General features: G+C 38.4%; 53 protein-coding genes and 3 pseudogenes (1 of these 56 only partly in view). 52 read left to right on the top strand and 4 right to left on the bottom strand.

What is annotated here, in order from left to right; genetic code table 11:
- A protein-coding gene (locus tag LACDD01_RS03110) for a type 1 glutamine amidotransferase domain-containing protein (RefSeq protein ID WP_061413175.1) crosses the window boundary here: on the top strand, positions 1 to 459 show its 3' portion. Its footprint begins 234 nt before the window's first position; the window shows 459 of its 693 coding nt (coding positions 235-693); its start codon lies beyond the left edge, outside the window; it ends in the stop codon at positions 457 to 459.
- Positions 460 to 504: 45 nt separating this feature from the next.
- Here the strand turns inward: LACDD01_RS03110 and LACDD01_RS03105 are convergent.
- Positions 505 to 946, bottom strand: a pseudogene (locus LACDD01_RS03105) (MarR family winged helix-turn-helix transcriptional regulator).
- Between the two features lie 109 nt (positions 947 to 1,055).
- Between LACDD01_RS03105 and LACDD01_RS03100 the strand changes: the two are divergent.
- The 5 genes from LACDD01_RS03100 (at position 1,056) to LACDD01_RS03080 (ending at position 4,334) form a co-directional block, all read left to right on the top strand.
- Entirely contained in the window at positions 1,056 to 1,469 is a 414-nt protein-coding gene (locus tag LACDD01_RS03100; RefSeq protein WP_061413174.1) for an Ohr family peroxiredoxin, read from the top strand.
- Positions 1,470 to 1,647: 178 nt separating this feature from the next.
- On the top strand, positions 1,648 to 2,322 hold the full coding sequence (locus LACDD01_RS03095; RefSeq protein ID WP_017370240.1) for a DUF969 domain-containing protein: 675 nt from the start codon (positions 1,648 to 1,650) through the stop codon (positions 2,320 to 2,322).
- A gap of 3 nt (positions 2,323 to 2,325) precedes the next feature.
- Positions 2,326 to 3,258, top strand: coding sequence for a DUF979 domain-containing protein (locus LACDD01_RS03090; protein ID WP_046401331.1), 933 nt, complete (start codon positions 2,326 to 2,328; stop codon positions 3,256 to 3,258).
- 18 nt (positions 3,259 to 3,276) lie between these two features.
- Positions 3,277 to 3,918 carry a pyroglutamyl-peptidase I gene (gene pcp, locus LACDD01_RS03085; protein WP_019293510.1) on the top strand — a complete coding sequence of 214 codons (642 nt, stop codon included), beginning with the start codon at positions 3,277 to 3,279 and terminating at the stop codon, positions 3,916 to 3,918.
- Positions 3,912 to 4,334 carry a gamma-glutamylcyclotransferase family protein gene (locus LACDD01_RS03080; RefSeq protein ID WP_061413173.1) on the top strand — a complete coding sequence of 141 codons (423 nt, stop codon included), beginning with the start codon at positions 3,912 to 3,914 and terminating at the stop codon, positions 4,332 to 4,334. Before pcp ends, LACDD01_RS03080 begins: the two co-directional genes overlap by 7 nt.
- Positions 4,335 to 4,400: 66 nt before the next feature.
- On the opposite strand, the pseudogene LACDD01_RS03075 reads toward LACDD01_RS03080, so the two are convergent.
- Positions 4,401 to 5,713 (bottom strand): annotated as a pseudogene (locus tag LACDD01_RS03075) (PTS sugar transporter subunit IIC).
- Positions 5,713 to 7,107, bottom strand: a complete 1,395-nt coding sequence (locus tag LACDD01_RS03070; protein WP_061413172.1) for a glycoside hydrolase family 1 protein — start codon at positions 7,105 to 7,107, stop codon at positions 5,713 to 5,715. The pseudogene LACDD01_RS03075 and the gene LACDD01_RS03070 overlap by 1 nt, the downstream one beginning before the upstream one ends.
- 167 nt (positions 7,108 to 7,274) lie before the next feature.
- Between LACDD01_RS03070 and LACDD01_RS03065 the strand changes: the two genes are divergently transcribed.
- From LACDD01_RS03065 to LACDD01_RS02845, 45 genes and pseudogenes are all read left to right on the top strand, one after another.
- The gene (locus LACDD01_RS03065) at positions 7,275 to 7,982 is read left to right on the top strand and encodes a GntR family transcriptional regulator (protein ID WP_061413171.1); all 708 of its coding nucleotides are present in this window, start codon (positions 7,275 to 7,277) and stop codon (positions 7,980 to 7,982) included.
- A gap of 273 nt (positions 7,983 to 8,255) precedes the next feature.
- Entirely contained in the window at positions 8,256 to 10,085 is a 1,830-nt protein-coding gene (locus LACDD01_RS03060) for a PTS mannitol transporter subunit IIBC (protein WP_061413170.1), read from the top strand.
- Positions 10,086 to 10,109: 24 nt separating this feature from the next.
- A pseudogene (locus LACDD01_RS03055) lies at positions 10,110 to 12,043 on the top strand (transcription antiterminator).
- 1 nt (position 12,044) lies between these two features.
- Complete coding sequence (locus LACDD01_RS03050) at positions 12,045 to 12,476, top strand: PTS mannitol transporter subunit IIA (protein ID WP_061413169.1); 432 nt, start codon at positions 12,045 to 12,047, stop codon at positions 12,474 to 12,476.
- A gap of 109 nt (positions 12,477 to 12,585) precedes the next feature.
- Positions 12,586 to 13,737: a mannitol-1-phosphate 5-dehydrogenase gene (locus LACDD01_RS03045; RefSeq protein WP_061413168.1), complete on the top strand. Its 1,152-nt coding sequence runs from the start codon at positions 12,586 to 12,588 to the stop codon at positions 13,735 to 13,737.
- A 95-nt stretch (positions 13,738 to 13,832) separates the two neighbouring features.
- Positions 13,833 to 14,861, top strand: coding sequence for a DUF3048 domain-containing protein (locus LACDD01_RS03040; protein WP_061413167.1), 1,029 nt, complete (start codon positions 13,833 to 13,835; stop codon positions 14,859 to 14,861).
- An 83-nt stretch (positions 14,862 to 14,944) separates the two neighbouring features.
- Complete coding sequence (locus LACDD01_RS03035; RefSeq protein WP_061413166.1) at positions 14,945 to 15,823, top strand: metallophosphoesterase; 879 nt, start codon at positions 14,945 to 14,947, stop codon at positions 15,821 to 15,823.
- 100 nt (positions 15,824 to 15,923) lie between these two features.
- A complete protein-coding gene (locus LACDD01_RS03030) occupies positions 15,924 to 16,328 on the top strand; it encodes an ArsC/Spx/MgsR family protein (RefSeq protein WP_046401272.1) in 405 nt (134 codons plus the stop codon).
- Positions 16,329 to 16,400: 72 nt separating this feature from the next.
- Positions 16,401 to 17,894: a helix-turn-helix domain-containing protein gene (locus LACDD01_RS03025; protein WP_061413165.1), complete on the top strand. Its 1,494-nt coding sequence runs from the start codon at positions 16,401 to 16,403 to the stop codon at positions 17,892 to 17,894.
- Positions 17,895 to 17,998: 104 nt separating this feature from the next.
- Positions 17,999 to 19,213, top strand: a complete 1,215-nt coding sequence (locus tag LACDD01_RS03020) for an ArgE/DapE family deacylase (RefSeq protein ID WP_061413164.1) — start codon at positions 17,999 to 18,001, stop codon at positions 19,211 to 19,213.
- A 141-nt stretch (positions 19,214 to 19,354) separates the two neighbouring features.
- On the top strand, positions 19,355 to 19,807 hold the full coding sequence (gene lspA / locus LACDD01_RS03015) for a signal peptidase II (protein WP_019335565.1): 453 nt from the start codon (positions 19,355 to 19,357) through the stop codon (positions 19,805 to 19,807).
- Positions 19,808 to 20,713, top strand: a complete 906-nt coding sequence (locus LACDD01_RS03010) for an RluA family pseudouridine synthase (protein ID WP_061413163.1) — start codon at positions 19,808 to 19,810, stop codon at positions 20,711 to 20,713.
- A 153-nt stretch (positions 20,714 to 20,866) separates the two neighbouring features.
- Positions 20,867 to 21,775 (top strand): UDP-N-acetylmuramate dehydrogenase, encoded by a 909-nt coding sequence (gene murB / locus LACDD01_RS03005; protein WP_061413162.1) that lies wholly within the window; start codon positions 20,867 to 20,869, stop codon positions 21,773 to 21,775.
- A gap of 12 nt (positions 21,776 to 21,787) precedes the next feature.
- Positions 21,788 to 22,690, top strand: a complete 903-nt coding sequence (locus LACDD01_RS03000; RefSeq protein WP_019335567.1) for an HAD family hydrolase — start codon at positions 21,788 to 21,790, stop codon at positions 22,688 to 22,690.
- A 981-nt stretch (positions 22,691 to 23,671) separates the two neighbouring features.
- Positions 23,672 to 24,943, top strand: coding sequence for an ABC transporter ATP-binding protein (locus LACDD01_RS02995; protein WP_017370223.1), 1,272 nt, complete (start codon positions 23,672 to 23,674; stop codon positions 24,941 to 24,943).
- Positions 24,940 to 25,734, top strand: coding sequence for an ABC transporter permease (locus LACDD01_RS02990; protein ID WP_061413161.1), 795 nt, complete (start codon positions 24,940 to 24,942; stop codon positions 25,732 to 25,734). The genes LACDD01_RS02995 and LACDD01_RS02990 overlap by 4 nt, the downstream gene beginning before the upstream one ends.
- The gene (locus tag LACDD01_RS02985; protein WP_017370221.1) at positions 25,734 to 26,534 is read left to right on the top strand and encodes an ABC transporter permease; all 801 of its coding nucleotides are present in this window, start codon (positions 25,734 to 25,736) and stop codon (positions 26,532 to 26,534) included. Before LACDD01_RS02990 ends, LACDD01_RS02985 begins: the two co-directional genes overlap by 1 nt.
- 15 nt (positions 26,535 to 26,549) lie before the next feature.
- Complete coding sequence (locus LACDD01_RS02980) at positions 26,550 to 27,617, top strand: ABC transporter substrate-binding protein (protein WP_061413160.1); 1,068 nt, start codon at positions 26,550 to 26,552, stop codon at positions 27,615 to 27,617.
- A gap of 1,385 nt (positions 27,618 to 29,002) precedes the next feature.
- Positions 29,003 to 29,584, top strand: a complete 582-nt coding sequence (locus LACDD01_RS02970; protein WP_061413158.1) for a transglycosylase — start codon at positions 29,003 to 29,005, stop codon at positions 29,582 to 29,584.
- Positions 29,585 to 29,954: 370 nt separating this feature from the next.
- Complete coding sequence (locus LACDD01_RS02965; RefSeq protein WP_061413157.1) at positions 29,955 to 32,711, top strand: cation-translocating P-type ATPase; 2,757 nt, start codon at positions 29,955 to 29,957, stop codon at positions 32,709 to 32,711.
- A gap of 73 nt (positions 32,712 to 32,784) precedes the next feature.
- Positions 32,785 to 32,991: a hypothetical protein gene (locus tag LACDD01_RS02960; protein ID WP_019292723.1), complete on the top strand. Its 207-nt coding sequence runs from the start codon at positions 32,785 to 32,787 to the stop codon at positions 32,989 to 32,991.
- A gap of 232 nt (positions 32,992 to 33,223) precedes the next feature.
- Complete coding sequence (gene mgtE / locus LACDD01_RS02955) at positions 33,224 to 34,471, top strand: magnesium transporter (RefSeq protein ID WP_231863359.1); 1,248 nt, start codon at positions 33,224 to 33,226, stop codon at positions 34,469 to 34,471.
- A gap of 213 nt (positions 34,472 to 34,684) precedes the next feature.
- Complete coding sequence (locus tag LACDD01_RS02950; protein ID WP_061413156.1) at positions 34,685 to 36,274, top strand: DUF6273 domain-containing protein; 1,590 nt, start codon at positions 34,685 to 34,687, stop codon at positions 36,272 to 36,274.
- A gap of 181 nt (positions 36,275 to 36,455) precedes the next feature.
- Positions 36,456 to 37,160 (top strand): 16S rRNA pseudouridine(516) synthase, encoded by a 705-nt coding sequence (locus LACDD01_RS02945; RefSeq protein WP_061413155.1) that lies wholly within the window; start codon positions 36,456 to 36,458, stop codon positions 37,158 to 37,160.
- A 75-nt stretch (positions 37,161 to 37,235) separates the two neighbouring features.
- Complete coding sequence (locus LACDD01_RS02940; protein WP_061413154.1) at positions 37,236 to 37,724, top strand: glutathione peroxidase; 489 nt, start codon at positions 37,236 to 37,238, stop codon at positions 37,722 to 37,724.
- Positions 37,725 to 37,805: 81 nt separating this feature from the next.
- A complete protein-coding gene (locus tag LACDD01_RS02935) occupies positions 37,806 to 38,657 on the top strand; it encodes a MurR/RpiR family transcriptional regulator (protein WP_019293486.1) in 852 nt (283 codons plus the stop codon).
- Positions 38,658 to 38,761: 104 nt separating this feature from the next.
- Complete coding sequence (locus LACDD01_RS02930) at positions 38,762 to 40,666, top strand: ABC-F family ATP-binding cassette domain-containing protein (protein ID WP_061413153.1); 1,905 nt, start codon at positions 38,762 to 38,764, stop codon at positions 40,664 to 40,666.
- A gap of 223 nt (positions 40,667 to 40,889) precedes the next feature.
- Entirely contained in the window at positions 40,890 to 41,519 is a 630-nt protein-coding gene (pyrE, locus tag LACDD01_RS02925; RefSeq protein WP_061413152.1) for an orotate phosphoribosyltransferase, read from the top strand.
- A gap of 38 nt (positions 41,520 to 41,557) precedes the next feature.
- Entirely contained in the window at positions 41,558 to 42,823 is a 1,266-nt protein-coding gene (locus LACDD01_RS02920; RefSeq protein ID WP_061413151.1) for a dihydroorotase, read from the top strand.
- Between the two features lie 83 nt (positions 42,824 to 42,906).
- Entirely contained in the window at positions 42,907 to 43,332 is a 426-nt protein-coding gene (locus LACDD01_RS02915) for a DUF3284 domain-containing protein (RefSeq protein ID WP_061413150.1), read from the top strand.
- Between the two features lie 4 nt (positions 43,333 to 43,336).
- The gene (gene eis / locus LACDD01_RS02910) at positions 43,337 to 44,344 is read left to right on the top strand and encodes a GNAT family N-acetyltransferase (protein WP_061413149.1); all 1,008 of its coding nucleotides are present in this window, start codon (positions 43,337 to 43,339) and stop codon (positions 44,342 to 44,344) included.
- Positions 44,345 to 44,631: 287 nt separating this feature from the next.
- Positions 44,632 to 44,955 carry a PTS sugar transporter subunit IIB gene (locus LACDD01_RS02905; protein WP_019293481.1) on the top strand — a complete coding sequence of 108 codons (324 nt, stop codon included), beginning with the start codon at positions 44,632 to 44,634 and terminating at the stop codon, positions 44,953 to 44,955.
- Positions 44,956 to 44,994: 39 nt separating this feature from the next.
- A complete protein-coding gene (locus tag LACDD01_RS02900; RefSeq protein WP_061413148.1) occupies positions 44,995 to 46,092 on the top strand; it encodes a DUF871 domain-containing protein in 1,098 nt (365 codons plus the stop codon).
- Between the two features lie 46 nt (positions 46,093 to 46,138).
- A complete protein-coding gene (locus LACDD01_RS02895) occupies positions 46,139 to 47,620 on the top strand; it encodes a PTS sugar transporter subunit IIC (RefSeq protein WP_004257558.1) in 1,482 nt (493 codons plus the stop codon).
- 18 nt (positions 47,621 to 47,638) lie between these two features.
- Positions 47,639 to 47,845, top strand: a complete 207-nt coding sequence (locus tag LACDD01_RS02890; protein WP_061413147.1) for a hypothetical protein — start codon at positions 47,639 to 47,641, stop codon at positions 47,843 to 47,845.
- Positions 47,846 to 47,847: 2 nt separating this feature from the next.
- Positions 47,848 to 47,985 carry a hypothetical protein gene (locus tag LACDD01_RS12010; protein WP_014024702.1) on the top strand — a complete coding sequence of 46 codons (138 nt, stop codon included), beginning with the start codon at positions 47,848 to 47,850 and terminating at the stop codon, positions 47,983 to 47,985.
- Positions 47,986 to 48,155: 170 nt separating this feature from the next.
- A complete protein-coding gene (locus tag LACDD01_RS02885; RefSeq protein WP_061413146.1) occupies positions 48,156 to 48,440 on the top strand; it encodes a rhodanese-like domain-containing protein in 285 nt (94 codons plus the stop codon).
- Between the two features lie 10 nt (positions 48,441 to 48,450).
- Positions 48,451 to 50,094, top strand: coding sequence for an FAD-dependent oxidoreductase (locus LACDD01_RS02880; protein WP_061413145.1), 1,644 nt, complete (start codon positions 48,451 to 48,453; stop codon positions 50,092 to 50,094).
- 119 nt (positions 50,095 to 50,213) lie between these two features.
- Positions 50,214 to 50,549 (top strand): arsenic metallochaperone ArsD family protein, encoded by a 336-nt coding sequence (locus LACDD01_RS02875; RefSeq protein ID WP_061413144.1) that lies wholly within the window; start codon positions 50,214 to 50,216, stop codon positions 50,547 to 50,549.
- Position 50,550: 1 nt separating this feature from the next.
- Complete coding sequence (locus LACDD01_RS02870) at positions 50,551 to 50,991, top strand: deoxycytidylate deaminase (RefSeq protein ID WP_004257543.1); 441 nt, start codon at positions 50,551 to 50,553, stop codon at positions 50,989 to 50,991.
- A gap of 115 nt (positions 50,992 to 51,106) precedes the next feature.
- Complete coding sequence (locus tag LACDD01_RS02865) at positions 51,107 to 51,868, top strand: acyl-[acyl-carrier-protein] thioesterase (RefSeq protein WP_061413143.1); 762 nt, start codon at positions 51,107 to 51,109, stop codon at positions 51,866 to 51,868.
- A complete protein-coding gene (locus tag LACDD01_RS02860) occupies positions 51,865 to 52,644 on the top strand; it encodes a TIGR01457 family HAD-type hydrolase (RefSeq protein WP_019292706.1) in 780 nt (259 codons plus the stop codon). The genes LACDD01_RS02865 and LACDD01_RS02860 overlap by 4 nt, the downstream gene beginning before the upstream one ends.
- Position 52,645: 1 nt before the next feature.
- Positions 52,646 to 53,281 (top strand): TIGR01906 family membrane protein, encoded by a 636-nt coding sequence (locus LACDD01_RS02855; protein WP_061413142.1) that lies wholly within the window; start codon positions 52,646 to 52,648, stop codon positions 53,279 to 53,281.
- 172 nt (positions 53,282 to 53,453) lie between these two features.
- The gene (gene guaC / locus LACDD01_RS02850) at positions 53,454 to 54,443 is read left to right on the top strand and encodes a GMP reductase (RefSeq protein ID WP_019292704.1); all 990 of its coding nucleotides are present in this window, start codon (positions 53,454 to 53,456) and stop codon (positions 54,441 to 54,443) included.
- Positions 54,444 to 54,570: 127 nt separating this feature from the next.
- Entirely contained in the window at positions 54,571 to 55,239 is a 669-nt protein-coding gene (locus LACDD01_RS02845) for an SDR family oxidoreductase (protein ID WP_061413141.1), read from the top strand.
- Between the two features lie 23 nt (positions 55,240 to 55,262).
- On the opposite strand, the gene LACDD01_RS02840 is transcribed toward LACDD01_RS02845, so the two are convergent.
- Positions 55,263 to 56,099 carry an Rgg/GadR/MutR family transcriptional regulator gene (locus LACDD01_RS02840; protein ID WP_061413140.1) on the bottom strand — a complete coding sequence of 279 codons (837 nt, stop codon included), beginning with the start codon at positions 56,097 to 56,099 and terminating at the stop codon, positions 55,263 to 55,265.
- A 213-nt stretch (positions 56,100 to 56,312) separates the two neighbouring features.
- On the opposite strand from LACDD01_RS02840, the gene LACDD01_RS02835 reads away from it, so the two are divergent.
- Positions 56,313 to 57,455: a GGDEF domain-containing protein gene (locus LACDD01_RS02835; protein ID WP_061413139.1), complete on the top strand. Its 1,143-nt coding sequence runs from the start codon at positions 56,313 to 56,315 to the stop codon at positions 57,453 to 57,455.
- The last annotated feature ends 216 nt before the right edge of the window (positions 57,456 to 57,671 follow it).

Raw genomic sequence — 57,671 nt, 5'->3', positions numbered from 1 at the left:
GCTGCTCTTTCCAACACGAAAAAAATAACGGATTTAAATCCTCAGGATTATGGTGCTATATATTTTACAGGTGGCCATGGTGTACTGTGGGATTATCCGGAAGATAAAGAGTTGATGAAAGTTGCTGAAGCAATTTATTATGCGGGCGGATTTATAACGTCTGTTTGTCATGGTGCAGCTGGTCTTTTGAACTTGAAAGATGAAGAGGGGCAATACCTTATAAAAGATAAAGTCGTTACCGGATTTACAAACGAAGAAGAAGAGCTTAACGGAACAACAACTGCTGTTCCGTTCTTAACCGAAACCGAGTTAAATCAACGTGGAGCGCGATACAAAAAAGCCGCAGCTTTCAAAGAGTATGCTATTAGAGATGGGCGAATAATTACTGGACAAAATCCTCAATCTCCCCAAAAAGTAGCTGAATTGCTTGTAGCTGAGTTACGTAAATTAAACCACTAAAAAAAGAAGGGTCTACCTTCTTTTTTAGTTTGAAAAATAAGAGTGTTATGGTTCTAGTTTCATATTTTTCATGATGTTATTAAGTTGAGAGAGTTGCATAATCAAACTATTATAATTAATTTCATCAGATTGTCCGGCAAGTTCTTGTCCAACTTGTAGGGAAATAGCAGGAAGCATTTTTTTTGAGTTTTTTTCCATCTTCACTTAAAAATAGTTTGACAATACGCTCATCCGAACGCGAACGTTTTCGAACAAGATATCCTTTTTGTTCCAGTTTCTTTAATAAAGGACTTAAGGTACCAGAATCTAAGTATAATTCTTCCCCCAACTCATTCACGGTCATGTCATCTTCTAATGCCAGCAAAGCAATAAAGCTTGTGTATGTTAAGTCATACTTTTTTAAATACGGCTTGTACTGTTTGATAATTTCTTTAGAAGCAATGTATAGTTGAAAACAAAGTTCCTTGTTTAAAATCGAATTACTCATGGTGTCCTCCCAAATATTTTTATTATAACTGATTTCATATATTTGTCAAATTCAATTATATTTAGTAAAATTAAATTGTGCGCAATAAAAAATAAAAAGAGGTAAGGTAATGCAAAAAATATTTTCAACAAAAATGATAAATACAGGTGGCCGTAATGGTGAAGTCCACTCTCCCGATAATAGCTTTAAATTAGACATCGCAGCGCCAGGAAGTAAAGCTGTGGATGCGACAAATCCAGAACAGTTATTCGCAGCGGGGTATAGCGCTTGTTTTAATAGTGCTTTAGACTATGTCAAAAAATCAAGAAATGTTGATGGAGAATCAACTATAGAAGTAACTGTATCTCTCTATAACTTAAGTCAAGGCGCAGTACCTGACGTTGTTTTAGGTGTTGATATCGTAGGACATATAGACGGTGTGAGCTTTGAGGAAGCAAAAGAATTGTTAGAAACGGCCCATGAAACCTGTCCTTATTCTCGTGCGACAAAAGGTAATATTGAAGTTACGATTGATATTTTTTAAAACTGAGAAATACTGGTAGAATAAGTATCAGGGAATAATATAAATAGAGATAGAGATAGCTACGAGCTATCTCTATTTGTTTATACAATAACATAAAATATTATCCAATTATAAATTGTGCATAATAGACAAATAGTGTATAATTGTCTGATATATATATTCTAGGAGGAATTATTTTATGATTAAACTCATAGGTGTCTTGATTGTCTTGATTGGTTTTGTTTTCAAGATAGAGACCTTATTTGTTGTTGTTGTCGCTGGGATTTCTACAGGCCTGGTTGCAGGTTTGAGTATTCAGGAGATTCTAACTATTTTAGGTCAATCTTTTGTCGATAACCGTATGGTTTCGCTTTTTGTTTTGACTCTTCCAGTTATCGGTGTTTTGGAACGTAATGGACTTCGCCAACGTGCAGTAGATCTTATTGGCCGTATCCAGTCACTTACAACAGGTCGTATTGCCCTTGTTTATGTTTTTATTCGTTTTATTGCAGGCGCAATGTCTATTCGTATTAGTGGTCATCCACAGTTTGTTCGACCACTCATTCAGCCGATGGCCAAAGCTGCCGCAGTGAGTAAATTTGGTGATGTGGAGTCTGAAGACGATGATATTAAGGCAATTTCTGCCGCAGCAGAAAACTATGGTAACTTCTTTGGGCAAAATCTCTTTGCAGGGAGCGCCGGTGTTCTCTTGATTACTTCAACTATGTCAAGTTTTAACTATGATGTTTCAGCCGTAGACGTAGCAGTTGCCAGTATTATCATGGCTGTCCTTGCCTTTCTAGTGACAGCTATCCAGTTTGTACTGTATGACAGAAAACTTCTTCGAAAATTTGGAAAGAAAGAGGTAAAATAAACCATGCAAGCTTTTATTGACGTTTCATTAAATATTTTTTATGTCCTTATGGGTTTACTCATGATTTATATGGCCTATAAAGCTTTAACTACAATACAGGGAAGCAAACGTTTCGGAACGGCTCTTTTTTGGATTTTAATTGCTATACCATTTATTTTTGGTGCACTTATCCCAGCCTGGCTTGTAGGACTCTTTATTGTTTTAAGCAGTTTACTTACACTAACTAAGCAAGTGACCTTTGGGAAATATAAAGCTTTGGACGACAGCTTTGGCGAAAAACAGTCTAAAGTCTTGAAGAATAAAATCTTTATTCCTTCCTTTATTCTGGCATTTGTAGCTGTTGGCATTGCGATGGCTTTAGGTAAATTTACCAATGCTTCACTCTTTGCTATCGGTGTAGCTTCGGTTGTTGCCTTAGTGTTTGCATTGATAATGACAAAAGCAAAAGTGACAGAATCCGTGGAGGATGGCGCACGCCTCTTTGATTCAATGGGGCCGGTTGCGATTTTACCACAATTGCTGGTTGCCTTAGGTGCACTCTTTACAACCGCAGGTGTTGGTGAAGTTATCTCGCAAGGGATCACAGGTATTGTCCCTGCGGATAACCGCTTGCTCGGCGTAGTTGCTTATGTTCTTGGCATGGTGATTTTCACGATGATCATGGGGAATGCTTTTGCGGCTTTCTCTGTCATCACAGCGGGTATTGGGATTCCGTTTGTCCTTGCCCAAGGAGCAAATCCCGTAATTGCTGGGGCATTAGCACTGACTGCAGGATATTGTGGTACTTTACTAACCCCAATGGCAGCCAACTTTAATATCGTGCCCGCTGCCCTGCTTGAGATGAAAGATGAGAATAAAGTGATCAAGGTACAAGCGCCAGTTTCACTTACGCTTATCGTTCTGCACATTCTCGTAATGTACTTTATCGCATTTTAAAAAGGAGATTATTCTATTATGAAAATTTTGTTAACAGGTTTTGATCCATTTGGTGGTGAAGCACTCAATCCAGCTGAAGAAGCTGTGAAACGTGTTGCATCAGAAATCAACGGTGCTGAGATTATTAAGTTGATTATTCCGACTGTACGTTATAAATCACTCGAAAAAATTGAAGAAGCTATTGAAAAACATCATCCAGATGTGGTTGTAAATATTGGCCAAGCCGGTGGACGCTTTGCGATTACGCCAGAACGTGTCGCCATTAATGTGGATGATTTCAGAATTCCAGATAATGAAGGCAATCAGCCTGTCGATGAGCCCGTAAAAGAAGATGGTGCTCCAGCATATTTCTCTACATTGCCAGTTAAAGCAATGGTTAGCGAATTAAATAAAGCTGGCATTCCTGGAACCTTGTCTAACACAGCCGGTACCTTTGTATGCAACCATGTTTTCTATGGTGTGCGTTACCTCTTAGAGAAAAAATATCCCGAAGTTAAAGCTGGTTTCATTCATATTCCTTATGCTACATCACAAGTAATTGATAAAAAAGATACACCTTATATGTCATTGGACGAGATTGTTAAAGGGATTGAAGTTGCCTTAGAAGCATGCACGCGCTATTCTGAAGATTTACGTGTTATTGGTGGGGAAATATGTTAAAGAAAGTTTTTGTATACGGTAGCTTACGTACAGACATGTTTAACTATGAAAAATATTTAAAAGGTGAGGTTCTGGAAAGTACACCAGCAAAAATTAAGGGCAATCTCTTTCATATTGAAAATAAGGGTTATCCCGCAATCTTTGACGGTGATTCAGAAATAATAGGAGAAGTTTTTACCTTTTATGACTTCTCAAAAAGTATTCGAACACTCGATGGTATGGAAAATTTTAACCCAGAAAGTCCAGAAAGCAGTGAGTACCTCCGTCGAAGTACCACAGCCTCTCTCAGTAACGGCCAAACGGAAGAAGTTTACTATTATCACTATAATCCAAATGCAAGTCTTAATTCCAATGATCAGTTAGTACCTGTTGACTCAGGAGACTGGTTGGAATATATGTTGCAGACGGTTGAATAAAAACAAGAAGTCGTTGGGCTTCTTGTTTTTGTTTTAGCTATATAAAGAAAACTTATAAAATATCTTTTATTCGATAAGCTCATTTTCGGCTTGTATGCGTGCTACTCGTTCAGAAATTTTGAGGAAAGGCAAATAAATAGCTACACCAATTATAAGAATAATAATCTGCACAAGAACTACTTTAATATCACCACCTGAACCTATAAATCCTGAAATGAGTGGAGGTGTGGTCCATGGAACCAAGTAAGCTAGTGGAGCTACGAAGCCGATAGCGGTTGCAAAATAACCAATAAGCGCCCCAATAATTGGATTTAAGACAAATGGGATAATCATAGGCAAATTAAAGACAATAGGCATCCCAAAAATAATAGGTTCATTTATATTGAAGAGACCAGGGGCAAGTCCTAATTTTGAAACATCTCGATATGGTTTGAACTTGACGAAGAAGAAGACAGCAATTAATAGAGAAATTGTTGCGCCTGTTCCGCCCATTTGAGCATAGACTGTCTGAAAATTAGTGTTAAGTATGTGAGGAGCTGCTTGTCCAGCTTGGACAGCTGCCATATTTTCATTCATATTAACTAACATGAAAGGTTCTGTTAGAACCGCATTGATAACAGACTGATGTATCCCAATACCAAAGAGGAAATTCCCGAAAGAATAAATCAAAAGATAGCCAGGGAGTGATGTGTTAACCGCACGTAATGGCTCTTGGATTCCCTGTGAAATGACAGAAATCATATCGGTATTAAATACGGATATCATGATAGCACTAAGAATACCAAAAACAGTTACCGTAATTATTGTGGGAATAAGTGTAGAAAAGGCTTTTCCCACAGCATAAGGCACTTGATCACCAAGGTTTATTTGTAAATGTTTATTATTGGCTAATCTCATATAAAGCTCTGTTGATAGTAGACCAACAATAATCCCAGCAAACATTCCTTGAGTTCCTAAAGCTGAATAAGGAAGAATACCTGTGATGGACACAGCTTCCTCAGCTCCATCTGGAATTAAAGAATAGTTCATCGCCATCATCACAGTTAGAACTGTTAAGGCAATAGGTACGGCACCAATAGGATTTTCAAAATTTTGTTTTTAGCCAAGAAAAAGGCAATAGCTGCAGCAGCGAGTATGCTTGCAATATTGAGGGTTCCATTAGTTACAACATTACCAAAGACTTGAAATTTTTCTAGAGTATTACCAGAAAAAATCCGAGGAAAGATAACATTGTTGGCAAGAACTGCAAGTCCAGCCATGATGAACATAGGCATAATGGTTGTAAAAGCATCACGTAAAGAACGTAAATGAACTTGATTTCCTAATCGTGCTGAAAACATGGTGAATTTTTCAACAAAACTTTGCTTTTCTTCTGTCATCAGTCCTCTCCTCCTATATTTTCTTTAGCAGGATAAATATTTTGACCATTGGTACGGATAACTTCTTTAAACCAGTTGTAAGATTTTTTAGGAACCCGCTTCATGTCTCGTAAATCATGGTTGGTACGATTTACATAAACAAGTCCGTAACGCTTGCGCATATCACCTTGGGAGCTTAAAATATCGATGAGTCCCCAGCCTAGATAACCTAAACATTCAACGCCATCCAGATACATGGCATCAAACATAGCCTTGATATGTGCTTCATGGAACTCAATACGGTAATCATCTTGGATTGGGGTTTTACCATCCCATTCCTCTTGTACACCAATTCCGTTTTCGATAGGAAAGAGTGGAACATGGTAGCGTTGGTACATCTTGTTCATCACATCTCTAAAACCAAGCGGATCAATCTGCCATTGCCACTCAGTTGCTGGGATATGTGGGTTAAGGGTTTTACCAAAATCAGCATAGAAGTTGGGAGCAGTTCCTTCTGGAATAGTCTCAGCACTTAAAGTTGAAGAAGCATAATAAGAAAAGGCAATCCAATCGTTCTTATGGTTTTGAATACTTTCCATTTCACCAGCTAAGATATTCATATTGATCTTGCTATTTTTAACAAAAGCATCTTGCATTTTAGAATAACGCCCATGAACATAACAATCCATCAGAGTGTAATTCACAAATTCGTCCCATTCACGGGCAACTTTGATATCGTCCGGTTTAGAAGTAGCAGGGTAAAATTCACTGTAGGCTAGCATACCACCGATTTCTGCATCAGTTGTTGCATGGATATGATTAGCAATTTCTGCATGACAAACCATAACATTATGAAAGATTTGATAAAGAGCTTCAGTAGATTTTTCGCCTAAATATCCAGCGATTTTAAAACTTTCGTTAAAATGGAAGATGTTTTGCTCGTTGAAAGTTAACCAATATTTGACTTTGTGTGCAAAGCGGTCGACCATTTCTTTACCAAAACGGATGAAGGCATCCTTGACGTGTTTACTGACAAAACCATTGTATTCTTTTGCTAACTTTAAGGGCATATCGAAATGATAAAGACAAATCATAGGCTCAATACCGCGTGAAATGAGAGCATCAATAAGACGATCATAATAAGCAATGCCTTCTTCATTGAATGCACCATCTCCATCAATAACAACGCGTGACCAAGAAATTTGGAAACGATACATATTCATCCCTAAATCCTGTATAAAGTCAAAATCCTCTTCAAAGTTGTTATAGTTGTCATTAGCAAAATGCCAGTCAGAACTTGTTTCAGTAGCTTCTACAATATCATAAACTGATAAAGATTTTCCACCTTGATCCCAGCCACCTTCTGTTTGCATACTGGACACGGAATTGCCCCAAAAAAAGTTTGTTTGTACCATAAATATCTCCTATACATGTAATTGATCTATCTTATAAGAAATGACTTTTAAGATAGATTCATTTTCAAAAGTTTTTTGTAAACGCCTACATTTTTATTATAATAAATAAAATAAAGTTGTAAATAGCTTTGTAAAGTAAAATGTTTACATAAGAGAGGAGAAATTGTATGAGGAAGTATATCAAGATTGTAAAACATATCAAAGAAAAGATAGCAATAGGGGAATATCCAGTTGGCAGTAAAATTCCTCGACAAGAGGAATTTGCTGAAGAATTTAACACTAGTCGTGTCACAGTGTCAGAAGCCTTTAAATTATTGCAGTATGAAGGAATTATTGAAAGTATCAAAGGTAAGGGGAGTTATGTTACATCTGCTTACTTTGTTCGACAACATTTAAGTGAAATGTTACCTTTGTCTAAGCTTTTTCCCAAAAGTGCGTATAGCAAAGTAGTATCCTTCGATATCCGTCCTTGCGACAATTTGGAAAAAGAGAAATTAAAACTCAAAAGCAATGAAGAAATTTATGAAATTATACGCTTAAGAATGATTGGAGAACGCCCTAAGGAATTAGAATACACCATAATGCCCGTTTCCCTTATACCCGGAGTTACTTACGAAGTTTTAGAGAATTCTATTTACGAGTATATACAGAAAAAGTTAGGTTTGAAAATTGATAAGGGAGTGAGAATTTTTCGAGCAGATACAGTTGACCACTATGACATGAAGTATCTTAATGCTACTTCTGAGGGAGCTATTTTTGAAATTGAACAGGTTGCTTATTTATTAGATGGTCGCCATTTTGAGTATTCTCATACGCGATTTTTACACAATAGTATTGAGATAACTTCAGAAGTAAATTTGAGTAACGAATCATAGTGAATTCCTAAATGATCCATCAACAAGAGTGAATTAAATGGTAAACATAGGATTATTATGTTATACTTCTTTTGGAAAACGTATACAAAAAATTCCAATGCAAATATAAGTGAGAAATACTAATTGAAAATCTTAATTCTCAGTTCAATACAAAAATAAAACACACAATAAAAACCCTGACACAATAAAAAGTGCCAAGGTTTTTTTATGAAACATAATCGAAAGCGTTTACAATCTAAATATACAATATTAATTATCTTATAAGGAGTTGTAATGAAAGAAAAAACTAGTCTTAAAGTGCGGGTTCAGAAACTTGGAACAGCACTCTCAAATATGGTTATGCCTAACATTCCAATCTTAATTGCTTGGGGTGTTCTCACGATGTTCTTTATCCCAGATGGTTTCACACCAAACAATACTTTTGCTGCTATGGTTGGCCCAATGCTTGTCTTTCTTATTCCAGTCATGATTGGTTATACAGGCGGTAAGAATATCTATGATCACCGCGGAGGTGTTGTTGGTGCAATTGCCACATTTGGTTCGATTGTCGCCACAGCAACAACTACGATGGGCGGTCTTAATGAAAACGGCAATGTTCCGATGATTTTAGGTGCTATGATTTTAGGTCCTCTTGGAGCTTGGCTGATTAAAAAATTCGACCAAGTCGTGCAACCTCATATCAAAGCAGGGCTTGAGATGTTGATTAACAATTTTTCAGCCGGTCTTGTCGGTTTTGGTATTTCATTATTTGCTGTAAAAGTAGTTGGTCCATTAGTTGCAGCTTTAACAGATATTATGGGGCAAGGAGTTGATTTCCTTGTTTCCAACCACCTTATTCCTTTAGCAAATGTCTTTATTGAACCTGCTAAAATTCTATTTTTAAATAATGCCATTAACCAAGGTATTTTGACGCCTTTGGGTATCCAACAAGCCAGTGAACAAGGAAAGTCACTGTTGTTTTTACTCGAAGCAAACCCTGGACCAGGTCTTGGTATTTTGATTGCCTTTTGGCTCTTTGGTAAAGGTTCAGCAAAAGCTACAGCACCAGGTGCGATGATTATTCAATTTATTGGTGGTATTCACGAAATTTATTTCCCATACGTGATGATGAAACCAGCTCTGTTTTTCGCAGTAATTGCTGGTGGTGTATCAGGTACTTTGACAAACAATTTCTTAGGGGCAGGTCTTCAAGCACCAGCGTCTCCAGGTTCAATTATTGCCATCACAGGAATGGCTTCTGGTAAGGCTGCAGGAGGCTTGGGAAATATTCTTAGTGTTTGGGCCGGTATTCTTGTAGCTGCAGGTGTTTCCTTCCTTGTTGCGTCCTTCATTTTGAAACGTGACAAGTCAATGGTTGATGACTCAGCACTTGAAGAAGCACAAGCCAATGTTTCGGAAGCAAAGGCTGTTGCCAAAGGGCAACTTGCTCCATCTCACAAAGCAGTTGATTTTTCAGCGGTTAAACATGTCATTTTTGCTTGTGATGCGGGTATGGGTTCATCTGCGATGGGCGCATCCATCCTAAGAAACAAAGTTAATAAAGCTGGTTTGCCACAAGATGTTACAAATATTGCTATTGCTAATCTGAAAGCAGGGCCAGATACTATCGTTGTCACACAAGAAGAATTAGCTGCTCGTGCGGCGACAATGTCACCAGATGCAATTCGATATTCTGTTTCCAACTTTTTAAATTCACCAAAATACGATGAGATTATTTCCCAATTGTCTCAAACACAGGCTTCAGAGCCATCTAAAAGTGAACCGGTAACCTTAACGAACAGTCCAACAGTAGAAGAAGAAATAGATTTGAATCAAATCGATGAGGTTGTCTTTGCTCATGATGGTGAGCATATCGGTTCCGCAACGATGGGGAAAGAAACATTAGGTGCCATCTTTAAGATGAATGGCATTCAGCTTCCGATTTCAGATGTAGAGTTTTTAGGTTTAGCAGCTTTCAATGCAACAAACATCATGATTGTAACTACAGAAGAGTTTACCCATCGTGCTAAAAGAGTTGCGCCTAATGCTCAATATCTAGAAGTTGAAAGTCTGATTACAACACCAAGATATGATCAACTTGTCGCACGTTTGAACAAGTTATAAACCAAAAGTAAAGGGGGAAACCTCGTGTTAGTAACACAACGTGAACAACAAATCATCCAAGAATTTTTAGTGAAGGAAACCCTGACCGTTGCAGATATGATGGAAGCGACTGGAGCCAGCAGAAGAACAATTTATCGGGATTTAGATAAATTTCAACTGACTTTGCCTAATATGGGTATTTATTTACGTACTTCAACAGAAGGCTATTATTTAGAAGGAAATCTTGCCCGATTAGAGCAACTTCAGGAGCTCAAGGAATTTTCGCCTCAAGAAAGACAAAAAGCTGAGATTGTTCTTTTAGTCACGAAGCATCATTCTCTTGAAGAATTAGCAGAACGTTTTGCAGTAAGTTTGCCCACTGTTATTTCGGATTTGAAACATTTAGATAAAATTTGTGAAGAAAATGAACTCTTTTTACATCAAGATGACGAAATTTGGATTACAGGAAGAGAAGAAAAAATTCGTTCGGTCTTGGTTTCGATATTAAATGACTCGATGAGTATCAGTGAAGCATTGAATGGCGATTTTGCGGAAGGTAAAATTTCTTCATTTTTGGAAACACAGTTTTTAGAGACAGCAAAAGCAATCTTTGAAAAAAATGTCGAGATAAAAGCGGTCGATAAAAGTAAGGTTTTGATGCAATTTTTCCTTGGCATAACACTGCTAAGGATTAACCAAGGAAAGACAATTTCATCTGGACTTTGGCGTAAACCAAGTAAAGAAGCAATTGCCTTTGTAAGGGAAATTATCCAAGAGCTAGGGGGAACATCTTTTAGTCTCGCAGAGATTGTATATCTAGCCAGTATCTATGATGTGCTTTACTTTGGTTTTGGTCGTGAAGTTCTTTTTATGGAAAAATTTGACAGTCAGTTTTCGTATAAAGTACGCCAACTGATCAGTGAAGTTTCACAAAAAATGGATATTGCTTTTATCAAAGACGATAAACTCTATGGCCTTCTTTATGCTCATCTAAAAGAAACAGAAATTTTACCGGATCTTTCCTCCGAAAAAGAAAATAAGTTTATCAAAAAGATTGAAGCGGATAACAAAAAAGTTTTTAAAGTGGTGCAGGATGTTCTGCCGAAAGTATTTTCACGGAAATTCTCCAGCACAGATACAGCTTTTGTAACTTTGCATTTCGTAGCGACTCTTGAACGAAGTGATTTGGTTCTTCCCTTAACAGCGGCTATTGTGACAAGTCGGGGGCGAATCTCTTGTGAATTTTTGATCAGTCACTTAAAGAAAAATTTCCCCTTTTTGAAGCGTATCGATATTATCCAATTGTCTGAAATACCGGATCTGGAGCACTATGATGTAGTATTTACAACAGAAAAAGAGTTGAATTATATTTATGTGAGTCGTATATTGGATCAGAAAAATACCGATGATATTCGTCACCAATTGCGTGTAATTCAACAAGAGGCAAGGAAAGAAAATAGAGAAGAAGAGCCTCGACATACAGTAGATCTAAGCAGGTTATTTAGTATAAGTAATACTTTATTAGAACAATTTTCTCTGGAAACTTTAGAAAACCCGCCCATTTGCAAGCAGTTATTGAACTTATTGTACAGCGCTTGGGTTTTTCAGAAAAAGAAGGATTGGCTCGGCTCTTGTTAGAACGTTTCGAGGCGACACATTTGGCCATTCCGGATACAAATATTGCACTGCTTCATGGTCTCCATGGAACAGTGCCGTATCCGCTTTTCAAAATATATGATCTAGAGGAGCACATAGAAGTAATTGCTATGAACCAAGAGAAAATAAGCGTTAATCGTGTTCTCTTGTTATTAGCACCTCCAGAAGTTGACCATTATACGACATATCTCCTGGGAAGAATATCGAGCTCAATCATCGAAAATAAACTGTATACGAAAATTTATGATTCCGGTAATCAAGAAGTTGTCGAAGAGCTCTTAAAAACGATTATGACTGAATCAATCCAAAAATATGGAGAATAAAATGAGAATTCAAAGAAATCTGATAAAACTAAATAAGCATTTTGAAACAAAAGAAGAAGCGATTGAATATTGTGGTTCCTTGCTTCATGATGCAGGCTGTGTGACCGCAGCGTATATTCCAGCTATGGTTCAACGCAACGAGGAACTTTCTGTATATATGGGGAATTTTATCGCCATCCCTCACGGCACAGATGAAGCAAAAAAAGAAGTTAAAAAAACCGGCATATGTATTGTGCAAGTTCCTCGGGGCATAAACTTTGGTAATGCAGAAGAACGCAAAGTGGCGACTGTTTTATTTGGAATAGCGGGTGTGGGAGACGAGCATTTGGAGCTTATCCAAAAAATCTCGCTTTTCTGCGCTGATGTCGATAATGTCGTTAAAATCGCAGATGCACAAACTGTTGATGAAATCGCAGCATACTTTGAAAACTAGATAATCTCAAAAATCTTGGCACAGTAAAAAGTGCCAAGATTTTTATTTAGTAGCGGAAAGAAAACGATTACAATGAAGGAGTAAAAAGAAGAAATGAAGGTAAATACAAATGAAAAAAGCAGTACATTTTGGCGCAGGGAATATCGGACGTGGTTTTATCGGAGAAATCTTATATAAGAACGGTTTTGAAATTGCCTTTGTAGATGTTAATGAAAAAATCATCAACGCTTTAAATGAGGAAGGAAAATATACGATTGAGCTGGCAGAGCAATCGCATGAAAAAATTCAAGTGCATAGTGTTTCGGGCATTAACAATGCGCAGAACCCTGAAGCAGTTGTTGAGGCTATCGCAGAGGTCGATATCGTTACTACAGCCATTGGGCCCAACATACTTTCTTTTATTGCGGAACTGATTGCTAAAGGCATTCAAAAGCGTAAAGCCCAAGGAAATCAAAAACCATTAGACATCCTTGCTTGTGAAAATATGATTGGGGGCTCTGAATTTCTTTTTGAGAAGGTCAAAGAATATTTAACACCAGCTGATTTAGAATTTGTAAATTCAAAAATCGGCTTTCCCAATGCGGCAGTCGACCGTATCGTTCCCAATCAATCCCATGAAGATTCGCTCTATGTTGTCGTTGAACCCTTCCGTGAGTGGGTTGTGGACGAAAGTCAACTGAAAAACAGCGAACTAAAGCTTGAAGGTGTTCATTATGCCGGAGATTTGGAACCATATATTGAACGTAAACTCTTCTCTGTCAACAGCGGTCATGCCACAGTGGCTTATACAGGTGCATACTATGGTTACCAAACGATTTTAGAAGCCTTGCAAAACAATGAAGTATTAGCCTCACTTAAAGATGTTCAAGCTGAAACACGCCAGTTGCTCTTAGCCAAATGGGACTTTACTGAGGAAGAGTTGAAAGCATATCACGAAACGATTATTGAGCGCTTCTCAAACACAGAGATTGTGGATGAGATAAGCCGTGTAGCACGAACTCCAATGCGTAAGCTAGGCTACGATGAACGCTTTATCCGCCCAATCCGTGAACTTTCTGAACGCGGTTTATCTTATCAAAGCCATTTGGCAGTTGTGGGGAAAATATTTGCCTACAAAGACGAAAACGATAAAGAAGCTGTGGCTTTGCGAGAAGCATTAGAAGAAAAAGGGCTTAACGCAGTCATTCGTGAAGTCACAAGTCTTACAGATGAGACCTTGATTATGGAGATTGAGGCTAGTGCGAAAAAATATATGAAGTGAATTTCCCTTGAAAAAAGTTACGTTTTGATGAGGCTTTTAACTTACTTAGAAGACTAAAATGGTGAAAGAAAGGACTTTTCTGATATAATAAAACTATGAAGAAAAAAGTAATCGCTATCATCATCGCCCTTTTAGTTGGTGCAGTTGGGCTCTTCCTTTGGCAGACGAAGGTCTTTGCTCCAAAAACGGCAAAAGAAGAAGTAAAACAAGAGGAAAAATCAGGTCCTGTACGCTCAGAACTTACAGGCCTTGAAACAACTGCTGATAAGGCAAAACGCCCGATAACTGCCGTGATGGTGGAAAATTCAACAGAAGCGCGTCCACAGTCTGGTCTTAAAGATGCGGGAGTAGTTTTTGAAGCTGTCGCTGAAGGAGGCATTACACGCTTTGTTGCCCTTTATCAGGAAGCACAGCCTGATTTGATTGGCCCTGTGCGTTCTATTCGTCCTTACTTTGTGGAGTGGGCAGCAGGTTTTGATGCTGGCTTAGCTCACGTGGGTGGCTCAGAGTTAGCTTTGAACATGGTTAAGTCGGGTGATTATGTCGCAGACTTAGATCAATTCAAAGCACCTGAGGGTATCTTCTGGCGTTCTGAGGACCGCGTGGCACCACATAATATGTATACGAAAATGAATGGTTTGGACAAATATATGGCCAAGCTGGATAAGGAGAAATCTGATTTCCAAAGCTGGGATAGACAAGCACTCAAGTCAGATAAAACAGAAAGTGACCTGCCAGCTGCTCAAGCTATCAGACTTCCAGTCTCTACCGGTATTTTTGAAGTCAGCTATCATTATGATACAGCCAGCAAGACCTATCAACGTTTCCAAGGTGGTGAAGCACATCAAGACCGAGAAAAGGGTCAAATTTCACCAGATGTAGTTATTGCAATCATGGTCAATCAAAAACTATCCGCAGACGGTAATCACATGGACATCGAAACGACTGGCACAGGAAAGGCGTATATTTTCCAAAACGGCAAAGTCCAGGAAGGAAATTGGGCCAAACCAAATGCACAAACAAATATCAGCTTCACCGACGATCAAGGAAACAAAATCCCGCTCAAGTCAGGTCAAACTTGGATAACGGCAGTTGATAATAGTCGTGAAGTTGTTTGGGAGTAGTATAACAATTATTAATATTTAAATAAAAAGATATAAAAGAGTGTCTACAAACGTAACACTCTTTTATGCTATAATAAAACACTATGCAAAACCCAAAAACAAAAACACCTCCAAGAACAAGTAAAAAAACTAAAAAGAAAACGAAGCGTATCCTCTTATCTATCATAAGCGTATTTATATTGCTTATCGTTGCTCTGCCTTTCTATGCTTGGAAAGTTGAGCCCTTCCTTGTGCATGTCAATCATGTCGAGCTGGGAAAGAAAAATGAGCGGACACCACTAAACGTTGTGCAAATCTCTGATTTGCAGGTTTCCGAGTACTTTGAAACAAATCGTTTAGATAAGGTGATTGAGAAGGTTAATGCCCAAAACCCAGATATTCTTTTGTTTACAGGAGATTTGTTTGATAATTACTCCAAGTATCCAGAACAAATGGCACCAATGATTGAAAAATTAAAAGCTTTTAAGGCAAATATTGGGAAGTATGCCGTTTGGGGCAATCATGATTATGGTGGCGGTGCTGTCCGCGTTTATGAAGATGTTATGTCGGCGGGTGGATTTACCGTGCTAAGAAATCAGGGAGAAACTCTAACATTGAGCGATGGTCGCCAAGTTTTCTTAGGTGGACTCGACGATTCTCTTTTAGGAAATCCTTCGGTATCCGATACGCTTGCTTACCGTCAAAACTATGACTATGCCATCACGATGACACATGAACCGGATGTCGCGGATGCTTTTATCGGTACAGATACACAGCTAGTTTTAGCGGGTCACAGTCACGGTGGTCAGGTCTGGATTCCCTTCTATCCGATAAAAAATGTTCTGGCTGAGAAGTATACACGGGGCTTATACCAGCTTGATGCCATTACACAACTGTATGTCAATACAGGGATAGGAACCACATCGATTCACGCGCGTTTTGGAGTTATACCTGAGGTAACCCAGTTCACCATTTATATATAAAAGAAAAGAGGGTCTACTCTCTTTTTTTGTTACAAAAAGAGCTTTGCCATCTCCTGTAAAATGACTATTTTGCAGCTTTAAATATTATAAAATAGAAGAGTTGTCTATACATGAAACGGAAAGAATTGTAGGTGAAGCCTTGATTAGAGTATACTACCGCAAACCTTGTACCGCCAGTCAAAAAGCAAATTCATGGTTTCAGAACTATGGGATAGAAGCAAAATATGTCCGAATTGAAAAAATATCAGAAACGGATTTACTGGAAATTTTATCTCTATCTGAAGGTGGTTTTGCAGAAATTACTAAAAAATCACGAACATCTTCAAAGAAGACCTTGAAAGCCCTAATGGGACTCAATAAATTAACTTTTAAAGAAGCTCTTGCTTTCGTCACTGAGCATCCAGAATGTTTGATTACACCCATTATTATTGGTAAAAATAAGATGTTGGTAGGATATAATGAAGTCGAAATGAGGAAGTTCATTCCACGTTATCTGCGCGATTAAAAACTGTAATGTTTACAAATTTAGAGTTATAATAAGGAGATAGGGCATTCAAAAAAGTAAGGGACATTTATAATGAAAATAACTGCGATAGAAGATAGTGTGAGTTTGGAACTCAAACTTTTGGAACTTATGAAAGAGAAGGGCGACTGGATTGATGCCGAAGAAATGGCAAAAACTTTGGGGATCAGTACAAAACGTACGACCAGTTTGATTAATAGTTTACTTCATGAGATAAGATCTTTTGACTCTGACAATCTCAATCTCAAAATATTAAAAGGGCGGGGAAACCTTTTAGAAATTAAGGATGCGCGTGATTATCGAAAATTTCGCCAGAAACTCATCGAAAATATCATTATTTATAAGATTCTCTTTTCGATTGCTTTAAATAAAGATGCAAATCTGGAACGTTTGGCTATGGAGAACTTTGTCAGCGAATCTTTGATTAAAAAGCGCATCGCAAGTGCCAATCAAATGATGGCCAATCTAGGTGTGAAGGTTGTAACCAGAAAAAAACAGTATCTTTTTCAAGGGGATGAACAACAAGTCAGAGGAATGTTAAATATTCTCTTTTGGCGCCTTTACCGAGGCGATGAGTGGCCTTTTTCAGGAGTTAATAAAGAAAAAATCATTAACTTGATTTCGCAAATAAGCCTTGAGATAGACTTACAGATGAATCAGTTTACAGCTTATCAAATTGCCTATATGTTTGCCATAAATTTTAGCAGATATCAACGCGGCTTTTCAGTAAACTTGGAAGAAGGCTGGGAGAAATATCGTTCGATTTGTGAATGGATTGATGATAAGACGGATATTTACGCTTTATTTTATAAAAATTATGGTTTTCCTAAACATGAAGTGGACTTTTTACTGATTGAAGCCATGACTAAGAGCAAAATTTACAATAGTCTTGAGCATAAGGCACCCGATTTTTGGAGTGTTCTTGAAGGGACACCCGCCTTTGAAGCTACAGAACGTTTGGTGCAAAAAATGGAAACACACACAGGGAAACTCTCCGAAGAGAAAAGAAGATTGTTCTTGCGGTATATTTATCCCTGTCATTTGCATGCGGACCTATTCTCAAACATCATTTTCTCAGAGTCTGGGCACCATGCAATTAACGTTTCGTCTTACTTTTTCCCAGTCATGCGCCAGTCTTTGAAAAAACTCCTTGCTGAGCTATATCAAGAAAGTGGACTCACACTCTTTTTAAATGAAGAATACTTGATTGGCGAGTATATACTGGCTTTATCCTTCTTTATGCCCGTCCAGTTTCAGGAAAAAGAAATCACGCTCTTCATTGATACTGATTTGTCCGAGATGCTAGAAAAATTGTTAATCCGGCAAATTTTTAATCAATTTGGTCATCTTTATAATTTAAAAATAATCACAAGTCTATCAGAACCAGAACAAAATGTAGATATCGTTATTTCGACAAGCGCTATGGGTGAGCATAGTAATTTGAAAAAACCAGTGCAGTTATTCCTTGTTCATCCTTTCCTCACGCGAAGGGAAATCGAGGACATTGAGGATTATCTACATATTTTAATCACCAAAAATGACGAGTAATATTCGTCTTTTTTTGTTGCTTCCCATCTGCCATTTTTTACCCCAATATCTTTTCCTATAGTGATAAGCTAGAAGTATTAAAAAAGACGATAAGAGGTATTAAAATGGTTTTAGATGCTATAAAAATATTACAAGATGTGGTCCAAATCAACTCAGTCAATGGTAACGAAGAAGAAGTGGCGAACTATTTGCGTGCGTTACTTCAAGAGCATGATATTGCAACCAAGATAATTCCTTACAGCGAGGGACGCGCCAGTCTGGTTGCCGAGATTGGAAACGGTAATGGTCCGGTAATAGGTTTTGATGGGCATGAAGATACAGTATCTTTAGGAGATGAGAGTAAGTGGACATATCCGCCTTTAAGTGCGACTGTAACCGAAGAGGGAAAAATGTACGGACGTGGTACTACAGACATGAAGTCTGGCCTCGTTGCAGCCGTTGTAGCTATGATTAATCTCAAAGAAAGTGGCGTTCCTCTGAATGGGACAGTGCGCTTACTCGCTACTGTGGGTGAAGAAAAAGGTGAACTTGGAGCAGGTCAGCTTGCAGAACTTGGTTATGCCGATGATATGGAAGCTTTAGTTGTCTGTGAGCCAACAGATGGAGACTTCGCCACATTGCAACAAATGAAAGATACTATTCCGCTCGATATTCCGAAGTTCGACGGGGAGATGCGTCTCATCTTTATTGGCCATAAAGGTTCCGTCAACTATAAGGTACATGCCAAAGGCAAGGCTGCACATAGCTCAATGCCAGAGCTAGGTCAAAATGCCATCGAAGGTTTACTTAAGTTTTATGATAAACAAAAAGCATATTTTGATAAGCTTACAGAAGAAGATGATCTTTTAGGTTCAACTATTCCAGTCGTGACTTTGATTAATGGTGGTGAACAGATCAATACTGTTCCGGCCAACGCGAGTATGGGTGTGAAAATCCGTACCATTCCCGCATTGTCTAATGAAAAATTGATTGCGGATATTCAAGCGCTGATTGATGAATGTAATCGTGAGCAAGCAGTAGAGTTATCTTTAGAGGTCACCGAAAATGTTGCCCCTGTCAAAAGTAGCCCAGACTCAAAAATAGTAAAAGTAACTTCCGAAGTTTTGGAAGAACATCTGCAGCAGAAAGCACCACAAGTTGGTGTATCTGGTGGAACAGACGCCTCACAGTTTGTAAGAGCTAATCCTAATCTTGATATTGTGGTTTGTGGACCCGGAAATGCTACAGCGCATGCTGTTGACGAGTATGTCCTTATAGATAGCTTTTTAGACTTTATCAAAATATATGAAAACATGATTCAAAAATATTTTGCAAGTTGAAACGGATAGGAGGAGATAACACTTTTGGCCAAGTAGCCTTTCTTGAGCCAAAGTGTTATTTTTTTGTGGACTTTTCCTCAATTTTCTTCCTATATGAACTTCTATTATCTTTTATTGGCTCTATATAGTATAATAAAGAGTATGAAAAAAATAATCTCCCTTGGCTTAATACTTCTCGGTATTCTTGCAGATCAGCTATTGAAAGCTTGGACTGTTGCTAATATTCCATTGGGAGGAGAAAAGGAATTTATTCCTGGTATCCTCAGCCTAACCTATCTTCGAAACGAAGGCGCAGCTTGGTCGATGCTTGAAGGAAAACAATGGTTTTTCCTCATTTTGACACCAATCGTGATTATAGCCGCCCTTTATTTCCTTAATAAAAAAATAAATCAAAACTGGTACTTTGCCGCACTGACTTTGATTATTTCAGGAGCGCTAGGGAATTTTATTGACCGGGTGCGACAATCTTTTGTGGTGGACATGTTCCAGACGGATTTCATCAATTTTCCAATATTTAATATCGCTGATATACTGCTTTCAATAGGTTTTGTAGTACTCTTTATCGCGATTATTTTAGACAAAGAGGTAGAATAAATGACAGTAGTAATTATTGACGAGCCAAATGCGGGGCTTCGTTTAGACAAGGCTTTAGCAAACTTGAGTGATGCTTCACGTTCAGTATTGACAGAGCTGATTCGTGATGGGAAAGTCACGGTAGACGGGCAAGTAAAAAAAGCAAAATATAAAGTAAAAGCAGGGGAAACTATCGCCTACGAATTACCAGAAATTGAAGTGCTTGATATCCAAGCTGAAGACATTCCTTTAGATATTGTTTATGAAGATTCTGAGGTGGCAGTAATTAACAAGCCCCAAGGAATGGTTGTTCACCCAAGTGCGGGACATGCTTCAGGTACATTGGTCAACGCCATTATGTACCACATCAAAGATCTTTCTTCTATTAATGGTGTGATTCGCCCCGGTATTGTCCACCGTATCGATAAGGATACTTCCGGTTTACTGATGATTGCCAAAAATGATGCCGCACATGAGTCTTTAGCGGCACAGCTCAAAGCAAAAACAAATAAACGCCGTTATCTTGCACTTGTGCATGGCGAGTTACCAAATGAAAAAGGTACGATTGAAGCCCCGATTGGTCGCAATCCTAAAGAGCGTAAGAAACAAGCTGTGATTTCAGGTGGAAAACCAGCCAAAACGCATTTTACCGTTTTGGAACGTTTCCCTGGATATACTCTTGTTGCCCTTGAGCTTGAAACAGGGCGTACACATCAGATACGTGTACACATGGCTTATATTGGTTTCCCAATCGCTGGAGATCCTCTCTATGGCCCAAGTAAAACTTTAACACCAAACAAGGGACAATTTCTCCATGCCGAAACCTTAGGTTTTGAGCATCCTGCAACGGGCGAACTGCTTGAGTTTCAGGTCGACATTCCTGAAATATTTGCTCAACAACTTGATAATTTAAGAGGCTTGTCGTAAGACAGGTTTTTTATGTTCGATACGCCTTAGGTCATTGTATAATTTCAGAGCGCCTAAGTCCGTTGTGAATTCTGAGTTATTGTTAAACAAAAACCATCAAGCTGTTTTATAAATTTTTACCGTCCTAGAATGAATTTGTGGTAAAATAGTTCTATGCTAAAAAAATCTGATTTCGAAAAATTTCCTGATTTGCTTGTCAAATATGACGAGCCATTGTCAAATTACACCTACACCAAAGTTGGCGGACCAGCAGATTTTCTTGCTTTTCCCGCTTCAAGTGAAGAATTAAGCGAGCTTCTCGACTTAGCACGAGCAGCAGAAACACCAATTACAGTATTGGGTAATGCATCCAACTTAATCGTTCGTGATGGTGGCATTCGTGGCTTAGTGATTTTACTTGAAAAAATGAATCACGTAAAAGTAGATAAAAATGTAATCACAGCTGAAGCAGGCGCAAAATTGATTGACACCACACATGTTGCGCTTGATTATGCCTTGACGGGCTTCGAGTTTGCATGTGGTATTCCTGGTTCTGTTGGTGGGGCAGTCTTTATGAATGCTGGCGCCTATAGCGGTGAAATTGCCCATGTTTTGCTCAATTGTACTGTTATTGACCAGGAAGGTCATCTCCGTGTATTAGAGGCAGATGAAATGAAATTCGGCTATCGTCATTCTGTTATTCGTGATGAGGACTTGATTGTTGTATCAGCTCAGTTTAAACTTGAAGCTGGTGATGCTTCAGTTATCAAAGCGGAAATGGACCGCTTAACAGGACTACGTGAAAGTAAGCAGCCACTCGAATATCCGAGCTGTGGTTCAGTATTCAAACGCCCTGCCGGACATTTCGCCGGACAGCTTATCCAAGAGGCAGGTATGCAAGGGCACCGTATCGGTGGTGTGGAAGTATCTAAAAAGCATGCTGGCTTTATGGTTAATGTCGATCAGGGTACAGCTACAGATTACGAAAATTTGATTGCTTATGTCATTGAGCATGTGAAGGAAAATTCTGGATTAACACTAGAAGCAGAAGTCCGTATTATCGGTGAGAAATTAGAAAGATAAAAACAAAGAAAAATGATTAATGCAATAGTTTTTGACGTTGACGATACAATTTATGACCAGCAAGCACCATTCAGACGTGCCATTTCGAAAGTCTTCCCAGACTTTGACATGACCGATATGAACAAAGCTTACATTCGCTACCGTCACTATTCAGACCTTGGTTTCCCAAAAGTAATTGCGGGCGAGTGGGATATTGAGTATTTCCGTTTTTATCGTACAAATGAAACACTTAAAGATTTAGGCTATCCTGAAATTTCACGTGCTACCGGAGATTATTTCCAAGAAATTTATGAATATGAATTGGAAAATATCACCATGCTTGATGAAATGCGTTTGACACTTGATTTTCTGAAAAAACGTAATATTCCAGTAGGTGTGATTACTAATGGCCCAACAGAACATCAGCTGAAAAAAGTACGTAAACTTGGTTTGTATGATTATGTTGAACCAAGTCATGTGATTGTTTCGCAAGCAACTGGTTTCCAAAAACCAGAAAAAGAAATCTTTAACTTGGCTGCGCAACAATTTGGCATGAATCCTGAGACAACTTTGTATGTAGGGGACTCTTACGATAATGATGTTATGGGCGGTCACAACGGTGGCTGGAAAACAATGTGGTTTAATCACCGCGGACGCAGTATTTCACAAGGAAAAAAAGTACACGACGTCGAAATTGATTCTTTTGAGCAACTCTTTGGTGCCGTAAAAGTTCTTTTTGATCTTCCAGATAACAAGTACATCATGGATTCCAATGACAAGACAAATCCTGTCCTTGAGTTGGGTATTAAGTCTGGTGTAAACCTCGCAGCAGAGCGCCTTTTGTCTACAGGGAAATTTGACTTGGAAGCGGTAGCTGATATGCTAGAATTAAGTAAAAAACAGGTCGAATTCCTGACTTTAAAAGGATACAAATAAAAAAATGAAATCAGAGAAGTCTCTGATTTTTTAATTCGCTACTAGCATTTGTAGCTAAAGCCACTAAATGCTAGACGGCAAGCTCTATGGAGCCTTGCCTAAGCGCCTTATTAAGTTAAAATCAAAAAAATAATCGTTTTTGATTTTGACTATCATGATTCTCTATGAGCAATTGCTTCTAAAGCTACTAAATCCCAAACGGCAAGCTCTATGAAATCTTGCCTAATCTCCAGGAATAGAGAAAATTCACTCTTGCATTGACATAAAATTTACGTTATAATTATAAAAGTTTCTGCTCAGCAGAAAATAGGACTCGTTTTTGCTGTAAACAAGTGAAAACTAAGGCCATACGGACAGCCAGAGTCACAGCCGATTGGCAATTTTATTGCCTTATTGATTAAGCAAATTATTTTGCTTATGGAGCTTCACACTCCACCCAAGAAACACGCTTGCGCGCATCAATAAGAGTACTAAAAGTTGACTACTCGGTCTCTCCGCAGTAAGACTGCTTTTTATATGTAATCAAAGATTGAATGTGAATCCAAGTGTGTGTACACTTGGATTTTTTGATATGCTACCATCATTGCGCCTGAAGGCGCTAATGATGGACGGAAAGTCCTATAGGACCTTTCCTGAGCATCTCATTAGTCAAAAATCAAAAAAATATCGTTTTTGATTTTTGCCGTCATAATATGCTGTTGTTCATTTAAAGCCCCTGATAGCAAACGGAAATCCCTATAAGGATTTCCTAAGCCCCTCATTAGTTGAAACACAAAAAAATATCGTTTTTATTTTTCAACGTCATGTGCTATTATCATTGCGCTTGAAGGTGCTAATGAGATGCTATTTATATTAACCATCAGCTAGCTCACTTTTAGCTCTATTTGCAAATAACGAAGACTTATTTCTTTCACCGGTTTTGAGATTCCGGTGTTGGTTGCCAACAATTAAAACTCTAAATCCAAGACGAAGGATGAAACCATGACTAAAAACATCATTGAATTTAAAAATGTAACGAAAACCTATGAAGATAGTGGTACGACAGTGCTCAAAGACATTACTTTTGAGATTGAAGAGGGGAAGTTCTATACTTTACTGGGTGCTTCTGGTTCAGGTAAATCAACGATTTTAAATATTATTGCTGGACTTCTAGATGCTACATCTGGAGATATTTTGCTAGACGGTCAGCGTATCAATGATGTCCCGACAAACAAGCGTGACGTGCATACGATTTTCCAATCTTACGCATTATTCCCGAATATGACGGTCTTTGATAATGTGGCTTTTGCTTTGAAAATCAAGGGAGTGAACAAATCAGAAATCGCACAACGTGTTTCTGAGTCGCTTAAGCTTGTGCAACTAGAAGGCTTCGAGAAACGTGCCATCAGTAAACTCTCTGGGGGGCAGAAACAACGTGTTGCTATTGCACGCGCCATTATTGACCGACCCAAAGTTCTCTTGCTGGATGAATCCCTGTCGGCTTTGGATATGAAGCTCCGCAAGGATATGCAATATGAACTGCGTGAGTTGCAACAAAGCCTGGGTATCACTTTTATTTTTGTGACTCATGATCAGGAAGAAGCTTTGGCCATGTCCGACTGGATCTTCATTATGAATGAGGGGGAAATTGTTCAGTCAGGCACACCAACCGATATATATGACGAACCGATTAACCATTTTGTGGCCGAGTTCATTGGTGAATCAAATATTATCAATGGCCGCATGATTGAGGACTATCTTGTCGAGTTCAACGGTCAACAATTTGAAGCTGTTGATGGCGGAATGCGGCCTAATGAGCCGATTGAGGTGGTCATTCGTCCTGAAGATATTGAGTTCACCCTGCCAGATGAAGGAAAATTCAATGTGAAAGTCGATACACAACTCTTCCGTGGGGTGCATTATGAGATTGTGGCTTATGATGATTTTGGTAACGAATGGCTGATTCACTCCACCCACAAGGCCTTAGTTGGAGAAACGGTTGGTTTGAACTTTGAGCCTGAAGCTATACACATTATGCGTCTTGATGAGACCGAAGAAGAATTTGATGCGCGTATCGAAGAGTATGTTGAGGAAGAAGAGCAAACCATCGGTATCGCCAATGCGGTCGAAGAAGAAGCTGCAGAAGAAGAGGCAGCCATCATGGATGCTGTTCAGGAAGCCTTGGAAAATACAATGGACTTGACTGAGCTGGCGCAAGCTGTAAACGATATTTTGCATAAGCAAGAAAACGGGGAAAGTGAGGAAGAAGAATGACCAAAAGACTCTTCTCTGTTCCTTACTTCCTGTGGGTTGGACTGTTCGTAGTAGCACCTCTTATCCTCTTGCTTTGGCAATCTTTCTTCAACATTCAAGGACAGTTTACCTTTTCTAACTACAGCCAGTATTTTACAAGCTCAACTTATCTGATAATGACTTGGAATTCGATCCTCTATGCCCTCATCATTACAGTCGTTACACTCTTGATTAGCTTTCCTGTGTCCTATGTGTTAACGAAACTCAAGCACAAACAGCTTCTCTTGATGTTAATTATCTTGCCCACTTGGGTGAATTTACTGCTGAAAGCTTATGCTTTCATTGGTATCTTCGGGAAGTATGGCTCTGTGAATAGTTTCTTACAATTTATCGGACTTGGCCGACCACAGATATTGTTTACAGACTTTAGCTTTATCTTTGTAGCAACCTATATTTCTATTCCTTTCATGGTGTTGCCTATTTTTAATGCCCTTGAGGATTTGGATGAAAACCTCGTCTTAGCCAGTTATGATTTAGGAGCAACGCGGTGGCAAACCTTTATTCATGTGGTTTGGCCTTTATCACTCAATGGTGTACGCTCAGGTGTCCAAGCTGTTTTTATTCCGAGCTTGTCACTTTTCATGCTGACACGCTTGATTGGCGGAAATAAAGTGATAACACTTGGTACTGCAGTTGAAGAACATTTCCTCACCACCCAAAACTGGGGGATGGGTTCAACCATTGCCATCATCTTAGTTTTTGCGATGATGATTATTATGTTAGTGACAAGAGAAAGAAAGGTGGGTAGCTAATGCGTAGTAAAAACCGTGTCGGAAAAATCTATCTGGGCTTCGTGCTCTTTATCCTTTATGCCCCAATCTTTTTCTTGATTTTTTATGCCTTTAACGAAGGCGGGGATATGAATCAATTTACAGGCTTTACCTTAGATAACTTTAAAGAACTTTTTCAAGACAGCCGTTTAATTTTGATTGTCGTACAAACCTTTTTCTTGGCTTTCTTGAGTGCTTTAATTGCCACAATCATTGGAACTTTTGGTGCCATGTTTATCGAAAATCTTAAAGCCAAGGGTAAGACGACTTTCTTAGGCTTAAACAATGTCTTGATTGTATCGCCTGACGTTGTTATTGGTGCAAGTTTCTTGATTCTCTTTACCTTGGTAGGAATGAAACTTGGCTTTGCCTCAGTTTTGTTGAGCCACATCGCCTTTTCTATTCCGATTGTTGTCTTGATGGTGTTGCCACTTTACCAAGAGATGGATAAATCTTTAGTTGAGGCTGCCTATGATTTGGGAGCAACGCAGACTCAAGCACTAAGAGAAGTGATTCTGCCCTATTTGACACCTGGTGTCATCGCTGGGTTCTTTATGGCCTTCACTTATTCCTTAGATGACTTTGCCGTTACCTTCTTTGTCACAGGAAATGACTTTACGACAATGTCTGTCGAGATTTATTCACGTGCTCGTGCAGGAATCTCCCTTGAGATTAATGCACTATCCGCAATTGTATTTCTCTTCTCAATCTTACTGGTTATAGGGTATTATATAATCATGAGAGAATCAGATACTGCCGGAAAAACGCCAAATATTACTTAAGAAAGGACAGTTATCTTGAAAAAATTAATCTATTTCTTGTCAGGGATTTTAGCAATTACTGTCCTTCTTGGGGTTACAGCTTGGCGGATGTCCGCTGCAACAGGTATTTCAACCTCTACCAATAGCTTGACGATTTTTAACTGGGGCGAATATATCGATCCGCAGCTTCTCAAAAAGTTTGAAAAAGAGTCCGGCTATAAGGTTAATTATGTGACATTTGACTCCAATGAAGCCATGTATTCTAAAGTTAAACAAGGCGGTACTGCTTATGATATTGTTGTGCCCAGCGAGTACATGGTACAAAAAATGGCCAAAGAAAATCTTTTGCTTCCTTTAGATCACACCAAGATTAAAAATCTTAATTATGATAATCCGAAGCTCTTGGATGCGGCATTTGACCCTAAAAATACTTATTCTGTGCCTTATTTCTGGGGGACTTTGGGGATTGTATATAATGATAAATACATCACTCAGCCACCCACAAAATGGGAAGACCTTTGGTCTAAAGACTACAAAAATTCGATCCTCCTAACAGACAGTAGTCGAGATGTTATGGGGATGGGCTTAATCGCTACAGGAAGCTCTGTGAATACGACGAACCAGTCAGAGATTGATCGTGCTTATGACAAGCTACTACAGCTCACACCCAATGTTAAAGCCATTCTCGGAGACGAAATCATGAGTTATATGATTAATAACGAAACACCGTTATCTGTCGTTTATAGTGGACAAGCATCCGAAATGACTTCAAGCAATGAACATTTACACTATGTGGTCCCTGCCCGAACAAACATTTGGTATGACAACTTGGCTATCCCAAAAACCAGCAAAAATACTAAAGCGGCCTATGCCTTTATCAACTTCATGCAAGAACCAGAAAATGCAGCGGCCAATGCTGAATACGTTGGCTATTCAACACCTAACGTTAAAGCAGAAGCGCTCCTGCCTGCAGAAGTTCGTGAAGATAAGTCTTATTATCCTGATGAAGCTCTGATAAAAGAAGATGAAGCTTATGTTAACCTCAGTCCATATTGGACGGGTGTTTATAATGATTTGTATCTTCAGTTTAAGATGAATAAATGAAAACAGCTCTAACCCTTGTGGTCGAGCTGTTTTGTATTCTATGCTCCAACTTAGCGTACATACTTTTTAAATTTTAGTATTCTAAACTTCCTTGATTATTATTTTTATTTTCAGGGAGACCATGCTAGAATTGATAATGTCCTAATTATATTTAAACCCTAGTATAATTTTGATTTTTCATAATAAATATCCAACCCATGGATATAACCTTGATGTCCCCCTTTCTCCATAGGGGGATTTTTGCTTTGTTCCAGCGCTTTTGACAGTTGCAACTCTCTTTGTTAACGCTTACTTTAGTGCTATAATATAGATAAGGTAAATACTGAATCCTTTATTTCAGTATACACCTTTATTTGATTGCTCCATATCTGTGCTTTGGTTCTTTGCCCGCAGATGTGGAGTTTTTCTATATAAGCAATGATTTGTAATTATAATGTTATATAAGGTAATGAGAGGAGAAAGAGTTGGAATTTCTTAGTGAAAACAAGATTTAGAAAAATAAGAAGAACAAGTGCATAAAAACAAGGAAAAATATTATGAAAAAGAGAACAAATACCATTATGAGAAAAAGTCACACAATAATTTGTTCAAGATTAAAATAAATACCATTATTGGTATTTTAAGAAAATTATTCAAACATACGGTCCAGAAAAAATTATTTCTATTAACTGCCTCTCACATTAGAAAAAGAAGTTTTCAAAATAAATTCATTAAACACCAATGATAATGAACTATAAGAGTGTTTTAAGAGTAGAAAAAAATATGGAAATAAAAGAATGAAAACAAGTGCAATTTCTCCTTAATTTTTATTAAGAAAGTGGTTTAAAATCCCCTTATCTTAACTGAAACTAAAAAATTAAAAAAATTACTTAATTTAATTAGCAAAAATTTTTAATGTATTTAAATACAAAAAAAGACATGGTTAATTTTTTAAAAATAAGAAGCGCATTAAATAGGGGTTTTTATTATACATTTTTCTATTTTGTAGAATAAATTTTCTGAATATTTTGTTTACAAATGTTTTCGCTTTCTTTTTTCACTTTATTTATTTTAAGTTATGTTTAAGGTAAAGGTCATATAATGAGTCCCTCATGAAGGAAATGAATTTGACTTTGAAAATTTATTTTCTTCTGAGTGAACTTATACATTTTAAACCGAGAGCTTTCAAAGATATGTAATTTCGCAAGCAGCAGAGATTTGAAGGTTCCTTATAACAAACGTCCATAGCGTGCAATGACGTTAAACTGCTGACGGTAATCCTACACAAGCGTTCAAGACTTTATGATGTGTATGGGAAGTAACCATGATGATAGAGTATATACGGGGGTTCGTAATTGAGCTTTAACTCTATGGAATATTCTTAGTGGCGAAATTGAAAGGTCTAAATGAAATTCAGTAAAGTTGCTATTTCAACTGGTGTTATTGCTTCATTCATGTTTATCGGTACTGGTATGGCCCACGCGGACACACCAAAACAAACTACACATGATGTTGCAATTGAAGTTATTAACGGTAACTACGGTACAGGTCAAGATCGTGTCATAATGTTGACAAACAAAGGTTTTGACTTTGAAGACGTACAAACAGAAGTTAACAACATTTTGTTAGGAAAAGCTTCAGCAACTCCTACAACTGCCAAAAAAGTTGAAACACAACCTGCTAAATCTAAAGTAGCACAAACTGTATCAGGACTTGACTTAGGTCAAACTTCTGGTCAAGTAAATATTGAAGCCCTTGCCAACTACATGGTTTCTAATACTGCCAACGCAGCAGGATATTCTGCAAGCGAATGGGCATATATTATTGAACATGAGTCTAATGGACGTGCAGATGTTGCAAATGCAAGTTCAGGTGCATACGGTGCGTTCCAATTGTTAGGTCACGGTGAATACGCTGGCATGACTCTTGCTGAACAAATCGAAATGGCAAGTAAACTCCCTGCAGGAAGCTGGGTTGTTTATAACTAATAGGAAGTGAATTACAATTCGTTTCCTGGAGTGCTTAACTAAGATTAAACATCCAAGGCTATCACAAACAGTGAAGGCCTTTTTGTTTTGCCTTTAACCTTTTTAAAAATCAAAAAATCAAAAAAACTCTTAAAAAATTTAAAATTATATGTTATAATAAAAGAGTAGGTTTAGTAAAATGTACTAAATTCATAACAATTAAAGAGACAATATAGGTTGGGCGCAAGCTTCAAGAGATTTCCTCCGAGGGTAAGGAGGAAATCTCTTGAAGCTTGCGCCCTTTTTGTTTACATTCTTTTTTTTCGATTGCTACGCTCTTGGAAAAAAATGAAGTGTAGGCCTAACTGTCGAAAATACAAGGAGGAAGCTTTTGGAATTTTATAAAAAAGCAAAAGAAGAAGTTATTGAGGAGTTTTTAGTTGATACTAAGACTGGCTTAAATCATGAACAAATATTGAAGCAAAGAGAGCTTCATGGAGAAAATAAACTTCCAGATGAAGAGGAAGAATCATACTTAGCTACGTTCCTCAAAAGTTTTAAAGAACCTATCGTTATTGTTTTACTTGGTGCGGTAGCTCTGTCCTTTGCTAGTTCTTACTACGCTTTTCAATTTCAAAATGATAGTAAGCATGGGATGGAGGCACTATATGAAGCGATTGCTATCTTAATCTTAATTATCATAAATGCCTTTTTAGGCTTTTATCAAGAAATTAGTGCACGTAAGAGTTTGAACGCATTAAAAGAGATGAACAATCGTTATGTTACTGTATTACGAAATGGTCAATTTGAAAAAATACTTTCAACAGAGCTTGTCACAGGAGATATCGTAAAAGCCTCAATTGGAGACTTTGTCGAAGCAGATGTCCGTTGGATTGAAACCAATGAGCTCCAAGTTATCGAGTCGCATTTGACTGGCGAAGCAGATGCGATTAGCAAGCACACAGATGCTATTCTCGAGACGACAGAACTAGGTGATCGTCATAATATGGGATTCTCCGGTTCAAGCGTTTCTGGTGGACAAGGTTTAGGGATCGTTGTGGCTGTTGGGGAACATACTGAACTTGGTAAAATTGCCAAGCTGATTCAAGCAGTTGAAAACAGGACGTCGCCACTACAAAATACGGTTCATAAGTTAACCAAAACCTTGATGCAAGTTTCAGCCGGTATTGTTGTCTTTACCCTCGTAGTGGGTATCATCCAAGCTGGTGAATTAAGCATAGCATCAATTACATCTGTTTTATCAACCTCAATCGCCTTAGCTGTAGCCTCTATACCGGATGCACTACCTGCTGTACTTTCAATTGTTTTAACGATTGGCGCTGCCAAAATGGCGAAGAATAAGGGGCTTATCAAGTCACTTAACAGTGTGGAAACACTAGGAAGTACTTCCTACATCTGTTCAGATAAAACAGGAACACTTACCAAAAATGAAATGACCGTTACACATTTCTATACAAACGGCCAGTACTATGAAGTTTCTGGTCTGGGCTATACTCCAGAAGGGGAAATTCGTAGTCTTTCTGATGAAGAGCAAGAGCCTTCATATTCGGCCTTTATTGCGGGAGCCCTTTTGTGTAACGAGTCTGCTCTCAAAGAAGTCGAAGGAAAATTCGTGCCTTTTGGTAATCCAACTGAAATTGCCTTGACTGTTTTGGGGCAAAAAGCTGGCCGCACAAAAACTCAACTTTTAGAATCACATGAGCTCATCCGGACGCTGCCTTTCACTAGTGATCGTAAAACAATGAGTGTCATTGTCAAGAAAGGCGACAACTATATTCTCTATATCAAGGGAGCGCCAGATGTTCTGGTTGAGAAAAGCCGTGCCCTTTTGATTGATGGTGAATTAAATACCGAAGAAAGTGAAAAGCAAAAATTTATCACGACTGTAAATGACTATGCCAATGAAGCTTTGCGTACCTTGGCGGTAGGATACCGTATCCTCAGTAAGGAAGAAGCAGAACAAGGTCAGCTAGAAGATTTAGAAAAAGATATTATCTTGACGGGGGTTGCAGGAATTATCGACCCTGCGCGTGAAGAAGTCAAAGCTTCTGTTAAAACATTGCAAGATGCCAGTGTCGAAGTCGTTATGATTACAGGTGACCACGAAAATACAGCTCGTGCTATTGCTTATAATCTTGGCATTGTAAAATCCAAAGAGGCTAAAGTCATCAAAGGTATCGAAATTGAAGAAATGACAGATGAAGAGCTCTATGCTGTCGTTAAAACAACAAATGTCTATGCGCGTGTTTCCCCTGAACACAAGCAAAGGATTGTTAAGCAACTTCAAAAGCACGGGGAAGTTGTGGGCATGACAGGAGATGGTGTTAATGATGCACCAGCTCTGAGAGCAGCTGATATTGGAATTGCCATGGGAATCGCAGGAACTGAAGTAACCAAGGACTCTGCTGACTTGATATTGCTTGATGATAAGTTTACAACGATTGAAAAAACAGTCGAAAATGGTAGAACTATTTATGCCAATATTAAGAACTTTATCCGTCATGAATTAACGACGAATGTCGCAGAAGTACTTTCCTTGATATTAGGCTTACTTTTCTTCACTGTAAGTATCGGGAATGTTGACTACACCACACCAACTTTAACAGCCTTAATGGTACTTTGGGTCAATATGGTCAGTGATGCCGTGCCTTCTTTCGCTCTAGGATACGATGTCGCTGAGTCAGACATTATGAACGAAAAACCACGTGACCCTAAAGAATCTGTCCTAGCCAACTACACGTGGTCAAGAGTCTTGATCCGAGGCACAATTATGGGCTTGATGGTCTTTGTAGCCTTTGTTTGGGCAGCAAAACAAGGCATGTCAAGTAACGAAGCACAAACGGTGGCCTTCTTAACACTTGTTTATGGTCAGTTGTGGCATGTTTTTGATGCAAGAAGTTCACAAACTCTCTTCAGAAGAAACCCATTCGGCAACCCACGTTTAGTCCTTGCTGTTGTCTTTGCAGGTATCTCTTCATTTTTAGTGACAATAATTCCATTCTTCAATGTTGTCATGGGAACTGCACCATTGAGCTTATCTGTTTATCTTCTTGTACTCTTTGTGCCAGCTTTACCAACATTTATCCTATCAGGTATTAAAGAAATCTTTAAAGTGAAAATTTGGTAAGGAGAATTTTTGAGATGTGTAACTATAATATGCTAAAATAACAGTATAGTAATCCTTGGAAGGAAGTATATACATGGAAAAAGTAAAAAGCTTTTTTACACCCAAAAGAATTTTAGTTCTCTTGATTCTTTTGCTCATCGTAATTTTTGCGGTTCTTAATTTCTCACCTGTTCGTGTTAACATGCTTTTCTTTAACATTGATATTCCCATGTTCTACGGTATTATCGCTGTAGGGCTGATTGGGTTTATATGTGGATATGTGATGCGGGGGAGAAAATAGCCTGAAAAAATCAAGACTGAAGTGTGTTACACGCTTCAGTTTTTTTATATTATTAGGTTTCCTCTTGCAAAAATATTAGAATTTAGAAAGGAGATTAAAAAGAAATGAGCATATAATATGGAAGAATTAATCCGGTTCTACATTAAAAAGAAGGAGTTTAAAAAACTTCAAGTTATTCTTAAAGATTTACAAAGACATGAACTGAAAGAGATTTTTAAACATCTAAAGCAAGATGAACAGGTCATTTTTTTTTGAAGTCCTTTCAGAAGATAAAGCAGTGGCGTTGTTCAAAATTCTTGGCACTCAGCAGCAAAAAAATCTTTTAGATGCGCTACAACCGCCAATGGTGCAAACTTTTCTCAATCAGCTGTCGTCAGACGATCGTGTCAGACTTTTTGACCGACTACCTGAAAGACGAGCGAAGAGTCTTCTGGGTGTTTTAACACCCGATAATAGAGCAGAAACACTCCACCTCCAAGCTTATGTCCCAGAAACAGCCGGTCGAATTATGACAACGGAATTTGTAACTTTGACAGAAGATATGACCCAAGAAGAGGCATTGGCAAAAGTCACAGAGGAAGCCACGCGCAAGGAAAACATCTATATTTTGTTTATTATTGACGAGAAGTTAAAGCTCACTGGTTTTATAACTTTACATCGACTTTTGATGATGGCACCAACAGCAGTCATTAATGAGCATATGTCGCGTCAACCGATTTCTGTTAAAACTTCTGAGGACCAAGAAAAGGTGGCACAAAAAGTCAAAGAGTTGGATCTTCTGGCTTTAGCTGTGGTGGACGATACTAATAAATTAGTAGGCATAGTAACCTTCGACGATGCAATGGAAATTCTTGAAGAAGAGGCAACAGAAGACATTTTGAACCAAGCAGGTTTATCCGACTTAAAAGATACAGAGGAGGACCGCAGCAAGCTACTTATTAATGGCAAATTAAACAAAATTTTGGCAGTACGTTTACCCTTTCTTTTAGCCACTTTGTTGTTAAGCATGCTTTCTGGTTTAGTCATTGAAAATTTTGAACAAACTTTAGAATCCATCGCAATGGTGGCAATTTTTATCCCATTGATTATGGGCATGGGAGGAAATATTGGGACACAATCTTCAACAGTCTTTACACGAGGCTTGGTTTTGGGGCATATTGAGATTGAGAACTTCCTTGAGCACTTTTTCAAGGAATTACGTGTCGGTTTGACCATTGGCGCATTGATGGGAATTATGGCGGGGCTAATGGCGACCATATGGCTAGGTTTTCCGATGTTAGGTTTGGCAGTTGGTTTAGCCCTTTTTGCCACGATGACCGTCGCATCCTTGCTGGGCTTTTTAGTCCCTTTTATCTTAATCAAGTTAAAAATCGACCAAGCTGCAGGATCAGCACCAATCATTACAACGATTAAAGATTTAGTTGCCTTACTGATTTACTTCACCTGCATTTCGCTCTTCCTTGGCCATCTTATTTCATGATATTATTTTGAATTGGATAAGAAAAATATTACAATCAGATTGTATAAATGTTGTTGATGTTACTTATTGATAATAAAAACTTGACGAGGTGAAACCAATGTTTTATAATCTTAGAGCAGAGCAGAGCAGAGCAGAGCAGAGCAGAGCAGAGCAGACGGTAATTTTCTATCCACCAGATATAAGTTTTCCATGTCTTAAGGGGGTGAGTTACATATGAGCCCAGAAAAGAAACGAAAACTGCGTAATATCGCACTTTTAGCCTTACTTGGTTTAATCGGTGGAACTTTTGCTTTCACAGCCTTCAACCAACAAGCCATCAACGATCGTTTAAGAGAAAATCCAGTTAGGGAAGCAGCTGGACGTGTTCATGACTATTTTAACCGTGAGACAGAAAACAAAGATGTTTTTGTCGAAAATTACGGTCAAGAACCTATCATGGCAAGAATCCGGCTGTCGGAGATTATGGAGTATCAAGAACGTGGGGAACCAGGATTTGAACAACTAGTGGGCGGTTCGCGACAAAATGTAAGTACTTGGGAACCCTATATTCCAGCACCGAATGATATCACTACACGTCTAGGAGATGGTGCTGTTATGAACACCCATGCTCGACTAACCTTTGGTCGGGAAGGAGAAAGACAATGGTACTTGCCAACCTTTAATCATGACAAGAATGACCTAATGACAGCCGCTGCAGGTGATGCCCGTGACTATGTCGTAGGCGAGGATCCCAAAGATGGCAGAACAAACGGTGCCACGCATCCCGGAGACGGAAAAGACGGTTACTGGCAGGAAAATGTGTCCTACACCAATAGCGAAAATGGCATACTATGGCCAGGTTCAACAGAAGGCACACGTACAACTTCACGGAACCTCCGTCAAGAACGTGCGCCAATGACACTCCAGCAGTGGGTTGAAGATGGCGTAGGGAGCGGTAACTTTTGGGTTATCGACCATGTCACAGGCTGGGCTTACTGGGCGAATGCACTCCGAGCAGGTCAAGCCACGTCTTACCTGATTGATGCAGCCGTCATGCAAGATGCCGCTCATGCCATCAATGGTGCTTACTATTATGCCATCCATGTGGACAGCCAGCTCATCGATATGGAAGGCAACTTCGAGACTGAAATAGAAACACCTCATCTTGATGAACTTCTTGAAGCGGTCCGAGTTAGTGCTGGTATTTCTGTAAGGGAGCTTGACTTTAGTACTATGGAACCTGGAGATATCTTTACTCGAGGCGACCAAGACTTCCGTTATCTTGGAAATATGGAAGATATAGCAGCGGGGAGTGCCCGTGACCATATGATTATCCTCAATGGTATTCTTAACTCTGTGAATTGGACTGACCACGAGTCACGTATCGACGACTGGTTCGATAATGAGCTTCCAGCCGACCTTAAAGCTATGGTTGCCCCAGTAGCCAACGATTTCATCACAGGAGAGGTAAGAGATAGTGCCGCAGATCTTACTGCAACTCCAAGCCGCTGGCTTGCCAATAATCTTACAGGAGATGTTGCGGCAGATAGAACTGTTGTTGTAGAAGATGGAATGCCCCGTGCCTTTTCTCTATCATTAGCTGATGTGGACCACTTGTCACGTACTGATGGTATTGGTTTCACTAACAATACGGACCGCAGAGCCAGTGATTCTCTAGGAGGCTGGTGGTGGCTCCGTACGCCTAGTGACGTTGTCGCGAATGCCTGGTCTATAACAAACTCTGGTACTCTGAATGGCAATACTACTCGTACGAATAACACTACCGGTGGAGGAGCTCGTCCTGCTCTTATCATTCATCAATAATTCCCTAAAAATGGGAAGTTTTTCTAAAAGCAAAATAGGTATAGTATTTTGAGATATAAGAAAAGACAATGTCACAAGGACTTTGTCTTTTTGTATTTTACTTTACTCGTATCAAAGACAAGTTTATCGTTTTGCAAAGGAAATTTTAGGAAAGAAGATATTTCTGTTAAAATAGACAAATATGAGACTAGATCACTACCTGTTCCTCAATGGATGGAAGGACAAGAAAGAACGCAAACGCTTGATACGGACCAGAAAGATTACAATTGATGGAGAAGTAGAGTATAACCTAAGTCGCAATGTAGATCCTCAGATGCATGAAATTATTGTCAATCAGCAACAGCTCACAACATTTGGACATCGTTATTTTATGATGAATAAGCCAGCTGGTGTACTTTCAGCCAATAAAGATGAGCACCTGCTCACCTATCGTGACCTTGTGGAAGAAAAGAATGATGCACTCTATCCTGTGGGACGGCTTGACTTTTTAACGACAGGATTACTATTCATCACGGACAATGGGCCACTGGGCATCGATATGCTTAAGCCACAGCAACATGTTTCTAAAACATATTTCGTAGAGACATGGGAACCACTTGAAGAAAGTGATAGAGCTGCCTTTGCGGCAGGCCTTGAATTTATCGGAGGAGTTCGTACGCAGCCAGCGCAACTCGAAATTTTAGATGCGCATCATGCTAAAGTTACTATCCAAGAAGGCAAATATCATCAGGTCAAGAAAATGTTCTTAGCTTTAGGTAAAAAAGTTGAGCAACTGCAACGTCTAAGTTTTGGACCGCTGGTCTTAGATGAAGATTTGCAACCAGGTGCTTATCGCCCTCTTACGCAGCAAGAAATCTTGAGTCTGAAGCCTTATATGAGAAAGTAAGATTCTTTGACAGTCTGATAAGGCAAGTGTTATAATCATTATCACTTAAACTTGATGAAGAAAGGAAGTGCCACTATGTCTATTTATGATTTTACGGTGAAGGGAAAACAAGGAGATGATATCTCTTTGTCCGACTATAAAGGCAAAGTTCTACTCGTAGTGAATACTGCGACAAGATGTGGTTTTACACCACAATATGATGGACTTCAAAAACTTTATGATGAATATAAAGAGTCCGGGTTTGAAATTCTCGATTTTCCTTGTAATCAATTTAAAGAGCAAGCACCTGGCACAGCTGATGAGATTGATCAGTTTTGTACATTGAACTATGGAACAACTTTCCCACGCTTTCAAAAGATTGATGTTAATGGCGCGGATGAAAGCCCGCTCTATACATGGTTAAAAGAAGAAAAAGGAAGCCCGCTTGGAAAAAAAATCAAGTGGAATTTTACGAAGTTCTTGATCAACGCTCAGGGAGAAGTTGTCGCACGTTATGCTCCAGCAACAGAACCTGAAAAAATTGCTAAAGATATTAAAAAAGAGCTTGAAAAAGTAGAAAAATAGGAGCATATGCCTCCTGTTTTTTCTTTTGGTATCATTATAAAGAAGCTCATATTTATAGCTGGTTTATGCTATAATTGAGTCATGAATATTCTGCTCGAAATCCAAACGAAATTAAGAGAACTTTCCCCTAACGAGTCAAAAGTTGGAAAGTATGTTCTCGCTTTTCCTGAGGCTGTCATCAACCTAAGCACTCAAGACATTGCTAAAAATAGTCAAGTGTCACCAGCTACAGTTATTCGCTTTGTCAAATCCATCGGACTTGAAGGTGTTCCCCAACTTAAGCAGCAACTTTCCGTCTGGAAGGCGAGCGCCCAATCGGATACAGATTTTCAAGAATTACGTCCTAATGAAGAGATAGACTCAATAAAATCAAAATTAAAAGCGCGCATTAATCATATGACAGAACTTGTTAATGGTCATTTAAACAATGAGAGACTTGCTAAAACGGTCGACCTGATTGATGAAGCGGAGTTAATCTTTATTTTCGGGATTGGAGCTTCTTTTCTTGTGGCTCAAGACCTAGCTCAAAAATTGAATCGTATTGGCAAAATCAGTATTTGTGCGGACAATACGCATACGATGGCTGTTAATTTAACCAATAATAATCAAAAGAAACTCTTTATCGCTGTCAGTGACCGAGGGGAATCCCGTGAAGTTTTAGCTATGCTTGATTTGGCTCAAGCTGAAAAGATTGAAACCATTGCGATTACCGGTATCGAAAACTCAAGTCTTGCTAAACGTGCCGAATATCCGCTCATTTCTCTATCAGGAGAGAATTTTGAGTTTAGGCATGCAGCTACGGTTTCAATGCTGGCACAATTGTATCTCATCGATTTGCTCTTTTATGCCTATGTCAGCAAAAACTTTGATGATGCACGAGAATCAGTGATTCGTTCTTTAGATATCGTTCGTCATCTGGAAAAAAATTATTGATGTGAAGTTATACATAAAAACAGTAAAAATCTTGGCGTTTTCGTTGTGAAGCGAGATTCTTACTGTTTTCTTTACCTTAAACTTTTTTATGTTAAAATAGAAGAATGATTTTACTACAAGGGAATGGGATAGCACGCACTTTTGGTGGCGATGTTTTATTCGAAAATATAAATTTTAATCTTCAGGACCACTCACGCATGGCTTTAGTCGGACGCAATGGTGCGGGAAAATCGACTTTATTGAAGATTATTGCAGGCGTTGAAGAACCTTCAGCAGGATCGATTTCTAAGGTCAAGGACTTGCATTTAAACTATTTGGCTCAAGATACAGGACTTTCTTCAGAATTAACCATTTTTGAAGAAATGTTGACGGTCTTTGAAAAACTCCGTCAAACAGAGCGACAATTGCGTCAGATGGAATTACAGATGTCGGAGTTAACGGGTGGTGACTTAGAGAGTTTGATGCACCGTTATGATTCTTTATCGGAAGAATTTCGTCAAGCCAACGGTTTTACCTATGAAGCAGAGATTAAGTCAGTACTTAATGGTTTTCGTTTCGATGAGAAGATGTGGGACCGTGCTATTTCTTCCTTATCTGGTGGACAAAAAACACGATTAGCTTTGGCAAAAATGCTTTTAGAAAAGCCTGATTTGTTGATTTTGGATGAGCCAACCAACCATTTGGATATTGAAACTTTGGCGTGGTTAGAAACTTACCTGAAAAACTATTCAGGTAGTCTTTTGATTGTCAGTCACGACCGTTATTTCTTAGATAAGGTTGTGACAGAAACTTTGGAGATTTCACGAGGCAAGCTGACACGCTTTGCAGGAAATTACAGTAAATATATCGAACTTAAAGCAGAGATGCTTGCCAGTGAGCAAAAAAACTATGATAAGCAACAAAAAGAAATTGAAAAATTAGAAGATTTCGTTGCTCGAAATATGGTTCGTGCCTCTACAACAAAACGTGCCCAATCACGCCAGAAAAAGTTGGAAAAGATGGAGCGTATCGAAGCACCGAGCGCAAGCGAAGCGGCTGCTCATATGACCTTTTCTCCAGCTAAAAAGTCGGGCAACATCGTTCTTACAGTTGAAGATGCAGCAGTGGGATACGATAAAGTCCTCGCTGAACCTATCAATATCGATACACGCAAACATGATGCCATTGCTATCGTAGGACCAAATGGGATTGGGAAAACAACATTGATCAAGTCAATCATTGGTCAAATTCCTCTTCTTAAGGGCCAGGTGAAGCTGGGAGCGAATGTCGACTTAGGATACTATGACCAAGAACAAGGGGCTCTCACGCCTTCTAACAGTGTTCTTGACGAGATTTGGAATGAGCATCGTCTCTTACCAGAGGTAGAAATACGTAATCTTTTAGGGGCCTTCCTTTTCAGCGGCGAAGATGTGAAAAAGACCGTTTCGATGTTATCGGGGGGAGAAAAAGCACGTCTTCTTTTGGCGAAGCTCGCTATGCAACATGATAATTTTCTTGTGCTGGATGAACCTACCAACCACTTGGATATCGACAGCCGCGAGGTTTTGGAGAATAGCTTGATCGACTTCGATGGCACTTTACTCTTTGTCAGTCATGACCGTTATTTTATCAATCGGGTTGCGACCAAAGTTCTCGAAATATCACCTCAAGGAAGTAAACTTTACCTGGGCGATTACGATTATTATTTAGAGAAAAAACGCCAAGAAGAAGAGACACATCAAGAAGTTGTTTTGGAAGAACAACCAGAAAGTTCGGGCCAGATGGACTATGCGCAACAAAAAGAAGCACAGAAAATCCGTCGTAAGTTCGAACGTGAAGTCAATGCTGCGGAAGAAAAACTTGCTGCTCTGGAACAACAAAGCGAAGAAATTTCCCAAGCTATGTTAGACATAACAGATGACTTTGTTAAACTGGGTGAACTCCAAGCAACGCTCGACCAACTGTCTGAACAAAAAGAAGAAACAGAGATGAACTTACTGGAAGCAATGGAAAGCTTAGAAAGTTTATGATTGCAAACTTACAGTAAATCTGTTAGACTATATAACAAGAAACCTTTAAATTAGCACGAGAGGCTAGCAAGGAAACCGTATAATTGTCTATTTGTATAGTATTTAGGTGCATTCTAAATATTATTGGCATATTTTTTTACGCACTTGCAGCTTTATGCAAGTGTTTTTTTGTGTAAAACAGCGTGCTATTGATATTAACTTAAGGGACTAGAAAGAGGATAACATGTCATTATCAAAAACTATCGCTGCTGATTTACTCGAAGTAAAAGCTGTAAGCTTATCGCCGAGTGCACCATTTACATGGGCAAGTGGGATTCAATCTCCTATTTATACAGACAACCGTGTGACCTTGGCTTATCCAGAAGTACGCACTCGTATTGAGCAGGCTTTTGCGGATTTGGTCAAGGCAGAGTTTCCTGAGGTCGAAGTGATTGCAGGTACAGCAACAGCAGGTATTCCTCATGGTGCAATTATTGCTGACTATCTTCAATTGCCTTTTGCCTATATTCGTAGCAAACCAAAAGATCACGGCGCAGGAAACCAAATCGAAGGACGTGTATCTAAAGGGCAAAAAATGGTATTGGTTGAGGATCTTATCTCAACAGGAGGCTCAGTACTAGAAGCAGTGGCTGCCGCAAAACGTGAAGGGATAGAAGTTCTCGGTGTGATTGCTATCTTTACCTACCAACTCGAAAAAGCAACAACAAAATTCCAAGAAGCACAAGTGCCACTGCACACATTAACAAATTATTCTGAACTTATCCAAATTGCTCAGGAAACAGGTTATGTAACAGAAGCTGAACTTGAAATGCTTAAAAAATTCAAGGATAATCAAGAAACATGGAATAAATAACATAATAAATATTATGTAAAATATAAAAAGGGGAACAGATGATACTCATAAAAAACGGCCGTGTAATCGATCCTGAGTCTGGCTTTGATCAAGTTGCTGATGTGTTAATTAAAGATAAGAAGATTATTCGTATTGCCCAAGATTTGGAAGAAGAAGGTGCAGATATCATTGATGCCAGCAACATGATTGTTGCTCCTGGGCTCATCGATATTCATGTACATTTTCGTGAACCAGGTCAAACGCATAAAGAGACGATACACACAGGGGCTTTATCTGCAGCACGTGGTGGTTTTACGACAGTAGTAATGATGGCAAATACTAAACCGATTTTATCGAGTCCTGAAGTGCTTGTAGAGACACTGAAACTTGCAGATGAAGAGAAAATTCATATTAAGTCCATTGCTTCTATTACCAAAGATTTTGACGGGCGACATTTGACGGATTTTGATGCTTTGTTAAAGACAGGCGCAGTTGGCTTTTCAGATGATGGTATTCCATTGAGTGATTCAGGGGTCTTGCATGAAGCATTGAAGAAAGCCAAGGAAACGGATAGTCTGCTCTCTATTCACGAGGAAGATCCCAATTTAGTGGATACGCTTGGAATCAATGAAGGCGAAGTGGCACACCAATGTGGTCTAACAGGAGCGACAAAGGTGGCAGAGTACAGTATGATTGCACGTGATGCAATGTTGGCTTTGGATACTCAAGCGCGTTTACATATTCAACATTTGTCTGCAGGCGAAAGTGTAGATGTAGTTCGTTTTGCGCAAAAGATGGGCGCAAAAGTTAGTGCTGAAGTTACACCACAACATTTTTCACTGACAGAGCAAGCTGTCCTAGATATTGGTACAAATGCAAAGCTTAATCCTCCACTGCGTCAAACAAAAGATATTGCGAAAATTTTGGAAGGCTTGAAAGACAACACAATTAGTGTTATTGCGACCGATCATGCGCCACATACTCATGAAGAAAAAAATGTTGCTTTGGCTGAAGCACCGAGCGGAATGATCGGCTTAGAAACTTCTTTGCAACTGGGGCTTACGCATTTGGTTACTCCTGGACATCTTGAACTGGCTCAATTGCTGGCGAAAATGACTGTTAATCCAGCCAAATTATATGGTTTTGATGCGGGATATTTAGCGGAAGGTGGACCGGCTGACATTACCATTTTTGATGCTCATAATACTTATAAAGTGGATGAAAACTTTGATTCCAAGGCAAGGAACTCACCATTTATCGACCAAGATCTTGTGGGACAAGTCAAATATACGATTTGTTCAGGAGAAATAGTTTACCGCCCATAAAAATCTTGCAAGAGCTTACATAAATTGTTAAAATGATTTTAATGTTTAATAAATTTTATTCTAAGCAATAGGAGAAATCTCATATGAAAATCAGTAAAACAATTAATGCTCCTGTCGAGTTTGTCTACAATCAGATTCTGGATTCATCACTTTACGATATCGAAAAAAATACTGGACACAGACCTGACATCAAGTCTCTTAATGGCTTTGAATACTCAAAAACATTTGGCAAAAACCAACATGGAACTATTACGATTGATGAAGTGGTGAAAGCCAATAAGTATGCTTTTACCACGAAAACTATCCGCAATACATTCAATACACGTTGGAGTTTTCATCCTGTTGATGATAAGAAAACAGAGATAACTATTGAGGAAAGCCGTACTTCAAGTGGAATGATTCAAAAATTAAATGATATGTTTGTCGGAACGCTTCTGGGACACTGGAAAAAACGTCAGATGGTCGCTATTTTGAATCACATTGAACAAGCTTATAGTGGTGGGAAGTGAAGAGATGGAAAAGAAACAGCATGAACTTTTAGACCTCGCGACTTATGCTTTTAATAAGCCCCGAAGTAAGGAGCGAGAAGAAGCGTTTGATAAACTTTTAAGTTTTTCAAAACCATACAGTTACTGGGAAAACGATGAGCTATCCTCTATGATTATCGATACCTCTTTTAGGGTCTATTGGAAGGATGCAAAGCTAAAGATGTCGGGAATTGGTTATGTTGCCTCTTACCCAGAATTTAGAGGAAACGGCAGCATTCGTAAACTCATGACCGATATTTTAGAAGACAACTATGAAGCTGGCACCGCCTTAAGCTATCTGGCTCCCTTCTCTTATCAGTTTTACGGACAATTTGGTTATCATTACGCTTTTAACCAAAAAGCATATACGATTCCTGCACAAGAATTTCCTAAAGGCAAAAAAACAGTGGGTCAAGTGCAACGCCGCACTGTAAGTGAGGAGCTTTTGGAAGAAGTGGCTGAGGTCCATGATCAAGTTTATAACCAAGGTTCACTAGTCCGTCCACAACATGTTTGGGAATACTATTTCAAGTATAAAACACAGCCCTTCTTTGCGACTTATGAGGAAAATGGCAGAGTTCTAGGTTACTTAATTTATGAATTTGCAGGTACGGCTTTTGTAATTCGTGAATGTATTACATTGACCCAAGAAGCTCAAGATGCACTTTATCGTTTTGTCTCAAGCCACGCTGCAAGTTTTGAAGTTATTAAATGGACTGCTCCTTCAAATGTCTTCCTCGAATATGATTTGGCTGAACCATCGCGCATAGAGCTACAGTTGCAACCTTATATGCAAGCTCGTATTGTTAATCTGCAAGCATTTTTGAAAGTGAACGGTCAGCCTGAATTTTCTGCCCGTATTGTTGATGATATTTTGCCACAAAATAATATCTGTGTTGGCCCTGAGACAGACCAACCAGAGGAAATGACCATTGGAGTATTTACTGCCCGTGTACTACGAGAAAATAAAGCCATTCTTCGTGAATATTTTTAAAATAATCAAACTAAACACCGAATCTTAACTTTTTTGTAGATTTGGTGTTTTTATTAATTAAAACTAAAAAATAACACGATTTTGTTTCTAAATTTGTAACATGTTTCAGAAATCAGCCAGAAAATTAAAGTTTTTAATGGTTTGAAGAAAATGAAAGCGCTAAAAATAAGGGTTTCATTAAAAAATACTTGTTTTTTCGCTTAATATTGTTTGGACAAATTATATTTGAAATCGCTTTCTGAAACCGCTATACTATTGGTATAGATAAAAAGAAGGAGATCATAGAAATGGCAGAAAAAGTTATTGCATTAGCCTGTGCAGCAGGTATGTCAACATCATTACTCGTGACAAAAATGCAACAAGCTGCACAAGAAGCAGGAAAAGATTATGAAATCTACGCAAAGTCTGTAGCTGAAATTGACAACATGTTGTCTGGCTCAGAGAAACCAGATGTATTGCTTCTCGGTCCGCAAGTGGCTTACATGAAAAATGAAGTCATCAAAAAAGCAGCAGCAGTTGATGTTCCTTGTGATGTGATTAAAATGCAAGATTACGGCATGATGAATGGAAAAAATGTTGTAGCAGCCGCTGACGCATTAATGAATGGATAAAGAGAATTTGTAGAAATTCTAGATAAAGAAAGGAGTATTATGGGAAAACTAGGAATCTCGATTTATCCGGAACGTTCCAACTTTGAAGCTGATAAAGCCTATTTAGACTTAGCGCACCAATATGGTTACACCCGTGTCTTTACCTCACTTTTAGAAATCAAAGGAGATAAGGAAGCAGTTCTTGAGGGCTTTACGAAAGTGATTGCTTATGCTAATGGTCTTGGTATGGAAGTCATGGTAGACATTAATCCCGCCTTATTTGAACAACTTAACATTAGCTATGATGATTTAAGTTTCTTTGATGAAATGGGTGCTGATGGTATTCGTTTAGACCTCGGATTTACAGGAGCTGAGGAAGCACGTATGACGCGCAACCCTTATAATCTTAAGATTGAGATTAATATGAGTCAGGGAACAAGTTATGTGGACAGTATCATGGATTACTCGCCTAACATTGAAAACTTACTTGGCAGTCATAACTTCTATCCTCACCGTTACACGGGTCTAGCGTTTGATCATTACGTGAAATGTACCGAGAAATTCAAAAAGTATAATTTAAATACTATGGTGTTTGTTAATTCTCATGAAGCAACATTTGGACCGTGGCCCACACAAGATGGCTTATGTACCTTAGAGGATCATCGTGACTTAAGCTTGAAGACACAGGTAAAACATTATAAGCTTTTAGATGGTATTGATGATATTACTATTGCTAATACTTATGCGAGTGAAGCCGAGCTTAAAACAATGGCAGAAGTTTTCCATGCGCAAATGCCAGAACTCAAAGTTGTGCCAAGAGCTACGATGACGGAAAATGAACGAAAATGTGTCTTTGAGGCTACGCATAGTTATCGTGGCGACCGCTCAGAGTACATGCTACGTTCAACCATGACTCGCGTTATTTACAAAGACTTGGATTTTCCGCCACATGACACAGATACTATAAAACCAGGCGATGTGATTATTGACAATGATGGATATGGTCAATATAAGGGAGAAACCCAAATTGCTCTGAAGGAAATGAAAAATGATGGCCGGGTCAATGTTGTTGGACATATCGCGGAAGACGAAATGTTCTTACTTGACTTTATCAAGCCTTGGAGTTCGTTTAAATTTATTGAAAGTGATGAGCTATAATTTATAACCTTATACGCAAATAAATTAAAATTTTAGGAGGAATTCTATGAACGGAATTACGATGTGGATGGAGAAATATCTCGTCCCAGTAGCAGCAAAAATCGGGTCGCAAAAGCACCTGGTTGCCTTGCGTGACTCATTCATTGGTATCCTGCCAGCAACACTGACAGGTGCCCTTGCAGCGATGGTATCAGCCATCGTCACAACATTCCCACAGTCCATTCAACAAATGGTTTTGGGTCCAACCAAGTTTGCCCAACTCGCACCAGAAGACGTTTGGACGCTTGCTAATACACCAATTATTGGCGATTTGAATAACATTTCAACACTTGTCAACCAAGGGACTTTGACAGTTATTGGTCTTATCTTTGCTTTCTCTTGGGGTTACAATTTGGCCCGTGCTTATGGTGTCAATGACCTTGCAGGTGGTGTTGTAGCAGTTGCCACTCTCTTTGCTGGTTTGCCAAACCAAATGCCTAAATTCTTGGATGCATTAGGTGTGAGCGATGCCGGCGTAGCTGCAACAGACAAAATCAATGGTGTATTGACTGGTCAAGGTCTTGCAGCATGGAAGCCACTTTTTGCTGCCGCACATATGGATGCTGGTGCTTACTTTACGATTATCATTATGGGTGCCCTTGCGGTGATTATTTATGCTAAACTTATGTTAGCAGATATCACTATCAAGATGCCTGAGTCAGTCCCACCGGCTGTAGCAAAAGCTTTCCTTGCGATTATTCCAACGATTGCTGCAATCTACGCTGTGAGCTTGATTTACTATGTTATTGATAAATTGACACATGATTCTGTAATTAATTTGATTACACACTATATTGCAGAACCCTTCCAAATTCTCTCACAAAATATTTTCTCAGTTCTTATTGTTACTCTCTTCGTTTCAATCTTCTGGTTCTTTGGACTTCATGGACCAAACGTCTTGGCACCTGCTCTTGATGGGATTTGGCTTCCACTTGGTCTTAATAACCAAGCCCTTTACTTCCAAGTTCACTCAGACGGTATTCGTGACTTAGTAGCGCGTGGTGCGATTGATAAAGCACATGCGATTAATGGTGACTATGTCAGTCTTTGGGTTCGTGGTTCATGGGATGCCTTCGTCTGGTTTGGTGGTTCTGGTGGTACAATTACCTTAATCCTTGCCATTCTGATCTTCTCTAAACGTAAAGATTATAAGACAGTAGGACGTCTTGGTTTAGCACCAGGTATCTTCAATATTAATGAACCTGTACTCTTTGGTATGCCAATCGTACTGAACGCCATCTTCTTTATCCCATTTGCAATTGCTCCATTGGTAGCGGTTATTATCGCTTATGTTGCAACAATGCTTCACTGGGTTGATCCAGTTGTCAGTGCTGTGCCATGGGTTACACCACCAATTATGAATGCCTTCCTTGCGACAGGATTTGACTGGCGTGCAATTATCTTAGCAATTGTCAACTTACTTGTAACCTTTGCTATTTGGACACCATTCGTTATTGCAGCAAACAAGATGGAAGAACCTGAATTATAAAAAACAGAAAGGAACCCAATGATTATTGTTAATGTAGCTATGATGCAAGAAAAAGTAATTCACCTTCTAGAAGAAAATAGATTTACTTATAAGGAAAAAAAGGGATTGAAACTCTATTTTCAAGGCCCGAATAGCGACTTAGCTACGGATGCTCAAACTGCAAAACGCTTAATTAAACAAAGTTCATTTGGTTCAGCATTATTCTTTAACGTCGAGGAGGTTTAAATATGGCTTGGATATATGCATTACTTAGTTTGTCACTCTTACTTCTAGCTTATCAAAACTGGAGTTTTGGAGGTACACTCTTTATTCTATCTGTGGTCATGCTTATACTTGCACGACAAAAGAAGAAAAAAGAAGAATAATAAAAAAAGACTTGCTACGGCAGGTCTTTTATTATGTTTGACTTTAAAGCAGAAGCGTTATAAGATGAAAGAAGTGAACATAGGCTTTATGATTTGAGGCAAATCTCATCCTTTGACTATATACCCCTAAGGGTATATAATAGATATATCAAAAATTTGAGGAGAGAAATATGCGTTCAATCCAAATGAAGCAATTAAAAGAGAAACTCGGTCAAGTTGCACTGATTGATGTTCGAGAAGAGGATGAATATCTCGAAGGACATGTGCCAACAGCAATCAACATACCCCTGAGTGTTTTAGAGCAAAGATACTTAGAGATAGAAGATGAGAGCTATATTATTTGTCAAAGCGGTATGCGGTCTATGCGCGCTTGTCAATTCCTAAAGGCACAAGGAGTGGCAACTACGAATGTTACAGGTGGTACTCTATCTTGGGATCAAGAATTAGAAAAATAAGAGGAAGAAAATGACGAAAAAATATCTTATCGTTGGGGGCGTTGCCGGTGGTATGAGTGCAGCCACTCGATTACGCCGTTTAAAAGAAGATGCAGAAATTATTGTTTTTGATAAAGGACCGTATGTTTCTTTTGCAAACTGTGGGCTCCCCTACTATCTCTCTGGTGAAATCGAATCAAGAAATAAACTTATCCTACAAACACCTGAAAGTCTGGCACAGCGTTTTAATTTAGATGTTCGTCCTGATTCTGAAGTGGTTTCTATTGAGCCGGATAATAAAGAAATTACTGTAGTATCGAATGGGATAAGCTACACGGAAAATTATGATGCATTGATTTTGTCACCTGGCGCAAGTCCTTTTATTCCGCCTATAAAAGGTTTAGCGGAAGCGGATAATGTCTTTAGCCTACGTAACATTCCTGACTTAGATAAAATCACAAACTATATGGAAATGGAGCACCGCAAGCAAGCATTGATTATTGGCGCGGGTTTCATCGGTCTAGAGATGGCTGAAAACTTACGAAAACTTGGTTTAGAGGTTACAATCATCGAAAAAGCCAATCATGTTTTACCAACTCTTGATCAGGAAATGGCCGTTCATATTGAAGAAGAGTTGACACATAATGGCTTGAAAGTACTCACGGGTGTGTCTGTTGTAGAGTTCCAAGACCAAGGAAAAACGGTTATTCTGGAAAATGGTGACAGTCTTAGTACGGATGTGGTTATTCTTTCTGTGGGGATTCAAGTGGAGTCAAAACTTGCTGCTGATGCGGGGATTAAGCTTGGAATGAGAGGAGCAATTCTTGTCGATGAGCAATATCAAACATCTGTGCCTGATATTTATGCTGTGGGAGATGCCATTCTTGTTAAAAATCAGATTACAGGTAATGATGCACTTATCTCCTTAGCAAGCCCAGCTAATCGCCAAGGACGTCAAGTTGCAGATATCTTAGCAGGATTACCTGTTACAAATAAAGGGAGTATCGGAACAGCTATTGTTCGAACTTTCAGTTTGACAGCTGCCTCTACTGGACTTTCAGAGAAGCAGACACAAGATGCTGACTTAAAATATAAGGCTGTGCATATCACAGCTAATGATCACGCAGGTTATTATCCTGGCGCAAGCTCTATTCTTCTCAAACTTATCTTCAATCCAGAAAGTGGTCATATCTATGGAGCATCAGCAGTTGGGCAAAAAGGTGTAGATAAGCGTATTGATGTTTTGGCAACAGCGATTAAAGCAGGGATGACGGTTTTTGATTTACCAGAACTTGAATTGAGCTATGCGCCACCATTTGGCTCTGCTAAGGATCCTGTGAACATGATTGGTTATGCGGCTATGAACATTGCTATGGGCTTGTCAGATAACATTCAGTGGCATCAGCTCGAAGCAGAACTTGCCCAAGGTAAAGTACTCTTAGATGTGCGTCAAGAAAATGAAGTGGCGCGTGGTGGTTTTAAAGAAGCGGTAAATATACCATTAAACAATTTACGCCCAAATATGGACAAATTAGATAAAAATAAAGAATACATTGTCAGCTGTCAATCAGGGCTTCGTTCTTATACAGCTGAACGTATCTTGAAACAAGAAGGCTTTAAAGTAGAAAATCTTGATGGAGCTTATGGCTTGTACAGTAAGGTGAAGGACATTTAACTCAAGCTGAACGAAGGGATTATTTTAGGATAGTCCTTTTTTCTTATTGAAATTTTTAATGAATTTGTAGGCTGCTTATGGTATAATATTAAAAAATATTTGTTAGATTTGGGGAAGTCATGAGACTTGAACTATATGAAGAAAAGCCAGAAGAAGCGAGTGCAGCTCTTGCTCAGGTTTTTGAAGCCTTTAGTAAAGAAACAGAAGAAGCCGAGTTACAAACAGTACGCTATAACTTAGCTGAAGATGCGGACATCTTTGCTCATCATCCTGTTGTCAATCAAGCAATGCAAAAAATGGAAGCGGCTTTGCCTTTGATGTTGGTAGATGGAGAAATTATGACGATTGGCGCTTACCCTGATATGGAAGATTTGACGGAGATTACGGGTTTGAGTTTTCAAGATATTAGAACACGAGAATGTCAGTGTGGCAATTGTAACTGTGGAAAGGGATAAAATGATCGAAAATTTTCAACGACCAAGCAAGGAAGAATATTTTAAAGAAATCGTCGAAGTTGTAGCTAAACGCTCTACCTGTACGCACGCTCAAGTTGGTGCTCTTCTCGTGACTGCGGATGGGCAAATTCTTTCGACAGGCTATAATGGTTCTGTAGCCCTTATGCCGCATTGTACAGATGTAGGGTGTCTGGAAGATAAAGACGGACATTGCATTGCGACTGTTCACGCGGAGCAAAATGCAATTGCCCAAGCAGCAAAGCACGGTGTTTCACCAGAAGGAGCAATTCTTTATACGACTTTATTCCCTTGTATCGCTTGCTTGAAGCTCGTCTTGGCATCGGGTGTAAAACATATCAAATATATCAATGAATACCATGCTAAAAATCCTTATGAGGAAGAGTTGATTGAAACTTTAGGTATTCAAGTTGAAAAAATATAAAAATCCAGAATCATGCTGGTTTTTTTATTTTAACGTAAAAAAAGGTTCCCTAAGTTTATCTGTAAAATTTATTCTTACTTGAGCTTTTTATGTCTGTTTTTGCTAAAATAAATGAATGGGAATAAAATACAGTCAAACACATAAAGTCGCTTTTTATGAGAGCGACACACGAGGCAAGATGAAAATATCAGATCTTCTTGCCGTAGCACTTCAAATTTCGGGAGAGCAGTCTTATACGTTAGACCGTAGCGACACATGGATTTGTGATAACTTCAATCTATTTTGGGCTGTTATCGAGCACGAAGTTCAGGTTCATCGCTTACCCGAGTTTAATGATCAGATTACAATTGAAACAGAAGCCACGTCTTACAATAAATTCTTTTGTTATCGTGACTTTATTTTCAAAAATAGAGCTGGCGAAACCTTAGTAAAAATAAGTTCAACTTGGGTTTTGATGAACAAAGATACACGTAAGGTAGAACGTGTTGTTGATGAGATTGTGGCACCTTATGAGGCACCAAAAGTCAGCAAAATTGTTCGTCCTCACAAATATCTTACCTTGTCTGATCAAGCGCAATGCAGCCTAGCTTTTCCGATTCGTTTCTCTGATCTGGATATGAATGGACATGTGAACAATGCTAAATATTTCGACTGGGCTGTTGATCAGTTGGACTATGATTTCCGTATGGCATATGAACCTAAAAAAATATATATTCGCTATAATCACGAACTCCTTTATGGCAATCATGAGTTTATTCATCCTGTTTTTGAATTTCAAGGAGACACCACTTGCCATATTATTAGGAAAGATGGTGTAGATAATGCTAATATTGAGATTGAGTGGTCAAAAATAAGCGAGGAGAATGAACGAAAATGAGAAAAGGTTACAAAAAATATAAAGGATATCTGATTGATTTAGATGGCACGATTTATATGGGCAATCATCGTATTCCTGCAGGGGAAGACTTTGTTCATCGTTTGCAAGAAGCGAAAGTTCCTTATCTGTTTTTAACAAATAATACGACAAAAACCCCACGAGTGGTCCAAAAACGTTTGGCTACACAGTTTAATATTGATACACCTTTAGAAACTATCTATACAGCAAGTGCAGCTACAGTCGATTATATGAACGATTTAGGCTTGGAGAAGACTGTTTATATTATTGGTGAAGATGGCTTAAAAGAAGCAATCTATGAAGCAGGCTATAAAAAGGATCGTGAAAATCCAGCATATGTTGTTGTTGCTTTGGATTCTGACTTGACATATGAAATGCTTGCTTTGGCAACTCTTGCTATACATAAAGGTGCGAAATTCATCGGAACAAATCCTGATTTGAACCTTCCAAGCGAACGAGGCCTTTTGCCAGGAGCGGGCTCTTTGGTTAAAATGATTGAAGCAGCCACACGTGTTCAACCCACCTTTATTGGAAAACCTGAGGCTATTATTGCAGAAAAAGCGGTGGAAAAAATGGGCATTCCTAAAGAAGATCTTTTAATGGTTGGTGACAACTATTTGACAGATATTCGTACAGGGATTGATAATGGTATCGACAGTTTGCTTGTTACAACAGGCTTTACAAAAGCTGAAGAAGTCCCTGGACTTCCAATACCACCAACCCATGTCGTTTCAAGTTTAGAGCATTGGGAAGTTTGAGATGCGTGATCGCCTGATTTTCACGAGTCTTATTTTATGGGCCATTGCAGCAGCAGTAAGTTTAACTTTACTTTTGGCTGTCCCACTCTTTTACATAGATATTCATTTGGAAAATTTGACCCAGATATCAGGACTTTCAGCAGAAGTACTAAGACATAACTTTAATGTTCTGATGGCTTATCTGGTTAATCCATTTGAAGGTGTGTTACAGATGCCTGATTTTCCGTCGTCTCCCGATGCTTTACAGCATTTTAAGGATGTAAAAAAGCTCTTTATGCTTGCCTTAGGACTCACGCTTGTCTTGAGTCCCGCGCTCATTTTATTTTTGAAAGAACATTTAGCCATTCTCTATCACAATGGCCTACGTTTTGTGATGGGAACTCCTTTGTTTATTGGTTTGGTTGCTGCCTTGATTGGATTTGATAATTTTTTTATCTATTTCCATGAAATTTTTTTCCGAGATGACACCTGGCTCTTTAATCCCGATACAGATCCGATCATTAATGTCTTGACGGAGAACTATTTTATGTTCACCTTTATTCTATTTGTCGTCCTTTTTGAATTAATTTTTTTCCTCCTTTACTGGTCAGGAAATAAAAGACTACAAAAGAAAACTTTCGGAAAAACCGAACAATAAGATGTAAAACTGATATAAAATCAGTTTTTTTTCTTTTGTTTTTATCAATATGCGTTAAAATAAATAAGGAAGGTTTGGTTTGCAGAGATTTTTATCGCCAAACTAGCGAGGTTGTCCATAACGGAAACTCGGTCGGTATTCTGTAATAACAAATGAATAAAGAGGCATTCTTATGAACACAATGGTTCCAGTTTTTGATTACGAAGATATCCAACTTATCCCTAATAAGTGTATTATTAACAGTCGTAGTGAAGCAGACACGTCAGTTAAGTTGGGGGATCACACTTTCAAACTTCCCGTTGTTCCAGCAAATATGCAAACAATTATTGATGAAAATATTGCTGAAATGTTAGCTAAGCAAGGTTATTTCTATATCATGCATCGTTTTGAAGAAAGTACACGTAAAGACTTTATTGAAAAAATGCATGCTCAAGGTTTGATTGCATCAATTTCTGTAGGTGTTAAAGACAATGAACGTCAGTTTGTACGTGAGTTGGCAGAAACAGCAACAATTCCAGATTATATTACAATTGACATCGCGCATGGTCACGCCAATTCTGTTATTGAAATGGTACAGCTCATCAAGCGTTTGATGCCACAAGTTTTTGTAATTGCGGGGAATGTAGGAACACCAGAAGCTGTCCGTGAGTTAGAAAATGCTGGTGCTGATGCAACGAAAGTTGGGATTGGCCCAGGTAAAGTTTGTATCACTAAGGTAAAAACAGGATTTGGTACAGGCGGTTGGCAACTTGCAGCTTTACGCTGGTGTGCAAAAGCAGCAAGTAAACCAATTATTGCTGATGGTGGTATCCGTACGCATGGTGATATTGCTAAGTCTGTTCGTTTTGGTGCAACAATGGTAATGGTTGGTTCACTCTTTGCTGCTCACGAAGAGTCGCCCGGTAAAACTATTGAACAAGATGGCAAACTTTTCAAAGAATATTTTGGCTCAGCAAGTGAATACCAAAAAGGTGAACACAAAAATGTTGAAGGAAAGAAAATTCTTTTGCCACACAAAGGTGCATTGAAAGATACACTTCAAGAAATGCAAGAAGATCTCCAAAGCTCTATTTCTTACGCCGGTGGACGTGATCTTAATGCATTACGTAAAGTCGATTATGTTATCGTGAAAAATTCTATTTGGAACGGTGATTCATTATAAAAGATAAAAACTGTCTAGTGACAGTTTTTTTATTTATATTAAATAGTAGAAAGTTAATTATTTTTGAATCCAAGTAGAAGATGATGTAGAATGTTAGTAAAGATAGAAAAAGAAAGCAGGGAGAGATATGAAAGTACTTGTTGTTGGTGCAAATGGAAAAGTGGCGAAACATTTAGCCAAAAACCTAAAAGACTATCCTAAATTTCAAGAAAAAGCTGTTATTCGTAAAGAAGAACAACAGGAATTTTTTAACCAATTAGAGATTGAAACTATTATCTTGGATATTGTCAATAATTCGATTGAAGAATTTGCCGCAGCAATGTCTGACGTTGATGCTGTTGTTTTTAGTGCCGGTGCAGGTGGTTCTGGATTGGATAAAACAATTATGATTGACTTAGATGGAGCGGTTAAAATTATGACGGCAGCCGAAAAAGCAAAGGTCAAACGCTTTGTTATGGTCAGCACTTTCCGCGTGGGAAGAGAAGAAATTACACGACAAATTCAAGAAGATTCTTCGCTTAAGATTTATACGATTGCAAAGAATTATGCGGATGAATGGCTCAAAACACGAACAGAGTTAGACTGGACAATTATTCATCCTGGAATGCTTACAGACAAAGAAAGTACTGGTAAGGTAGCATTAGCAAGTCATGTGGAAGCAGGAGGAATTCCGCGAGAAGATGTGGCTAAAGTTATTCTGGAAACGTTGGTAAATGACGTGACCATCAGAAAAGAATTTGAAGTGGTCAGTGGAGTTACTCCGATCGATGAAGCCGTCAAAAATTTAAAGGATTAAAAGAAATGAACGTGTGACTTAAATCACATGTTCACTTTTTTTACATGAAGGTCATATTGTTGCTGATAATATTGGGCAATTTCTTGACTACCAATTTGATGAAATATTTCTAATGCTTGAAGCATCATCGTATTTCCAGCCTTTTCATCTTTGAAACGATAGGTCCAGAAACCTTTGGAGAGGTTAAGGAGATTGCGCAAAAACATCGATTGTACTAGTTCTAGTGATTCAACCCGATTGAGAATATGTGCACTGTATTCTTGGTAGCTTTTGCTTGCTAAGAGTGCTATAGCACGACAGCATGCACAAACAAAAATTTCCAGATATTTAACGGAGTTAAATATTTTATGCTTTTTTTCTAAGAGGAATAAGTCAAGAATATATAAAATATCGCGTATGCTTAATTTATTCATTGTAAAGTAAAATACATAAAGCTCAATCTGGCCCCAAACTTTGATATCATAGAGATAATCTGTGATTGTATCAATATTTTCTGAACTTAATTCAGTATATGAAGCTTTTGCTGCTAAGGAGATATAAGGATAGCCTGCTTCAAAAGCGACTTTATAGAGATTGTCAAGTGCTTTTTTATCTTGTTTAAGAAAAGCCATCTCGATTTCCTTTAAAAGGGCTTCTGATTCATTGGGTGCATAATCGTTTAAAAGGTATTCGTATTCCTCAAGCCCAATCCCCATCAGTTGCAAAGCTTGTACGACTTTTTCAAAATTCATCATGGTTTCAGCTCGCTCAAAACGAGAAAGGGTGGCTTTTGAGATTCCTATAGAAGAAAAGTCCGATAAGGAGATATGTTTTTGCTCACGTATTTGTCGAAAAACATATCCAAATTTTTTATATACCATAAAATCTCCAGTCATTCATAGTGGCAGTTATAGTTATACTATCAGAAAATGCAACAAAAAAATAAAGTGTTATCAAATACGTGACGATAAAGAATATCGTTGCTTTTATGCAACGATATGAAAAGATAAAATTATTTATTATATTATAATATATTGTAAGAAGCAGAAGAAGAAAAGCCACTTTTCTTTTTCATCAAAAGGATAGAGGTGAAGATGATGGATCTTATCAAAGAAATACTGGGGCCTTATTTTTTTGCCAAATTATTTTTGATTCCGGCAATCTTAGGTGGAATATTTCTCACTAAAAATATCATCCATCGCAGTAAATACGCTGAAAATCCTTACTCTGCCTTTTGGTTCTATTCGAGTAATTTTACATTATGGATTTTTCTTTTAAAATTACTATTTATTGAAATAGCTCAGGTCGGTGCTTATGGTTATTTACTGAGTGATATTTCGCTCATTTTTATTGCTATTGCAGTCGATTATTGTATTGTTACGCATTATGAAAAAATAGAATATGCTATGCTTCCGCTGTTTACAATTTTCTATCTGTTTTATATTTACAACTATGGTTTTCATTGGAAGTCGATTTTATTAGTTACCTTATCTCTGGGTCTTTTTTGGCTGACGCTCTATTTTATTGCCAAAAATCAAACGGCTGTAATGCAAAGTTACGGTAAAATGATGCTGATAGGTTTAAGTCTGGTTGTTTCTGTGCAGCTCTTATTCCTTTCCGAATTTGCTTTTAGTTTGATACATTCATTAGAAATTTTCTGGAAAACATTTATACTCCTTGTGATTGCCAAGTTTATTTTGTTGAATATTTCTTCTATTGTAGGAGAGTATGCAATGTACAAACGATATACTTATATTGATGCACTGACCAATGTATATAATAGGAGAAAATTTGAAGAAACGATGGATGAAATCCTCGCCAGTGATCAGATTTCCAAATTTTCATTAGTCTTTTTTGATATTGATAATTTTAAACACATTAACGACCATTATGGGCACAGCTCAGGTGATTATGTATTAAAAGAAATTTGTATGATCATCAAAAAGTATTTAAGAGAAACAGGAGAAAACGGGCAACTTTTCCGCTATGGTGGTGATGAATTCTTTCTTCTTTTTCGCAATCGCAAAGGAGAAGTCGTACGTGATATTATGGAGCAGATAGCCAAGGAAATTTCCGAATATGTCTTTCACGCGAGTTCTAACACTATTAAAACATCAATTTCTGTCGGGGTGGTTGAAATTACGGATAAAGTAACACGTGACCAAGCCATCTATCGTGTCGATAAACATTTATATATTGCAAAAGAAAACGGGAAAAATCAAGTTTACTTTAAATAGAAAAAAATTGATTTTTCTCTTTTTTTTGTCTATTTCATTTTGTTTTAAGAAAGTTTTTAAGTATACTGAAGTTGTAGGAAACAGGAAGGTGTGCTTTTACATTAAAGGAGTATCAGATATTGCAAAAGGAAGAATTAAACAAGGAACAAACCGAAGAAAATTACAGTTATTCCGATTTGTTCTTTGAAAAGGGACATTGGCTTTTAAAAATTAAAC

Source organism: Lactococcus sp. DD01, from assembly GCF_001578715.1.
GTDB classification, from domain to species: Bacteria; Bacillota; Bacilli; order Lactobacillales; family Streptococcaceae; genus Lactococcus; species Lactococcus petauri.
Note: the sequence above shows the minus strand (reverse complement) of the source record. Positions and strands in the feature narration are given on the sequence as shown.

Bases quoted from the DNA above. Each gene is read 5' to 3' on its own strand.
- LACDD01_RS03100 (WP_061413174.1), top strand. From the start codon at position 1,056: ATGCAAAAAATATTTTCAACAAAAATGATAAATACAGGTGGCCGTAAT.
- LACDD01_RS03095 (WP_017370240.1), top strand. From the start codon at position 1,648: ATGATTAAACTCATAGGTGTCTTGATTGTCTTGATTGGTTTTGTTTTC.
- LACDD01_RS03090 (WP_046401331.1), top strand. From the start codon at position 2,326: ATGCAAGCTTTTATTGACGTTTCATTAAATATTTTTTATGTCCTTATG.
- pcp (WP_019293510.1), top strand. From the start codon at position 3,277: ATGAAAATTTTGTTAACAGGTTTTGATCCATTTGGTGGTGAAGCACTC.
- LACDD01_RS03080 (WP_061413173.1), top strand. From the start codon at position 3,912: ATGTTAAAGAAAGTTTTTGTATACGGTAGCTTACGTACAGACATGTTT.
- LACDD01_RS03070 (WP_061413172.1), bottom strand. From the start codon at position 7,107: ATGGTACAAACAAACTTTTTTTGGGGCAATTCCGTGTCCAGTATGCAA.
- LACDD01_RS03065 (WP_061413171.1), top strand. From the start codon at position 7,275: ATGAGGAAGTATATCAAGATTGTAAAACATATCAAAGAAAAGATAGCA.
- LACDD01_RS03060 (WP_061413170.1), top strand. From the start codon at position 8,256: ATGAAAGAAAAAACTAGTCTTAAAGTGCGGGTTCAGAAACTTGGAACA.
- LACDD01_RS03050 (WP_061413169.1), top strand. From the start codon at position 12,045: ATGAGAATTCAAAGAAATCTGATAAAACTAAATAAGCATTTTGAAACA.
- LACDD01_RS03045 (WP_061413168.1), top strand. From the start codon at position 12,586: ATGAAAAAAGCAGTACATTTTGGCGCAGGGAATATCGGACGTGGTTTT.
- LACDD01_RS03040 (WP_061413167.1), top strand. From the start codon at position 13,833: ATGAAGAAAAAAGTAATCGCTATCATCATCGCCCTTTTAGTTGGTGCA.
- LACDD01_RS03035 (WP_061413166.1), top strand. From the start codon at position 14,945: ATGCAAAACCCAAAAACAAAAACACCTCCAAGAACAAGTAAAAAAACT.
- LACDD01_RS03025 (WP_061413165.1), top strand. From the start codon at position 16,401: ATGAAAATAACTGCGATAGAAGATAGTGTGAGTTTGGAACTCAAACTT.
- LACDD01_RS03020 (WP_061413164.1), top strand. From the start codon at position 17,999: ATGGTTTTAGATGCTATAAAAATATTACAAGATGTGGTCCAAATCAAC.
- lspA (WP_019335565.1), top strand. From the start codon at position 19,355: ATGAAAAAAATAATCTCCCTTGGCTTAATACTTCTCGGTATTCTTGCA.
- LACDD01_RS03010 (WP_061413163.1), top strand. From the start codon at position 19,808: ATGACAGTAGTAATTATTGACGAGCCAAATGCGGGGCTTCGTTTAGAC.
- murB (WP_061413162.1), top strand. From the start codon at position 20,867: ATGCTAAAAAAATCTGATTTCGAAAAATTTCCTGATTTGCTTGTCAAA.
- LACDD01_RS03000 (WP_019335567.1), top strand. From the start codon at position 21,788: ATGATTAATGCAATAGTTTTTGACGTTGACGATACAATTTATGACCAG.
- LACDD01_RS02995 (WP_017370223.1), top strand. From the start codon at position 23,672: ATGACTAAAAACATCATTGAATTTAAAAATGTAACGAAAACCTATGAA.
- LACDD01_RS02990 (WP_061413161.1), top strand. From the start codon at position 24,940: ATGACCAAAAGACTCTTCTCTGTTCCTTACTTCCTGTGGGTTGGACTG.
- LACDD01_RS02985 (WP_017370221.1), top strand. From the start codon at position 25,734: ATGCGTAGTAAAAACCGTGTCGGAAAAATCTATCTGGGCTTCGTGCTC.
- LACDD01_RS02970 (WP_061413158.1), top strand. From the start codon at position 29,003: ATGAAATTCAGTAAAGTTGCTATTTCAACTGGTGTTATTGCTTCATTC.
- LACDD01_RS02960 (WP_019292723.1), top strand. From the start codon at position 32,785: ATGGAAAAAGTAAAAAGCTTTTTTACACCCAAAAGAATTTTAGTTCTC.
- mgtE (WP_231863359.1), top strand. From the start codon at position 33,224: ATGAACAGGTCATTTTTTTTTGAAGTCCTTTCAGAAGATAAAGCAGTG.
- LACDD01_RS02950 (WP_061413156.1), top strand. From the start codon at position 34,685: ATGAGCCCAGAAAAGAAACGAAAACTGCGTAATATCGCACTTTTAGCC.
- LACDD01_RS02945 (WP_061413155.1), top strand. From the start codon at position 36,456: ATGAGACTAGATCACTACCTGTTCCTCAATGGATGGAAGGACAAGAAA.
- LACDD01_RS02940 (WP_061413154.1), top strand. From the start codon at position 37,236: ATGTCTATTTATGATTTTACGGTGAAGGGAAAACAAGGAGATGATATC.
- LACDD01_RS02935 (WP_019293486.1), top strand. From the start codon at position 37,806: ATGAATATTCTGCTCGAAATCCAAACGAAATTAAGAGAACTTTCCCCT.
- LACDD01_RS02930 (WP_061413153.1), top strand. From the start codon at position 38,762: ATGATTTTACTACAAGGGAATGGGATAGCACGCACTTTTGGTGGCGAT.
- pyrE (WP_061413152.1), top strand. From the start codon at position 40,890: ATGTCATTATCAAAAACTATCGCTGCTGATTTACTCGAAGTAAAAGCT.
- LACDD01_RS02920 (WP_061413151.1), top strand. From the start codon at position 41,558: ATGATACTCATAAAAAACGGCCGTGTAATCGATCCTGAGTCTGGCTTT.
- LACDD01_RS02915 (WP_061413150.1), top strand. From the start codon at position 42,907: ATGAAAATCAGTAAAACAATTAATGCTCCTGTCGAGTTTGTCTACAAT.
- eis (WP_061413149.1), top strand. From the start codon at position 43,337: ATGGAAAAGAAACAGCATGAACTTTTAGACCTCGCGACTTATGCTTTT.
- LACDD01_RS02905 (WP_019293481.1), top strand. From the start codon at position 44,632: ATGGCAGAAAAAGTTATTGCATTAGCCTGTGCAGCAGGTATGTCAACA.
- LACDD01_RS02900 (WP_061413148.1), top strand. From the start codon at position 44,995: ATGGGAAAACTAGGAATCTCGATTTATCCGGAACGTTCCAACTTTGAA.
- LACDD01_RS02895 (WP_004257558.1), top strand. From the start codon at position 46,139: ATGAACGGAATTACGATGTGGATGGAGAAATATCTCGTCCCAGTAGCA.
- LACDD01_RS02890 (WP_061413147.1), top strand. From the start codon at position 47,639: ATGATTATTGTTAATGTAGCTATGATGCAAGAAAAAGTAATTCACCTT.
- LACDD01_RS12010 (WP_014024702.1), top strand. From the start codon at position 47,848: ATGGCTTGGATATATGCATTACTTAGTTTGTCACTCTTACTTCTAGCT.
- LACDD01_RS02885 (WP_061413146.1), top strand. From the start codon at position 48,156: ATGCGTTCAATCCAAATGAAGCAATTAAAAGAGAAACTCGGTCAAGTT.
- LACDD01_RS02880 (WP_061413145.1), top strand. From the start codon at position 48,451: ATGACGAAAAAATATCTTATCGTTGGGGGCGTTGCCGGTGGTATGAGT.
- LACDD01_RS02875 (WP_061413144.1), top strand. From the start codon at position 50,214: ATGAGACTTGAACTATATGAAGAAAAGCCAGAAGAAGCGAGTGCAGCT.
- LACDD01_RS02870 (WP_004257543.1), top strand. From the start codon at position 50,551: ATGATCGAAAATTTTCAACGACCAAGCAAGGAAGAATATTTTAAAGAA.
- LACDD01_RS02865 (WP_061413143.1), top strand. From the start codon at position 51,107: ATGGGAATAAAATACAGTCAAACACATAAAGTCGCTTTTTATGAGAGC.
- LACDD01_RS02860 (WP_019292706.1), top strand. From the start codon at position 51,865: ATGAGAAAAGGTTACAAAAAATATAAAGGATATCTGATTGATTTAGAT.
- LACDD01_RS02855 (WP_061413142.1), top strand. From the start codon at position 52,646: ATGCGTGATCGCCTGATTTTCACGAGTCTTATTTTATGGGCCATTGCA.
- guaC (WP_019292704.1), top strand. From the start codon at position 53,454: ATGAACACAATGGTTCCAGTTTTTGATTACGAAGATATCCAACTTATC.
- LACDD01_RS02845 (WP_061413141.1), top strand. From the start codon at position 54,571: ATGAAAGTACTTGTTGTTGGTGCAAATGGAAAAGTGGCGAAACATTTA.
- LACDD01_RS02840 (WP_061413140.1), bottom strand. From the start codon at position 56,099: ATGGTATATAAAAAATTTGGATATGTTTTTCGACAAATACGTGAGCAA.
- LACDD01_RS02835 (WP_061413139.1), top strand. From the start codon at position 56,313: ATGATGGATCTTATCAAAGAAATACTGGGGCCTTATTTTTTTGCCAAA.